Here is a 55800-nt window from a genome sequence, read left to right as displayed (position 1 = left end):
TCATCTTCGGCTGTCTGTTCGGTTTTGTGGCCGGCTATTTCCAGAATTCCTGGCTCGACAAAGCCGCTTCGCTCACCTCCGTGCTGGGCGTGAGTGTGCCGCACTACTGGCTGGGCATGGTGCTGGTCATCATCTTCTCCAGCATCCTGATGTGGCTGCCACCAGGCGGTGCGGGCCCAGGTGGTTCCAGTGAATGGGCCTGGGACTGGGAGCATGTGAAGCACATGATCCTGCCGGCCATCACCATGAGCGTGATTCCCATGGGCATCATCGCGCGCACGGTGCGCGCCCTGGTGGCCGACATCCTGGCGCAGGAGTTCATTGTGGGTCTGCGCGCCAAGGGCCTGACCGATCTGGGCGTGTTCAAGCACGTGGTGAAGAACGCCGCACCCACCGCGCTGGCGGTGATGGGCCTGCAACTGGGTTACCTGCTCGGCGGCTCCATCCTGATCGAGACCGTGTTCTCGTGGCCGGGCACGGGCTTCCTGCTCAACTCGGCCATCTTCCAGCGTGATCTGCCACTGCTGCAGGGAACCATTCTGGTGCTGGCCATGTTTTTCGTGGTGCTCAACCTGGTGGTGGATGTGATCCAGACTTTGCTGGATCCCAGGATAAGCAGATGAGGGATGCCCCACCCCCGCCGCGCTCCGCGCGACCCCCTCGAGGGGCAACACCGGCAGCCTGGCAAAGCCAGTTTCCCGGTGTTCCTGGACTCAGACACGCCGCGCCGGAGGAGGCCTGTGTCCTCCGCGATTCCATCGAAGGACCTTCTCATGAATGACATTGCCATGCCCAGTGCGGTGGTGCAGCCGCTGGCGTTCGAGCGTTCGCCGGGCTACTGGCAGACGGTCGGTCGGCGCTTTCTGCGTGACCGCATCGCCATTGGTGCTGCCGTGGTGGTGGTCTTTCTGCTAACCCTGGCGTTCTTTGGTCCCTGGCTGGTGCCGGCCGATCCCTATGAATCGTCCATGCTCAAGCGCCTCAAGCCCATCGGATTTGAGGGGCACCCGCTGGGCACCGACGAACTCGGGCGTGACATGCTTTCGCGCCTCATGGTGGGCGCGCGACTGTCGCTGTTCATGGGCATCACGCCGGTGATCTTCGCGTTCTTCATCGGCTCGCTGATTGGCATCACGGCAGGCTATGCCGGTGGCACGCTCAACTCGGTGATGATGCGCACGATCGACGTGTTCTATGCCTTCCCCTCGGTGCTGCTGGCCATTGCCCTTTCTGGCGCGCTGGGTGCGGGTATCACCAATTCGCTGATCTCGCTCACGATCGTGTTCATACCGCCGATTGCGCGTGTGGCAGAGAGCGTGACCACACAGATCCGGGGGCGTGACTTTGTGGATGCGGCCCGCGCCTCCGGTGCCAACGCCTTCACCATCGTGCGGGTGCATGTGCTGGGCAACGTGCTGGGGCCGATCTTTGTTTACGCCACCAGCCTGATTGCCGTGGCCATGATCCTGGCTTCCGGTTTGAGCTTCCTGGGCCTGGGTGTGAAGCCGCCGGAGCCCGAGTGGGGTCTGATGCTCAACACATTGCGCACCGCCATCTATGTGCAGCCCTGGATCGCGGCGCTGCCCGGCGTGATGATCTTCATCACCTCGATTGCCTTCAATCTGCTGGCCGATGGTTTGCGATCAGCAATGGAAATCAAGCAATGACAAGAAATGTCCCCCCCGCGTCGCCTTCGGCGCCACCCCCCAGGGGGCGACAGCCTTCGTCCGGCAAAGCCGGCCCGTCGCTGTCACTGGATGGGTGGCTGGTTTGCGTTGCTGTTGTGGTGCCCACGTACGGGAGTTGCAGAAATGTCCTTTGATCGTTTTGATGTAGGTGGGCCTGCGCAGCCATTGTTGAGTGTGCGTGGTTTGGTCAAACATTTCCCCTTGAAGAAGGATGTGCTGGGGCGTGGCGGTGGCGTGGTGCGTGCGGTCGATGGCATCGACTTTGACGTGTTCAAGGGCGAGACGCTGGGTGTGGTGGGGGAGTCGGGTTGCGGCAAGTCCACCACCGCGAGGCTGCTGATGAACCTCATCGAACCCGACAAGGGCGAGATCGTGTTTGACGGAGAGACCGTGGGTGGCAGTTCCTTGCCGCTGAAACGGTTTCGGCGTCAGACGCAGATGGTGTTTCAGGACAGCTACGCTTCGCTCAACCCGCGCTTGACCATGGTGGACTCGATCGCTTTTGCGCCCCAGGTGCATGGCGTGCCGCGCAACGAAGCGGTGGAGCGCGCGCGCGATCTGCTGGCCCGCGTGGGGCTGGAGCCGCGCCGTTTTGCCGAGCGCTATCCGCATGAACTCTCCGGCGGTCAGCGCCAGCGGGTGAACATCGCGCGGGCGCTGGCGTTGCAGTCGCGGCTGATCATTCTGGATGAAGCCGTGTCGGCGCTGGACAAGTCGGTCGAGGCGCAGGTGCTCAACCTGCTGCTCGACCTCAAGGAAGAATTCGGGCTGACCTACATCTTCATCAGCCACGACCTCAACGTGGTGCGGTTCATCAGCGACCGGGTGATGGTGATGTACCTGGGACAGGTGGCCGAGATTGGTGACAGCGAAACCCTGTTTGATCACCCCGCCCATCCCTACACCCGCGCCTTGCTGTCGTCCATTCCTTCCATGGATCCTGATCGCCGCACAGAGGAACCCCCGCTGGCCGGCGACCCGCCCAATCCGATCAACCCGCCCTCCGGTTGTCGGTTTCACACGCGCTGCGCCAATGCCCAGCCCCTGTGCTCCGAGCGCACGCCGGTGCTCACGGAAGCCGACAAGGGCCAGATGGCCGCCTGCTGGATGCATGTGCCCGGCAGCGGCCACACCGAAGCGCCGGCACAGCCCGAGTGGAAAGCCGCCGCATGAGCTTTGACCGAACCACGCAACCACCGCGCACCGATGGGTGCGGCACGGAGGGCACCCGATGAACACCCCAGAGACGTCGAACGAAAAACCCTATGTCGATGTGCGCGACCTGCGTGTGACCTTCACCGGCGGCAAGAAGCCGGTGGAGGCGGTCAATGGCGTGAACCTGCAGGTCAAGCGCGGCGAGGTCGTGGCGCTGATCGGTGAGTCGGGCTCGGGCAAGAGTGTGACGCTGCGAAGCCTGCTGCGCCTGCACCCGGCCGGTCGCACCCGGATCGAAGGCCAGATGCATGTGGGCGATCTGGATGTGCTGAAGCTCTCGACAGGGGCCTTGGCCGACTACCGGGGCAAGGTCGCTTCCATGATTTTTCAGGAACCCTTGCTGGCGCTGGACCCGGTGTATTCGGTGGGCGCACAGATCATCGAGGCCATTCGCCGCCACGAACCCGTGAGCGCGGCCGAGGCGAAAAAGCGGGCCTTGCAGCTGTTTGAGCGGGTGCGCATCCCCAGCCCGGAGCGCCGCCTCCAGACCTACCCGCACGAGATGTCCGGCGGTATGCGCCAGCGCGCCATGATCGCGCTGGCACTGGCCTGCCGTCCGCAACTGCTGCTGGCCGATGAGCCCACCACGGCCCTGGATGCGACGGTGCAGATCCAGATTCTGTTGCTGCTGCGCGAGTTGCAGCGCGAACTGGGCCTGACGGTGATTTTTGTGACGCACGACATTGGCGCAGCGGTGGAAGTAGCCGACCGCATCGCGGTGATGTACGCCGGGCGCATTGTGGAAGAAGGGCCTGCGGCCACGCTGCTGCGTACGCCACGCCACCCCTACACCCTGGCCCTCTTGAACAGCCGCGCCGATGGCGCCATGACCAAGGGTTCCCGGCTGGAAACCATTGCGGGTTCACCGCCCGACCTCACCGCCTTGCCGCAAGGCTGCGCATTTGCCGAACGCTGCAAGCGGGTGCAGGATGACTGCAAGGCCACTCGCCCGGAGATCACCTGGCTGGCTTCGGGGCACAGCGTTCGATGTTTGCTTGTGTAGCCCCCCCCCGCCGCGCTTTGCGCGACCCCCCCAGGGGGGCACACCTTTGGACCGGCGGAGCCGGATCTTCGGTGTCGCTTGAAGGGGGCATCGCGCTTCGGTGAGGTCCTGTCTGGGCGCACTGTGAGAATCTCTGATCTGTTTTTGAATTTCCTCTCGAACTTTCCATGTCATCCCACACCGACGTTCTCCACGATCCTGCCCATGCTTTCATGCCATACCCCGCCGTGCCGGTGCCGCACGCGGCCACGGGTTCACTGGCGGGGCTTTCGTTTGGGGTGAAGGATCTGTTTCACATCAACGGCTACCCCACCAGCGGTGGCCAGCCGTTGTTGCTGGCTTTGTTGGGGGTGCAGAACCGCACGGCGCCCACCGTGCAGCGGCTGCTGGAGGCGGGTGCGCGGTTCGCGGGCAAGACGGTGACGGATGAGCTGGCCTTTTCCATGAACGGGCAGAACGCGCATTTCGGTTCGCCCATCAACGGTGCCGCGCCGGATCGCATTGCTGGGGGTTCGTCCTCGGGTTCGGCGGCCGCCGTATCGAACAAGCTGTGCGACTTTGCCCTGGGCACCGACACCGGTGGTTCCGTGCGTGCGCCGGCCAGCCATTGCGGCCTGGTGGGCTTGCGGCCCACGCATGGGCGGGTGAGTCTGCGCGACGTGCTGGATCTCTCACCCAGCCTGGACACCTGTGGCTGGTTCACCCGTGACGTGCCGACCTTTGCGCGTGTGGCCGATGTGCTGCTGGGTGAAGACGAACGGCCGCTGCACGAGACGGTGCGCGTGATGGCCCCGGCCGATCTGTGGGCGCTGGCCACCACCGAAGCAAAGAAGGCACTGGCACCCGCGCGTGCACGCATCGAGGCGGTACTGGGCAAGGCGGGCAGGGCGCAGGTGGTGCTGGACGATCTGGATGCCATGTACTGGAATTTCAGGTACATCCAGGGCCACGAGGCCTGGCAGACCGACGGCAGCTTCATCCGCCGGTTCTCGCCACCGCTGGGACCGGGTGTGGCGCAGCGGTTTGCGTGGAGCGCTGACGTGACCGATGCCCAGGCGGCCGACGGGCGTGCCTTCCGCGACCGTTTTCGCGCACATCTGGCGAAGCTGCTGGGCAGCGACGGCGTGCTGGTCCTGCCCACCATGCCTGATATTGCGCCCCGCTTGAGCGAGCCCGAAAGCGCACTGGAGGATTACCGCAACCGCGCGATCCGCTTGCTGTGCGTGGCGGGGCTCTCCGGTTTTCCTCAGCTCAGCCTGCCCCTGGTTCAGCGCAATGGCGCGCCGTTGGGCATTTCGCTGCTGGGACCTGCGGGCAGCGACCGCAGCCTGATCCGGCTGGCCGAACGCATCGTGGCCTGAACCCGGCCATTCACACGAATAGCACGCTCACCGGTACCGCCAGGTGAACCACTTCGCAGTCCACTTCGGCACCCCGCCGCTCCAGCACCAGGAAGGCGCCGTCGTCGATGGCAATGAGCGGGTGATGCCAGGTGCCTGCATGCAGCGTGAACCCCTGATCGCCCGAGACCTGAAACGCCGCCAGGGTGGTGAGGTCGGGCATGTCGCGACCCAGGGCCACCAGCATCACGCAGCGTGCACCGGCCAGCGGCACGAACGTTTGCGTGCCCAGACGGTGTCGCTCCATCAGGGCCCACGGCCCTTCGGGGGCTTGGGCGCGGGCCTGAAACACCGCCAGCACCGGGGCGCCATCTTGCTGGTGCAGGTTCAGTGTGCTCGGCAAATCGATGCGTTGGCTGGTGCCGGCGTTGATGGGCAGACCCTTGCGGCCGGACAGCGCCAGCACATCCCCGTAGGCAGCGAAGTCGGTGGCATTCAAGGCGCGCGCGGTCAGGGTGATACTCATGGCATTCGCAACAGCAGGGTGGTAGCCGACCGAATGTCTTCGAGTGGCTATATCGTTTGGATGGGGTCGATCAGATCCCATGTGAATCCATGACGCCGACACGCAAATCCCGTACCCAGGCCACCGACTCCGACGCCACCGCCACCGATCGGGTGTATGAGGCCATCTACCTCGCGGTTGTAGAACACCGCCTGGCGCCCGGGGAATGGTTGCGCGAGGAAGAGATGGCCACCGAGTTCGGCATCTCCCGCACCGTGGTGAGACAGGCCCTGCAGCGGCTGGCACAAGACCAGGTGATCGAGCTGCGCCACAACCGCGGCGCGCGCGTGCCACTGCCCAGCATGGAGGACGCGGTGAATGTGTTTGAAGCGCGCCGCATTGTGGAGTGCGAAGTGGCGCGGCGCCTGGGTGGTCGGCTCACAGATGAGCAGTTGACCGAGCTACGCGAAATCGCCCAGGCCGAATCCGACGCCGAACAGCGCGGCGACCGCTCCACCAACATCCGCCTGTCTGGCGAGTTTCACCACGCGCTCGCGCGCATGCACGGCAATCCGGTGTTCGTGCGCCTGCTCAATGGCCTGCTGCCCACCACCTCGTTGCTCATGGCGCGCTTCAAGGTCGAGGGTCGCCCGGTGTGCGTCGCCCACCGCCATGTGGAGGTGATCGCAGCGCTCGAACGTGGGGGCGCGCCTGCAGCGGCAGAGATGCGGCGCCACATGGTGGAGCTGGAGCGTTCACTGGTGGACACACCGGTGCGCGGCCGTCGCCTGCGAGACGCCTTTGCCGGCTACCGCGAACCGCCCATATCCGAAACACCCACTTCCTGAAATTCACATGAACACGCCCACCTTGACCACTGAAAACCTGCGCATCAACGGCGAGCGCCTCTGGCAATCGCTGATGGATCTGGCGCAGATCGGCGCCACGCCCAAGGGCGGTGTGTGTCGAATTGCCTTGACCGATCTGGACCGCCAGGGCCGTGACCTGGTCACCCGCTGGGCGCGAGATGCTGGCATGAGCGTCACGGTGGACCAGATCGGCAACGTGTTCATGCGCAGGCCCGGGCGCAACAACGCCTTGCCGCCGGTGATGACCGGCAGCCACATTGACACCCAGCCCACCGGCGGCAAGTTCGACGGCAATTACGGCGTGCTCGCTGGCCTGGAGGTGGTGCGCACGCTCAACGAGCACGGCGTGGAAACCGAGGCGCCGATCGAGGTGGCGTTCTGGACCAACGAAGAGGGTTCGCGCTTTGTGCCGGTGATGATGGGCTCAGGCGTTTTTGCCGGTGCCTTCTCGCTGGAACATGCCTATGCCGCCACCGACACCGAGGGCAAAAGCGTGCGCGATGAACTGACGCGCATCGGCTACGTGGGCGACGAAGTGCCCGGCCAGCATCCCATCGGCGCCTACTTTGAAACCCACATCGAACAGGGGCCGGTGCTGGAAGACGCTGATGTGACCATTGGCGTGGTGCATGGGGTATTGGGCATTCGCTGGTTCGACTGCACGGTGACCGGCATGGAGGCACACGCCGGCCCCACGCCCATGGGTTTGCGGCGCGACGCACTGCAGGTGGCCACGCAGCTCATGCAGGAAGTGGTGGCCTCGGCTTTGCGACATGGACCGGACGGGCGCGGCACCGTGGGCATGGTGCAGCTGCACCCCAACAGCCGCAACGTGATTCCGGGCCAGGTGAAGTTTTCCATCGACCTGCGCAACAGCAGCGATGCGCTGGTGGACCAGCAGGTGGCCGAAGTGCGGGCCTTTGCAGAGCGCTTGACGGTGCAGACCGGCTTGTCGATCCAGATTGATCTGGTGTCCAGCTACCTGGCGCAACCCTTCCACCCCGAATGCGTGGAAGCCGTCACCCGCGCTGCGCAGCGTCTGGGCTACTCACACATGCCCACCGTGTCTGGCGCCGGGCACGACGCCATCTACGCCGCGCGCCTGGCGCCCGCTGGCATGATCTTCATCCCCTGCAAGGACGGTATCAGCCACAACGAAGTGGAGGACGCCCAGCCCGAGCACATCACGGCGGGATGCAATGTGTTGTTGCAGGTGATGCTGGAGCGGGCGGGAACCTGAGCCCATGCCAGGCAACACCGTGAGCGGCACCCGTGGACCGAACTTGCACGCTCAGTAGTGCGGAGGCAGTTCGTCGCCAGGCACATGCTGGCCAACGGCGCCCTGTGCCGGGTCCTGCTGGCGCAGGCGGGCCACCTCGCGCAGCAGCAGGTCGATCTGATCCTGCTGATTCGCCACGAGTGCGTTGAGGGTGTCGAGCAGGTCTTCGGTGTAGCTGATCTTGATCTCCAGCTGGGTCAGGCGTTCGTCGGTTCGGGCGTTCAAAGTGGACATGAGGTCTGGAGAGTGAAGGATGTGCGGCGAATGACGCGCTTGGCAGAATGATCAGTGCGCGGGGGGCCACTGGAGCAGATGACCGTATTTGGTGGCCATGGCGCTCTCGGCGCGTTCCAGCATGAAATAGCGAAATGCTTCAGCGGCGGGTGACAACAGCTTGGAAAGCGTGTGAACCACGTTCCAGCCCCGCACGATGGGTGTGCCCTCGACATCGAGCGTGGCGATCAGGTGGTGCTCCAACTCCAGGCCGATGGTGTGCAGCGACAGAAAGCTGATGCCCAGACCCGCCATCACAGCCTGCTTGATGGTTTCGTTGCTGGTCATTTCCATCACCACGCGCGGTTCCATGCGCGAATTCTCCAGAAACGCTTCCATGGCCGCCCGCGTGCCCGAGCCGCGCTCGCGAAGGATGAAGCCATGGGGACGCAGGCTGTCCACCGTGGGATGACCCACCTTGAGCAGCGGGTGGTCGGTGGGCGCCACAAACACATGCGGGTGGGCAGCGAACGGTTCGGCGCGGGTGGCCAGTTCGGTGGGCGGGCGGCCCATGATGGCGATGTCCACCTCGTTGCCGTGCAGCATTTTCACCAGCTGCTCGCGGTTGCCAACCGCCAGCCTGATCTCGATGCCTTCATGCTCGCGCCGGAATTCGGCCAGCAGGCCGGGCAGAAAGTACTTGGCAGTACTCACCATGCCGATGGTGAGCGTGCCCACTTCCAGCCGCTTGAGCCGCGCGGCGGCGTCTTCGGCGTCTTTCAGCGTGGCCAGCACCTTGCGCGCGTAGACCAGCATGTATTCGCCTGCCGTGGTCAAGGTCACCTGGCGGCCCTGGCGCTCAAACAGTGGCAGGCCAATGTGACCTTCCAGCTCTTTGACTTGCATGGTGACCGCTGGTGGGGTGAGGTGCAGCACTTCGGCCGCACGGGCAAAACTGAGATGGCGAGCGACCTCAGCGAAAACCCTGAGCTGGCGGATCGTGGCGTTCTTCATTCAGGTTTTTATTAATCGAAGTTCAATAAATCGTGAATTTACCTTACTTCGACTGTTGCTTAGAGTCCATTCATCCCCCGGTCTGACAGGGGTTCTGGACACGGGAGGCCCCATGCTGAAAGCGCTGATTTTTGATGTCGACGGCACCTTGGCCGACACCGAATCCGTGCACCTGGCGGCCTTCAACCATGCCTTTGCCGAAGAGGGGATGAACTGGCACTGGACCACTGAGCAGTACACACAATTGCTGGAAATTTCCGGTGGCAAGGAGCGCATGCTGCATCACTGGCGCAGTGTGCAACCCGATATCAAGGAGCTTGAAGGCGGAGCGGTACTGGCCACCATCAACCGCCTGCACGAAATCAAGACGGCTCACTACGAAACCGCAGTCAACGGCGGAGCCGTTTCGCTGCGCCCCGGTGTGCTCGCCCTCATGGACGAAGCCCTCAAGCAGGGCGTGGGTCTGGCCATAGCCACCACCACGTCCCCAGTCAACATTGCGGCCTTGCTGCGCCACGCGATCGGGTCCGATTGGCGGACGCATTTTCTGGCCGTGGGCGACGCATCATCGGCACCCATCAAGAAACCCCACCCGCAGGTCTACCTGCAAGTGCTGGGTGAGATGGGGCTGTCTGCCGAAGACTGTGTCGCGTTCGAGGATTCTGCCAACGGCCTGCGCGCCGCCGTCGCCGCACATTTGGCCACCGTGATCACACCCAACGGATTCACCCGCCACCACGATTTTCAGGGAGCGCTTCGAGTGGTGCCCGACCTGAATGCGGTCAGCGTGTCGCGCCTTCAGGAATGGCTGGCGGCTGCAACGGTGCACCGCGCCAGGGCCTGAAGCCTTACTTCTTTTGTTCATTCACCGCTGGCAGTGCCCACCCACCATGACCACCCGACGCCGCTTCACCCTCACCCAGTACCTCATCGAACAGCGACGAAGGTTTCCGTCGGCCAGCGGCGACTTCAACGCCCTGGTGCTGGATGTGGCACTGGCCTGCAAGGCCATTGCACGTTCTGTGGCTTTTGGCGAGCTCACAGGCGTGCTGGGCAACCCGGTCATGGATGTCGCCACCAGCCTGAACGTGCAGGGGGAAGAACAAAAGCGGCTGGACGTGATCAGCAACGAATACTTCACCCAGATGACCGAATGGGGTGGCCACCTGGCGGGCATGGCTTCTGAGGAAATGGAGAAGCCATACCAGATCCCCGAAACCTTGCAGCGGGGCAAATACCTGCTGGTGTTCGACCCGCTGGACGGCTCCAGCAACATCGATGTGAACGTCACCGTGGGCAGCATCTTCAGCATCCTGCGCGCGCCGCAGGAAGCGATTGACAGCGGACGCGACGTGGTCGAGGCCGACTTCCTGCAGCCCGGCACCGAGCAGCTGGCCGCCGGCTATGCACTCTACGGCCCCACCACCATGCTGGTACTCACGGTTGGCAATGGCGCGGCCGGCTTCACGCTCGATCCCAACCTGGGTCAGTTCATGCTCACGCACCCCAACCTGAGGGTGCCGGAAGACACGCAGGAGTTCGCCATCAATGCATCCAATAGCCGCTTCTGGGAGGCACCCATCAAGCGCTATGTGGACGAATGCCTGGCCGGAAAGACAGGTCCGCGCGGCAAGGACTTCAACATGCGCTGGATCGCGAGCATGGTGGCCGAGGCACACCGCATCCTGATGCGCGGCGGCGTGTTCATGTACCCGCGCGACACCAAGGACACGAGCAAGCCGGGGCGGCTGCGGCTCCTCTACGAAGCCAATCCGGTGGGCATGATCATCGAGCAGGCGGGTGGGCGGGCCAGCACCGGGCGCGAACCCATGCTTGCGGTCGCGCCCGCCTCGTTGCACCAACGCATCGGTCTGGTTTTCGGATCAAAGAACGAAGTCGAACGCATCGAGCGCTACCACGCGGAACCTCAGGCCTACAAGGATGAACGCAACCCGCTGTTCGCGGAGCGCTCCCTCTTTCGTGACTAGTCAAACACACCCCCGCGCCGCCTTTGGCGTCACCCCCTTTGGGGGGCGGTACTGGCGGCCCGGCAAAGCCGGTTCCGCGGTGCCTTTGGCTTGACTTCTCGCCTCTCGAGCGGATTTTATTTTTTGGAGTACCCCATGTCTGAGCGCCATCCCATCATCGCCATCACCGGTTCCAGCGGTGCGGGCACGTCTACCGTCACCCGCACGTTCGAGAACATCTTCCGGCGAGAAGGTGTCACAGCCGCCGTCATTGAAGGTGACAGCTTCCACCGCTACGACCGCAAGCAGATGAAGCTCAAGGCGGCAGAGGCTGAGACCGCAGGCAATCGGAACTTCAGTCATTTCGGTGCTGAATCCAATCTGTTTTCAGAAATCGAGTCGCTGTTCCGAACCTACAGTGAAACAGGCGGTGGGCGCAGCCGCAAGTACCTGCACAACGCTGAAGAGGCCGCACCCTACCAGCAGGAGCCAGGCACCTTCACCGCCTGGGAAGACCTGCCCGCAGACACCGACATGCTGTTTTACGAAGGACTGCATGGTGCCGTGGTCACGCCGGAGGTCAACGTGGCGCAGTATCCGGACCTGCTGGTGGGCGTGGTACCCGTGATCAACCTGGAGTGGATCCAGAAGCTGTGGCGGGACAAGAACATGCGCGGTTACACCGCAGAGGCCGTGACCGACACCATCCTGCGCCGAATGCCCGACTACGTGCACTACATCACTCCGCAGTTCCAGCACACGCACGTGAACTTTCAGCGCGTGCCCATTGTGGACACCAGCAACCCCTTTGTGGCTCGCGACGTGCCCACCGCCGACGAGAGCATGGTGGTGATCCGGTTCGCCCAGCCAAAAGGCATCGATTTCCAGTACCTGCTCAGCATGGTGCATGGCTCGATGATGAGCCGCGCCAACACCATCGTGGTACCGGGCGGAAAGATGGAGCTCGCGATGCAGCTCATCTTCACCCCGTTCATCTGGCGAATGGTGGAACGCAAGAAGCAGTACGCCCCCCGCGTCGGCTGACGCCGCCACCCCCCACTTGGTGGCAACGCGAGTGGCCCGGCGAAGTCGGTTCCACCGCGTTCTGGATGGACCTCCCTTCTTTCTTCCGAGGACGCTGAATGCAGAACCCTTCCCCTAAACTCGCTCGCCAGATGGCCAACGCCATCCGCATGCTCGCCGTCGACGCCGTTGAAAAAGCCAAGAGTGGTCATCCCGGCGCGCCCATGGGCATGGCCGACATCGCCGAGGTGCTGTGGAATCGGCACCTCAAGCACAACCCGGCGAACCCCCGCTGGGCTGACCGTGACCGCTTCGTCCTGTCCAACGGCCACGGGTCCATGCTGATTTATGCGTTGCTGCATCTCACCGGCTATGACCTGCCCATGGCCGAGCTGAAGAACTTCCGGCAGTTGCACAGCAAGACGGCAGGCCACCCGGAGGTGGGTGTCACGCCAGGCGTGGAAACCACCACCGGCCCGCTGGGGCAGGGCATGGCCAACGCCGTGGGCATGGCGCTGACCGAGAAACTGATGGCAGCCGAGTTCAACCGGGAAGGCCACCCCGTTGTGGATCACTTCACCTACGCTTTTCTGGGCGACGGTTGCCTGATGGAGGGCATCAGCCACGAGGTCTGCTCGCTGGCCGGCACTTTGCGGTTGTCCAAGCTCATTGCTTTCTATGACGACAACGGCATCAGCATCGACGGCCATGTCGAAGGCTGGTTCACCGATGACACGCCCCAGCGCTTTGAGGCCTATGGATGGCATGTCGTGCCCCATGTCGATGGTCATGATCCTGAAGCGGTGGAGCGCGCCTTGATTGCTGCGCAGGCACAGGCCCGACGTGCCGACGGGAAACCTTCCTTGATCTGCTGCAAGACCGTGATTGGCAAGGGTTCCCCCAACAAGGCCGGTACGCACGACGTGCACGGTGCGGCACTGGGCGCGGCCGAAGTGCAGGCCACCCGCGAGGCGCTGGGCTGGACCGCTGCGCCGTTCGAAATTCCAGACCATGTGGCCCTTGCCTGGAACGCGGTGGTTCGAGGCGCGGCCAAGGAAGCCGTATGGAACGATCGCTTTGCCGCCTATCGGCAGGCGTTTCCCGCAGAGGCCGCCGAGTTCGAGCGCCGTATGGCTGGTGATCTGCTGTCTGCCTTCTCGGAACAGGTCACAGGCATTTTTGAAACGCTGGCGAGCAAGCCCGACGCTGTGGCCACGCGCAAAGCCAGCCAGAACGCGCTGGATCTGCTGGCACCCCTGGTGCCTGAATTCTTCGGCGGCAGTGCTGATCTCACCGGCTCCAACCTGACCAACTTCAAGGGCTGCGTGAATGCCGGTCGGGACCGGCCCGGCAATCACCTGAGCTACGGCGTGCGCGAATTCGGCATGGCTGCGATCATGAATGGCATCGCTTTGCATGGCGGCCTCATTCCTTACGGCGGCACCTTTCTGACCTTCAGCGACTACTCGCGCAACGCCATCCGCATGGCGGCTTTGATGAAGCAGCGGGTGATCCATGTGTTCACCCACGACAGCATCGGTCTGGGCGAAGACGGGCCAACCCATCAGAGCGTGGAACACATTCCCAGCCTGCGCATCGTGCCCGGGCTTGACGTGTGGCGCCCGGCCGATGGTCTTGAAACGGCGGTGGCATGGGCCTGTGCCATCGAGCGCCGAGACGGGCCCAGCGCGCTGTGCCTGTCGCGCCAGAACCTGCCGCGCCTGACCGATGCGGCCATGGCAACCCGTGTGCGGCAGGGTGGCTATGTGCTGGCCGAAGGCGAGAACCCCCAGGCGGTGATTGTTGCCACGGGCTCTGAAACCTCGATCGCCATGGAAGCCTATCTGGCGCTGGCGGCGGAAGGCATCGCCACCCGCGTGGTGTCCATGCCATGCACCAACCTGTTCGATCGCCAGCCGCTGGCGTACCAGCACAGCGTGCTGCCTATCCATCTGCCAGCGGTGGCGGTGGAGGCCGCCCACCCGGATTTCTGGCGCAAGTACGTGGGTCGCACCGGTGCGGTGGTCGGCATCGCGAGCTTCGGCGAGTCGGCCCCGGCGAAGGATCTGTACGAACACTTCGGCATCACCACAAGCCATGTGGTCGCGGCAGTGAAGGGAGTGCTCGCATGACTGCTTCATCGTTCGCTCCTGGTCGGCCTGAGCTTTCATATCCACGAGTCAGTGAACCCGCTGACAGGTCCGGTACACACCAGTGAGCTGCCGTGAGCAACAGATTCGACCTCATCCTCTTCGATCTGGACGGCACCCTGATCGAGACCGCGCCTGAGATCGCTGACGCGGTGAATGACACGCTGGAGGCATTTGACCGGCCCCACGTCAGTCAGCAGCAGGTCAACGACTGGATCGGCCACGGTACCCGTGAACTGCTGATCTCCGCGTTGGCGTTTACAGACAAGACCACAACCGAATTGGTGCGAAACAGTGCGAGCTTTTCACGCATCGAGGCCTCGTTCGGGGTTCACTACCAGAAGCGCTGTGGCACACGCAGCCATCTCTATCCCCATGTGCGGGAAACCCTGCAGGTGCTGCGCGCGGCGGGCGTGAAGCTGGCCGTGGTCACCAACAAGGAGCGGCGCTACACCAAGGCCGTGCTGGAGGCGCACAAGCTCACACCGCTTTTCGATCGGGTGATCAGTGGTGACACTTTGCCGCTGAAAAAACCCGACCCCATGGGCGTACACGACTGTCTGCACCACTTCCGCATTCGCGGTGAGCGCGCGCTGTTCGTGGGCGATTCTTCCATCGACATCGCAACCGCCCGCAACGCGGGTGTGGCGGTCTGGGCGCTTCCCTATGGCTACAACATGGGCCAGCCCATCGAGAACGCCAACCCCGACCGCGTGATCGCCGATTTTTCTGCCCTACTCATCTGACCATTTGAAAGACCCTTCATGGCCCTCATTGCCCTGCGTCAATTGCTCGACCACGCCGCCGAACACCACTATGGTGTCCCCGCTTTCAACGTCAACAACCTGGAGCAGATCCAGGCCATCATGCAGGCCGCCGACGCGAGCCATGCGCCGGTGATCCTGCAGGCCAGCGCCGGTGCACGCAAATACGCGGGCGAGCCCTTTCTGCGCAAGATGGTCGAGGCCGCGATCGAGATGTATCCGCACATCCCCGTCGTCATGCACCAGGATCATGGTGCTACACCGGCTGTGTGCCAGCAGTCCATCCGCAGCGGCTTCAGCAGCGTGATGATGGACGGCTCACTGATGGAAGACGCCAAGACACCTGCGAGCTATGAGTACAACGTGGCCGTGACGCGCGAGGTTGTGAAGTTCTCGCACGCGGTGGGCGTGTCGGTGGAAGGTGAACTCGGTTGCCTGGGATCGCTGGAAACCGGCGAAGCCGGCGAAGAAGACGGCGTGGGTGCCGAAGGCCAACTCACACACGACCAGATGCTGACCGATCCTCAGCAGGCCAAAGACTTCGTGGCGCAAACCGGCGTGGACGCGCTGGCCATTGCCATCGGCACCAGCCACGGCGCTTACAAGTTCACCCGTCCACCCACGGGCGACATCCTGGCCATGGACCGCATCCATGCCATCCACCAGGCCATCCCCAATACGCACCTGGTGATGCATGGATCGAGCAGCGTTCCGCAGGAATGGCTGGCCATCATTCGTGAGTACGGCGGCGATATCAAGGAAACCTATGGTGTTCCGGTGGAAGAGATCGTGCGCGGCATCCGAAGTGGCGTGCGCAAGGTCAACATCGACACCGACATCCGCCTGGCCATGACCGGCGCCATGCGCCGCAGCATGGCCAGGAACCCGGGTGAATTCGACCCGCGCAAGTTCTTCAAGGACGCAACCATGGCCGCCAGAGATATCTGCCAGGCTCGCTTCCAGGCCTTTGGCTGCACCGGGCAAGCCGGCAAGATCGTGCCGCTGCCGCTGGAGAAGATGATCGCGCGCTACGTCTGAGCGGCTGTCATTTGCTGCTGAGGTATTCGGCCACGGCAGCCATCTCGAGCTCGGTCATCTTGTCCGCCACAGCGTGCATCACCGCGTTGTCGGTGGTGCGTTCTCGCTTGCCGAACGACTTGAGCTGGTTGTGCAGGTAGCCCGAAAACTGCGTGGCCAGGCGGGGCAGGGTGGCCGTGCCTTCGCCCGCCATGCCGTGGCAGGCAGCGCAGGCTGGCACGCCGCTGTACTTGTTGCCGTTGTGATAGACATACCTTCCCATGGCGGCGAGCTGCGGGTCCTTGGCTTCTTCGCGCGGCAGACTCATCTTTTCGTAGTACGCGCCAAGGGCCTGCATTTCGTCGGGGGTGAGCCGCGCCACCATGTCGGCCATGGCGGTGCTTTTGCGCTGGCCCGACTTGAAGGCTTCCAGTTGCCGCGCAATGTAGCCTGCGTGCTGGCCGGCCAGACGCGGAAACGCCTCGCTGGTGGACTCGCCGTTGGCGCCATGGCAAAGGAAGCACGAACCTCCTGCAATCTTCTTCGCGCGCGCTTCATCGGCCTGCGCCCAAGCGCCGCCACCGCCCAGCAGGGCGCCAGTCGACGCGAGTGCCAGGAGGAGTCGGGCAGGTGTCGGAAGCTTCATCGCATAACCTCAAACGGATATTCAAATGCAAAAAAAGCCCTGGCCTCAGCCAGGGCGTGGCGATGGATCAGGCCAGGGTGTCGGCCCAGATGTTGCGCGCCCAGGCGAGGGCGTAGCGACCCTCCAGCTCGTTGGCCGCACTGGAGAGTCCGCCCGAGCCAGGCACGGCCAGCATGGTCTTCTTCTCGGCGTCGTACCTGTGAACGCTGGCCACATGCACCACGTCTTCGGCGGTCACGAAGCTGTAGCAGGTGTTGGCGTAGATCGGCAGGGAAGGTGGCTCCTTGCCTTGCAGCAGCGAGACCACGGCGGCGGCGCAGGTTTTGCCATGCTGATTGGCCATGTGGCCCGATTTGGGCATGGCCGGTGCAATCTGGATCGAATCGCCCAGCACGTGGATGTTCTTGTGCGCCTTGGATTCAAAGGTGAGGAAGTCCACCTCGCACCAGCGTGCGTTGGCCGTCGCCAGACCGGTCTTCACCGCAATGTCACCCGCGCGCATGTTGGGTATGACGTTGGCGACACCGGCCTTGAAGTCGTCGTTGAATTCAAACTTCAGCGTGTTGGTGGTGGCATCCACGTCCACCACCTTGTGTTTGGGGCGGTATTCGATCATGCCCTTGTAATGCTCGTCCCAGGCCTTCATGAACAGGCCCTTCTTCGAAGTGATGTCGTCGTTGGCGTCGAAGATCACCACCTTGCTCTTCGGCTTGGCCTTCTTGAAGTAGCTGGCCACCATGCAGGCGCGCTCGTAGGGGCCGGGCGGGCAGCGGTAGGGCGCCAGCGGGATGGACAGCGCGTACACGCCGCCATCGGGCATGGCCTCAAGCTGCTGGCGCAGCGCGGCCGTCTGGGGACCGGCTTTCCAGGCGTGCAGCACCTTTTCTGACGCTCCCGCCTTGGCCATGCCGGGCATGGAATCCATCATGAAATCGATACCGGGCGAAACGATGAGACGGTCGTAGGACAGCTCCCCGCCGCTGGCCAGTTTCACCGTGCGCTTGGCAGGGTCGATACTGGCCACCATGTCGCGCACGAGCTTCACGCCGTGGCGCCTGCTCAGGTTGTCATAAGGCGTGGTGATGTCGGCCATGGTCTTGTGGCCGCCGATCACCAGGTTGGAAATGGGGCAGGAGACGAACGACGCATTGGGCTCGATCAGGGTCACCTCGATGCTCTGGTCAGAGAACATGCGCACGTATTTGGCCGCGGTGGCGCCGCCATAGCCGCCGCCAACCACGACCACCTTGGCACCACTGCCGGTGGTGGCGCAGCCGGACACGAGGCCCAGACCGGCGATGGCAGAACCAGCACCCAGAGACTGTACGAATTGACGACGTTTCATGGTGTGGGCTCCTTACTTTTTCTGCGAGGCGAAATAGGCGGTGATTTGCGCCAACTGCTCATCGGTGTAACCCTTGGTGAGCTGGTGCATGATGGTGGCGGGCTTGCGGCCGGACTTGAAGTCCATCAGCTTCTGCAGCATTTCGTCCTTGTCTTTGCCCGCCAGGGATTCCATGCCTTGTTCGGCACGCCCCTCGGTGCCATGGCAGTTGGCACAAGCTGCAGCCCAGACGCGAATCTGATTCACTTGCGCGTGAGCGCCCACCGCGGTGGCGCACAGCACACCGGCCGCCAGCCATTTCATCGATTTCACCATTCTTGTCTCCAGAAGAGGGGTTGAACTTGACACCAAGGAAAACTGTAGCAGAGCCCCTCACCCTGCTAAGAATAAGCACTTACGCATATGTAGATGTTTCATCCTAGCATCGCGCTCGGGTGCATCTCACGGTGGAAACCCTAGCGCGACGGCTGCGTCGCGCATCAGGTGATGCGCCCGGCAAATGGCGTCAACTGGGGGCGTGTGAAAACAACGTTGCTCCGCCCAAGCGGGCAGCGAAACGGCGCGCCCGATTTTCGGCCGGCTGGCTGGCTTATCCGGGTTAACACCAATTAGAATATCAGCAAGCACGAATATAGTGTCACACCAGATTCACCCAGACAACTTCATGCGCGAACCCCGTTTTCCGTCCCTTCCACATGGCCGCCGTGGCAGCCAGGCGGCACCCGAACCGGGTGGATCGGGAGGGCGAAGCGGCGGTGTTGAAACCTCCCCTTGCTGTGGTGCATTGAACCCACCGCTGCCGACATCAGAAGGAAATTCCAAGTGTCCAAAGAGTTGAGCGATGTCATCGGGCGCGTGTTGCCCGCGCCTGAACATCATCTGAGTGCGGAAAAACTGGAGCAGGCTCGCAAGGCCCGCCGCAGCTTCATGGGCAAGGCCCTTGCCATGGGAGCAGGCGTGGCCGCCAGTGCAACGACAGCCAGCCGTGCGATGGCTGCCGAAGGCGAAGATGCGATTCTCAAGCTGCCCGCACACACCACCGGACTCGGCCAGGGGGTGGTCACCGATGGCTACGGCAAACCGAGCAAGTGGGAAGCCAATCTGCAGCGCCGGGAAAGCCCGGGGTTGACGCGGGTTCAGGCGGCCTCGGTGAGCTTCACGCCCCTGCAAGGCCTGTTCGGCATCATCACACCCAACGGCCTTCACTTCGAGCGCCACCATCAGGGCTGGTGGGACATCGACCCCAGCCAGCACCGGCTGATGGTCAATGGACTGGTGAAGCGCGAACGTGTTTTCACCATGGACGACCTGATGCGTCTGCCCAGTGTCTCGCGCATCCATTTCATCGAATGCGGCGCCAACTCCGCACCCGAATGGGGCAATGTGGCGCTGCCTGCCGTGCAATACACGCATGGCATGTTGAGCTGCAGCGAGTACACCGGGGTGCTGCTCTCCACGCTGCTGGAAATGTGTGGCGTTGACAAGAAAAAGGGCAAGTACGTGCTGGCCGAAGGTGCCGATGGCTCTTCCATGACCCGAACCATCGACATGGAGCGCGCCATGGACGACTGCATCGTGGCATGGGCCATGAATGGCGAAATGCTGCGTCCGGAAAACGGCTACCCCTTGCGGCTGGTGGTGCCCGGCATTCAGGGCGTGAGCTGGGTGAAATACCTGCGCCGGCTGGAGGTGGGCGACATGAAGTGGGCGACCAAGGACGAGGCCATCCACTACATCGACCACATGCCTGACGGCACCCACCGGCAGTACACCGGCATACAGGAGTGCAAGAGTGTGATCACCACGCCTTCAGGCAGCCAGACCCTGCTTGACAAGGGCTATTACAACGTGACCGGCCTGGCCTGGTCGGGCCGGGGAAGCATCAAGCGCGTGGATGTGAGCACAGACGGCGGGCGCAATTGGCGCACCGCGCGTCTTGAAGGTCCCGTGCTGCCCAAGGCACTCACCCGCTTCAACATCGACTGGGTCTGGGACGGCAAGCCCGCCATCCTGCAAAGCCGCGCCATCGACAGCACCGGTTACGTGCAACCCAAGATCAACCAGTTGCGCGCCGTGCGTGGTACCCGCTCGGTCTACCACCAGAACGCCATCCAGTCGTGGAAAGTCGCCGAAAACGGCGAAGTTTCCAACGTGCAAGTCTACTGAAGAGGCCCGCCATGCGAACCCTGACCTTTCTCGCGGCTACCCTCATCAGCAGTGCTGCCTGGGCCCAGAGCACCCCCTGGCACGACATCGGACGCGACGCAACGCCCGCCGAGGTGAAGGCCTGGGACATCGATGTGCGTCCTGACTTCAAGGGCCTGCCGAAAGGCGCCGGCTCGGTGCAGCAGGGCGAGCGATTGTGGGAGGCGCAATGTGCCTCCTGCCACGGCAGCTTCGGTGAATCCAACGAGGTTTTCACGCCCATTGTGGGTGGTACCACCAAGGAAGACATTCAACGCGGTCGGGTGAAGAACCTGGAGGCTGGCTCCACCTTTCCGCAGAAGACCACGATGATGAAGGTGGCCACAGTTTCCACGCTGTGGGATTACATCAACCGCGCCATGCCGTGGAACGCGCCCAAGTCGCTTACGCCCGACGAGGTTTACGGCGTTACCGCCTACATCCTGAGCCTGGCCGACGTGGTGCCGCCCGACTTCACTTTGAGCAACGACAACATCGCCGAAGTGCAGAAACGCATGCCCAACCGCAACGGCATGGTCTTCCATGAACCGCTGTGGAAGATCGGCGGCAAGGGTGACGTCAAGAACGTGGCCTGCATGAAGGACTGCCCGGTGGAAATCACCATCCGATCCTCCCTGCCAGATTTCGCTCGCGATGCACATGGAAACATCGCCGAGCAGAACCGCATCATCGGCCCCGTACGCGGTGCCGACACCACGAAGCCGCCCCCCAGTGCGCCGGTGGGAACCCGACCACCACCGGTGGTGGCCGTGGTGGGTGCCACCCCAAGCCAGGGCGGTGATATCAAGACACTGCTTGACACCAACAGCTGCACGGCCTGCCATGGCATGAAGCAGAAGATCGTTGGCCCCGGCTTCAGTGAAATTGCGGCCAAACACAAAGGGCGGGAAAAGCTGGAGGCCTATCTGACGGTGAAGATCCGGGAGGGTGGCGTCGGCGTGTTCGGAGCGGTGCCCATGCCGGCGCAGCCGCAACTGAGTGCGGCCGATGCAGGCACCATGGCGCGCTGGATCGCAGCAGGTGCCCAGTGATCCGCAAGACATCCGCTTATGTCGTTACCTTGTATTGATCCTATTAATTAAATATTTGCATGTACTCGTATTCCCTATTCAACACGCGAGAAGGATTCCTTAACCTATGAAGATGCATTTCACTCTCCCCCTTATCACCGCAGGCCTGCTCGCCATGACCAGCACTGCAGCACTGGCTGTGGACGCTGCCGCCGCCAAGGCGCTTGCATCCAAGAGTGCCTGTCTCGCGTGCCACGCGGTGGACAAAAAGCTGGTAGGTCCGTCCTACAAGGACGTGGCTGCCAAACACAAAGGTCAAGCCGACGCCCTTGAAAAAGTGGCTGCGCGCATCAAGTCGGGTGGAGCGGGCGTGTACGGCCCAGTGCCGATGCCGGCCCAGGCCCAACTCAAGGACGACGAACTCAAGTTGCTGGCCGGCTGGATCCTGGCTGGCGCACCCGATCAATGACCCCGCCGGTAAACTGCCGCCCTTCCTTCACTTCACAGGAGCCCCCCATGAACAACTCACGCCGAGTCGCCCTCAAGACCACCGGGGCCTTCGCCACGCTGGTGTCGCTGGGCATCATTACCCAGAGCCAGGCCCAGGCCGCCGTGGACCACGCCAGCTTCCAGGTCAAGACCCTGGAAGATGCGCTCAAAGCAGTGGGTGGAACACCTGCCAACAGTGATCAGGTTTCCCTGAACTCGCCAGACATCGCCGAAAACGGCGCCGTGGTGCCTGTGGGTGCCAGCAGCAAGCTGCCCAACACCACCGAGATCTACCTCCTGGTCGAGAAGAATCCCATGCCGCTGTGTGCAGCCTTCATGATCCCGGCCGGCACGGTGCCCGACGTACAGACCCGGCTGAAAATGGGTCAGAGCTCCAACATCATGGCGGTCGTCAAGGCCGACGGCAAACTGTATTCAGCCGTCAAGGAAACCAAGGTCACCCTGGGTGGATGCGGCGGCTGATCGCCCACCCCTTCGAAGCACATAGTCCAATCACCGAATTCAGGAGTCCATCATGGCCGATCCGATGCGCATCCGCGCTGCCCTTGCAGGCGAAGAAACCACCGTCCGCGTGCTCATGTCGCACGTCATGGAAACCGGCACGCGCAAGAACGCGGCTGGTGAGACCATTCCCGCCCACTACATCCGTGATGTGGAAGCCACCCACAACGGCAAGACCGTGTTGAAGGCCATGTTCAGCGGTGCGGTTTCGCAGAATCCGTTTCTGTCGTTCAAGATCACCGGCGCCGCCAAGGGCGACAAGGTGGTCGTGAAATGGGTCGACAACAAAAACGATACCCGGACCGACGAAGCCGTCATCGCCTGACCCACTCCCGCCGTGCTTTGCGCGATGCTCTGAAGGGGTTTCGCATGGAGCACGGAAGAGCCGGTTCCCCGGCGGCAATGGATGCCGTCGCTGTATTTCGAAGACCACTACAAAGAGGAGACGACCCATGAATCCCACTGCTTCCCGCGCCGTTCTGGCGCTTGCCGGCTTGCTGGCTGCTGCATCCGTGCATGCGCAGGGATCGGCTGCCGACGGCATTGCCAAGTACCGCGAAATGTTGCAGGACGGCAATCCCGCCGAGCTCTTCGAGATGAAGGGCGAGGAGCTCTGGAAACAGAAGCGCGGTCCCAAAGCTGCCACGCTCGAAAAGTGCGATCTGGGCAAAGGTCCTGGGGTGATCGAAGGCGCGTTTGTAGAGCTGCCGCGTTTCTTCAAGGACACGGGCCGGGTGCAGGATCTGGAGTCGCGTCTGCTGACCTGCATGGAAACCCTGCAGGGCTTCAAGAGTGACGAGGTGGCCAAGACGGCATTCGGTCGCGGCGAGATGGCCAATGTGACCGCTCTGGCCACCTATGTGGCCACTGCGTCCAAAGGCATGAAGTTCAACCTGTCGCAATCCCATCCGCAGGAAAAACTGATGTACGAAGCGGGCAAGCGACTGTTCTTCACGCGCGGTGGCACCCACGATTTTTCGTGTGCCTCCTGCCATGGTGAAGACGACAAACGCATCCGCCTGCAGGATTTGCCCAACCTCACCAAGAACCCGGGTGACGGTATCGGTTTTGCCGCCTGGCCCGCCTACCGGGTGTCCAACGCGCAGATGTGGGGCATGCAGCTTCGCCTGAACGATTGCTTCCGCCAGATGCGCTGGCCCGAGCCCAAGTTTGGCAGCGAGGCCACCATCGCGCTGAGCGTTTACATGGGCGTGAATGCCAAGACGGCCGAATCCATCGTGCCTGCCATCAAGCGCTGAACGGGAGCAACAGCCATGAACAAAAAATTCGTTTCCATCGTCTCCCTGCCCATCGCTGCGCTGCTGCTCGCTGGTTGCACATCTTCACCATCGCCTGCCGACTACGACAAGGCAACGGCCGACATGCTCAAGGGCTCGTTCCAGGATCGGGGCATCGCCAAGCTCGATCGCCTGGTGCTCGACGAAGCCAACCGAGAATGCGTTGCATCGGATGTGGCGGGCAAGCCCATCGACGAAAAGGTCGCCAAGTCGATTGAGGCCGCCAACATGAAGACCGTGAAATGGCCCAGCGACGGGAAGTTTCTGGGCGACTGGAAGGAAGGCGAGAAGATTGCCCAGAGCGGTCGCGGCCTGACCTGGTCCGACCAGGCCGGCTCTGCCAACGGTGGCAACTGCTACAACTGCCACCAGATCAGCAAGGAGGAGATCTCCTTCGGCACGCTCGGCCCCAGCCTTTACAACTACGGCAAGCTGCGTGGCGTGACCGATCCGAATGCGGCCGCCAGCAAGGCCATCGTGGAATACACCTGGGGCAAGCTGTACAACGCACGTGCTTACAGCGCCTGTTCACAGATGCCGCGTGCAGGCCATAAAGGCATTCTCGATGAGAAACAGATTCAGCATGTGATGGCCCTGCTGCTCGATCCGGCCTCACCCGTCAACAAGTAACGACCACCCCCGGCGGTTGTTGCTCCAGACGGAGCATGCCGACCGGGGTATCTTCTATTCGGCTTTGAGTTGGTCATTCTGGTGTGGCCGCTTTGTTCGCAAGTTGAATATCAGTAAACAATTGACAAGGAATATTTATGGGTTTCAGTCGCCGTGAATTCATGCAGGTGCTGGCTGTGGCCAGCGCCACCGGCATGGCCCTGGACCATCGTGATGTGCTGGCGGCCGCGCCCGGTGCGGGTGAGCGGCTGTACGATGTGCCGAAATTCGGCAATGTGAGCTTCCTGCACTTCACCGACTGCCATGCGCAGCTCACGCCCATCTACTTCCGCGAGCCGAATGTGAACCTGGGCGTGGCCGATGCCGTGGGTCGACCACCGCATATCGTGGGTGAAACGCTGCTCAAGCATTTCAAGCTCAAGCCCGGCAGCGCACAGGCGCATGCTTTCTCATACCTCGACTTCAGTCAGGCTGCGAAGACCTACGGCAGAGTGGGCGGCTTCGCCCACATGGCCACGCTGGTCAAACAGCTCAAGGCCAGCCGGCCGAATGCGCTGCTTCTCGACGGCGGCGACACCTGGCAGGGCTCTGCCACATCGCTCTGGACCGATGGCCAGGACATGGTTGACGCCTGCAAACTGCTCGGCGTGAACATGATGACCTCGCACTGGGAGCACACCTTTGGCGCCAAGCGGGTTCAGGAGATTGTGGAAAAGGACCTGAAGGGGAACATGGAATTCCTCGCGCAGAACATCAAGACCACCGACTTTGAAGACATGGTCTTCAAGCCGTATGCGATGCGCGAGATGAACGGCGTCCAGGTGGCGGTGATCGGGCAGGCTTTCCCTTACACCCCCATAGCCAACCCGCGCCACATGGTGCCTGACTGGACCTTCGGCATCCAGGATGAGCACATGCAGAAAATGGTGGACGAGGCCCGCGGCAAGGGTGCCCAGGTGGTGGTGGTGCTCTCGCACAACGGCATGGACGTGGACATCAAGATGGCGAGCCGCGTGAGCGGCATCGACGCCATCCTGGGCGGCCATACCCACGACGGCATGCCAGCACCCTTCATCGTGAAGAACAGCGGTGGTCAGACCCTGGTGACCAATGCGGGATCCAACAGCAAGTTCCTCGGCGTGCTCGACTTCGACGTGCGGGGTGGCAAGGTGCAGGGCTTTCAATACAAGCTGCTGCCCGTGTTTTCAAACCTGCTCGCTGCCGATGCCACCATGCAGGCTCACATCGACAAGGTGCGTGCGCCGTACAAGGCGAAGCTTGAAGAGAAGCTCGCGGTCACCGAAGACCTGCTGTATCGGCGAGGCAATTTCAACGGCTCGTGGGACCAGGTGATCTGCGACGCGCTCATGCAGAACAAGGGTGCGGACATTGCGTTTTCACCCGGTGTGCGCTGGGGCACTTCACTATTGCCTGGTGACACCATCACCTATGAGCGCATGATGGACCAGATGGCGCTGACCTACCCCGCGACCACCCTCAATTCGTTCACAGGTGCGCAGATCAAGGAAATCCTGGAAGACGTGGCCGACAACATTTTCAACCCCGATCCCTACTATCAGCAGGGTGGCGACATGGTGCGCGTGGGCGGGCTGCAATACACGGTGTCGCCCACGGCAGCGATGGGACAGCGCATCAACAACATGAGGCTCAAGGACAAACCCATCGAAGCCGACAAGACTTACAAGGTGGCCGGTTGGGCGTCTGTGCAGGAAGGGGTGCAGGGCGAACCGATCTGGGATGTGGTGTCTGGCTACCTGCGCGAGAAAAAAGTCATCCGGGGAGTGCAGATCAACACGCCCCGAATCACGGGCATGGATGGCAACCCGGGCATTGCGTTCTGAGACATCTGTCACCGCTGCGAACAGGTCCCGGAGAACCCTGGTTTGTTATCCTCATGGATTGTTGACTCTTCAAGGACGAATCCATGACCAAGTTCGCAGGGATGCTGATTGCCGTGGCGGTGCTCGCCGGTTGCGCCTCGACTTCCAAACCGCATTGGCACAAGCCCAACGCTTCTGCAGATGATGCCTATACAGAACTCTCTGCTTGCCGTTTCCAGATCGGACTGAGTCAGGTCCCCAAGAAAGAGCAGGAGCTCATGGTGGCGCACTGCATGCGTGGCAAGGGTTTCCGTCTGCTGGCCAACGACAGCTGACGCCTGCCGCTCAACGGCACAGGAGCACCACAAGAGCCCCTGCATGGCCCCGCCATGAAGGGGCTTTTTGTTGGGCCGCTCGCAACGAGCGGCGATTGGTGTTTTTGCCTGTCTGGCTACCTTGTGCCTACATGGACTCAGAAAGAAAAAAGTCCGCTACCTGTTCGATAGCGGACTTTTCTGTATCTACTTGGTGCCGGAGAGATGAATCGAACACCCGACCTTCTCATTACGAATGAGCTGCTCTACCGACTGAGCTACACCGGCATCAACCGAGAATTATAGCTCGGAGTGGTAGCTGGTAATTCGCTCTACCTCGTTCTTAGAGCCGAGCATCACGCTCACTCGCTGGTGCAGCTTGGTGGGCTGGATGTCGAGAATGCGTTGGCGCCCGTCGGTGGCGGCGCCGCCTGCTTGCTCCACCAGCCAGGCCATGGGGTTGGCTTCGTACATCAGGCGCAGCTTGCCGGGTTTTTCGGGTTCGCGCTTGTCCCAGGGGTACATGAAAACGCCACCCCGGCTGAGGATGCGGTGCACGTCGGCCACCATGGACGCGATCCAGCGCATGTTGAAGTCCTTGCCGCGCGGACCTTCCTTGCCTTGCAGGCATTCGTCGATATAGCGCTTCACCGGTGTGTCCCAGTGCCGCATGTTGCTCATGTTGATCGCAAACTCTTTGGTGTCTTCGGGGATGCGGATCTGGTCCTGGGTGAGTACCCATGAACCCTGTTCGCGGTCCAGAGTGAACATGGCCACGCCATCACCCACGGTGAGCACCAGTGTGGTTTGCGGCCCATAGACGCAGTAGCCGGCCGCCGCCTGCTGGTTCCCTGCCTGCATGAAGTCCTGTTCAGATACGCCAGGGTGCGGGCCGGTCTTCTTCAGCACGCTGAAGATGGTGCCGATGGAGACGTTGACATCGATGTTGCTGGAGCCGTCCAGCGGATCGAACATCAGCAGGTACTCGCCCTGCGGGAAGCGGTTGGGCACCACGTAGATGCCTTCCATTTCCTCCGATGCCATGGCCGCCAGGTGGCCGCCCCATTCGTTGGCTTCGATGAGCACCTCGTTGGCGATCACGTCGAGCTTCTTCTGGACTTCGCCCTGCACGTTTTCAATGTCGGCGGAGCCGAGCACGTCGCCCAGCGCTCCCTTGTTGACGTTGATGGCGATACGCTTGCAGGCGCGAGCCACCACCTCGATCAGCAGGCGCAACTCAGGCGGAATGCGTCCGTGGACACGCTGTTGTTCGACCAGGTAGCGGGTGAGTGAAATCTTGTTGCTCATGAAAAAGTCTGGGTGATGGAGGGAGGAGGATGACTTCTCACTCGGCGAGCGAGCGGGTGACCACCTCACGCACGTCGTTGCTCAAATGGCTTCTGGCGGCCACGCGGGTGATCGCTTCGCGGGCCGATGCGCGGTAGGGTTCTTCCAGCTTTTTCCAGCGGTCCAGCGCGCGCGCCAGACGGGCAGCCACCTGCGGGTTGAATGCGTCGAGCTCGATCACACAGTCGCTCCAGAACTGGTAGCCCGCTGCGTCGGTCCTGTGGAAGGCTCCGGGGTTGGCGCTGCAGTAGCTGAAGATCACGCTGCGTGCGCGGTTGGGGTTCTTCAGGTTGAAGTCGGGGTGGGTCATCAGGCGGCGAACGGCCGGCAGCACATCGCCGCCACGGTCGGGGGATCCCGCCTGCAGGGCAAACCATTTGTCCAGCACCAGTGCCTCGTTGCGGAACAGGTGGTGGAAGCGGGCCAGCGCGTCACTTGCCAGCGCGTGGCCGCTGACCACCAGGGCCGAGAGCGCGTTGAAGCGATCGGTCATGTTGCCGGCTTCCTTGAAGCGCTGCAGTGTCTTGCCGGGCCACACCGGACTGCCGCTGGCACGAGCGGCCAGACAGAGCATGGTCAATGCCATGCCGGTGAGGGCACGGCGTCCCGTGCTCAGTGGGTCGGGTTGGTAAGCGCCGTTGTCGCGATGGGTCTCAAGTGCCCAGACCCAGTCGTCGTGCAGCGCCTGCGCCAGTTGTTCGCGCATGGCTTCGCGCACGGCGTGCACCCGCTGGGGGTCCACCACGTCGAGTTGTTCCGAGATGTAGGTTTCCGATGGCAGGGTGAGCACCAGTTCCTTGAAAGCCGCATCCAGCGTGGCGTGGCGCAGCACGGCGCGCATGGCTTCAATGAATGCGCTGTCGAGTGGTTCGTTTGGCACTGCACCTTCAGCTGCGATGGCCTGCAGAGCAAGGCGCAGGGCCAGGCGCTGACCCGCTTCCCAGCGGTTGAAGGGGTCCACGTCGTGGGCCAGCAGGGTGAGTAATTGGGCGTCGCCGTAGTCGAAGTCCAGCACCACCGGCGCGGAAAAGCCGCGCAGGATGGACGGCACGGGTTCGGCGTCAAGGTTGACGAAGGTGAGGGTTTCGCATTCTTGCGTCAGCACGAAGCTGCGGGTGCCGGCTTCAGGCTGGCTCCAGTGCGCCAGTTGCAGCGGCAGTTCACCGCCCTGGGCATCCAGCAGCCCGATGGCCACCGGGATCACAAAGGGTTCCTTTTGTGACTGACCGGGCGTGGGGGCACAGCTTTGAGCGAGCGTGAGCGAATAGCTGCGGTTGCTGCTGTCGTAAACGCCGATCGCTCTCAGGTGAGGCGTTCCTGCCTGGCTGTACCAGCGCTTGAACTGAGGCAGCAGCCGCGCCAGGTCGGACGCCGGGTTGGCATCGGCCATGGACTGGGCGAAATCGTCGCAGGTCACGGCCTGGCCGTCGTGGCGCGCAAAGTATTGCTTCATGCCGGCGGCAAAGCCGTCGCGTCCCACCAGTGTCTGCATCATGCGCACCACTTCGGCGCCTTTTTCATACACGGTGACGGTGTAGAAATTGTTGATTTCCACATAGCTGTCCGGCCGCACCGGGTGGGCCATCGGACCGGCGTCTTCGGGGAATTGTGCGGTGCGCAGCACGCGCACGTCCTCGATGCGTTTGACCGCACGGGCCGAGGGTTCGGCGCACAGGTCCATGCTGAATTCCTGGTCGCGGAAGACGGTCAGGCCTTCCTTCAGGCTCAGCTGGAACCAATCACGGCAGGTCACGCGGTTGCCGGTCCAGTTGTGGAAGTACTCATGTCCCACCACCGACTCGATGTTGGCGAAGTCGGTGTCTGTGGCGGTGGCGCTGTTGGCCAGCACGTACTTGGTGTTGAAGATGTTCAGGCCCTTGTTCTCCATGGCGCCCATGTTGAAGTCGGCGGTGGCCACGATCATGAATCGTTCCAGATCGAGTGGCAGGCCGAAGCGGGCTTCATCCCAGGCCACGCTGGCGATCAGCGAGTTCATGGCGTGTTCGGTCTTGTCCATGTCGCCGGGGCGCACAAACACCTGAAGCAGGTGTTCGGTGCCGCTGCGCGAAACGATACGCTGCTCGCGTGCCACCAGCTGACCTGCCACGAGTGCGAACAAGTAGCACGGCTTTTTGTGAGGATCGACCCATTTGGCAAAGTGGCGCCCATCGGCCAGTTCGCCTTCTTCCACCAGGTTGCCGTTGGACAACAGCACGGGGTACTTCTTCTTGTCGCCCCGCAGGGTGACGGTGTAGCTGGCCATCACGTCCGGGCGGTCCAGGAAGTAGGTGATGCGCCGGAAACCTTCGGCTTCGCATTGCGTGAAGAATGTGCCCTGGCTCACATACAAGCCCATGAGCTGGGTGTTCTTTTCAGGTACGCAGGTGGTGAAGATTTCCAGATCAAAAGGCTCTGTACCTTCAGGCAGGCTTTCAAGCACCAGTTGGTTGCCGTCCATTCTGAACGAGCAGCCTGCGCCGTTGACCAGTACGCGCGCCAGGTTCAGGTCCTCACCGTCCAGGCGCAGGGCCTGCGCAGGCACGTCGGCATTGCGACGCAGCCGCATCTTGTTCAGCACCCGGGTCTTGGCGGGGTCGAGATCGAAGCTCAGTTCGACTGTGTCGATCCAGTAGGCGGGCGCGGTGTAGTCTTCGCGGCGCACCACGGTGGTGGGGCCCTCACGCATTGAACTCATGCTCAGACTCCTTGTTTAAGAGATGCTTCAATGAAGACATCGAGATCACCATCCAGCACCTTCTGCGTGGCCGAAATTTCGACGTTGGTGCGCAGATCCTTGATGCGGCTGTTGTCCAGCACGTAGCTGCGGATCTGGTGACCCCAGCCCACGTCGGTCTTGGTGTCTTCGAGCTTTTGCTGCTCTTCCTGCTGCTTGCGCAGCTCAAAGTCGTAGAGCTTGGAACGCAGACGCTGCCACGCCGTGTCTCGGTTGCTGTGCTGGCTTCGGCCATCCTGACACTGCACCACAATCCCCGTGGGCATGTGCGTGAGGCGCACGGCCGAATCGGTCTTGTTGATGTGCTGGCCACCGGCGCCCGATGCCCGGTAGGTGTCGGTGCGCACATCGGCGGGGTTGATGTTGATCTCGATCGAGTCGTCGATCTCGGGGTAGACGAACACCGAGGCGAACGAGGTGTGGCGGCCACCCGAGCTGTCGAACGGGCTCTTGCGCACCAGGCGGTGCACGCCGGTTTCGGTGCGCAGCAGGCCGAAGGCGTACTCGCCCTCGATCTTGATGGTCGCGCCCTTGATGCCGGCGGTGTCGCCCGCCGTCTCATCTTCGATGGTGGTCTTGAAACCCTTGCGTTCGGCGTATCGCAGATACTGGCGCAGCAGCATGCTGGCCCAGTCACAGGCCTCGGTGCCGCCAGCACCGGCCTGGATGTCCAGGAAGCAGTTCAGCGGATCAGCGGGATTGTGGAACATGCGCCGGAATTCGAGCTTTTCCACCTCAGCCGCGATTTTGGCGGCTTCACCTTCGATGGTGATCAGGCCCGCTTCATCGTCATCGTCGAGCGACATGTCGAACAGTTCGGTGTTGTCCGACAGTTCACCGGTGAGGCGGTCCAGCACGTGCACCACGTCTTCGAGCGATTTTTTCTCACGTCCCAGATCCTGCGCGCGCTTGGGATCGTTCCAGACCGTCGGGTCCTCCAGCGCGGATTCGACTTCCTTCAGTTTGGATGCTTTGGCATCGTAGTCAAAGATACCTCCGGAGCTCGACCACGCGAGTGGTCAGGTCTTCAAGCTGGCTGCGGATGGTGTTGCTGCGTTCTGCGTCCATGGGGAGTACCTTCGTCAAAATTCTGCGGAAATGGGTCGGAGGCGTTGCCAGGAGCGCGCCCGCCGAAACAGCGATTTTCTCACGTCAGCCGCCCTCCGCACCGGAGTGCGATCTGCCACGAGAGAGGTACCCCCAAACCAGGGGCGACAAGGGTCCGGCTCCGCCGGCCCGAGCCGCCGTCCCCCTCCAAGCCGAAGGCGCCAGAGAGGGGGAAGCCGCGTCAGCGGCGCAGGGGGTGGTTAGTTCAAGAAGGATTCGATCAGCCGAGCCAGTGCATCGGGTTGATCGTGGTGCAGCATGTGGCCTGCATCGGCGATCACAGCGTTTTGCAACAGGGTCACAGCGCCCAATCGCTCATGGTACTGCGCCAGCGTGAAGCTGCCTTTCCACCACTGGCTCAGGCTGTCGTCGCTGGCCGTCACGCTGAGCACGGGCGCGCTGATGCGGCGGTAGATTTCCAGCGCCTCATCCACCTGGTAAAGGTGGGCACTGACCACCTTGTGAGCGGGATTGCCCAGAATCTCCCACTGCCCTTGTCCGTTCTGCGACGCCCAATGCCGGGCCAGCCAGGTGGCCTTGTCTGCCGGCAGCCTGGGGTTGGTTTTCATCAGGCGGCGTGCCACGCCTTCGGGTGAGTCATAAGCCTTGAGCGCCATTTCCCCAGCGTGCAGCGACTTGATTTCGTCAATCCATTTGGCGTAGCGACCGGGTGCCTGGGCAGGCTTGGTCGCTGGGAGACCAAAGCCTTCCAGATTGACCAGGCGTCGGATCCGATCGGGGCGCACGCCGCCGTACATCATGGCCACATTGCCCCCCATGCTGTGGCCCACGAGGTCGACTTGCTGGCCCTTGGCGAAGTGATCAAGGAGGAGGTCGAGGTCGGCCAGATAGTCGGCAAACCAGTAGCTGTCAGGTGCAGAGCCGGGTTCGCGGGTCAGGCCAAAGCCGCGCCAGTCCGGGGCGATGATCCAGCGTTCCATTTGCAGGGCGTCCACCATGAACTGCCACGAAGCGGCCACATCCATCCACCCGTGCACCAACACCAGTGGCGCCTGGCCCGATGTGGGCGCACCCCATTGCCGAACGTGGTATTGCAAGTGGCGGATGGGGACAAACGTGCTCTGCGAAGGCTTCTTGGCTTGGTACATTCGCCAGATCATAGTGAACACAACGGAGACAGGCGATGCCATCGAGTCAACGCAGCGACACGGGCCAGCGCGGAAAAACGGTTGCCATGCGGCGTTCCGCAATCGCCGGGAAACGATCGATCACGGACAGCCACGAGGCGCTGCACAGCGGGTTTCGGTGGCATGTGCCACAGCGCTTCAACATGGCAGAGGTCTGCGTGCGGCGTTGGGCGGAAAACGCCGCCACCGCCTCCCAAACCGCTGTGATCGCGTGCGCGCCGGATGAGCCCGACCGCCACCACAGCTACGCGGAGCTGCAGAACCAGGCCAACCGCTTGTCCAATGCGCTCACGGCGCTGGGTGTGAAACGCGGCGACCGGGTTGCCATTGTGCTGCCTCAGCGCTTCGAAACTGCGGTGGCTTACATGGCCGTGCTGCAGATGGGCGCGGTGGGCATGCCGCTGTCGCAACTGTTCGGCCCGGAGGCGCTGGCCTACCGCCTTCGCGATAGCGAAGCGGTGGTGGCGATCTGTGATGCCAGCACCCTGGGAGGATTGCATTCTGTCAGCGACGACTGCCCGCTGTTGCACTCGGTGATCTCGATCGATGCGACCATGCAGGGCGCTTCGGCGCTGGACTGGGCGGCGGTGCTTGCTCAAGAGCCTGACGCGTTCCCGCTGGTGCAGACACATTGCGACGAGGCAGCGGTATTGATCTACACCAGTGGGACAACGGGCAACCCCAAGGGCGCACTGATTCCGCACCGGGCGCTCATCGGCAACCTCACAGGTTTCATATGCAGCCAGAACTGGTTCGGCTTCGACCCGTTTGATGCCAGCTCTCCATCTTTAGCGGTGTTCTGGTCGCCGGCTGACTGGGCCTGGACCGGCGGGCTCATGGATGCGTTGCTGCCAACGTTGTACTTCGGTCGGCCCATTGTCGGCTACAACGGGCGCTTCTCGCCACAGATCGCGTTTGAACTGCTGCAACGGCATGCAGTGACGCACAGCTTTCTGTTTCCGACCGCTCTGAAGGCGATGATGAAAGCCTGTCCTGAACCCAAGAAGCAGTACCGCTTTGAGTTGCTGGCGTTGATGAGCGCGGGCGAGGCTGTGGGCGATGCGGTGTTTGACTACTGCCTTCACCAGTTGGGTGTCACGGTCAACGAAATGTTTGGTCAGACCGAGATCAACTACATCGTGGGCAATTGTTCGCGCCTGTACCCTGCCAAACCAGGGAGCATGGGCAAGGCATACCCGGGTCATCGCGTCGCCGTGATCGACGAAGCCGGCAACGAGTCCCCGGTGGGCGTGCCGGGTGATGTGGCGGTGCACCGGCTGGACCGGCATGGACAGCCCGACCCTATCTTCTTTCTGGGCTACTGGAAAAACGAGGCGGCCACGCGGGCCAAGTTCACTGGTGACGCCACCAGCAGTTGGTGCCGCACCGGCGACATCGCGGTTCGCGACGCCGATGGCTACCTCTGGTACCAGGGCCGTGCCGATGACGTGTTCAAGGCGGCGGGCTACCGCATCGGTCCTGGGGAAATCGAGAACTGCCTTGTCAAGCACCCCGCGGTGGCCAATGCGGCGGTGGTGCCCAAGCCCGACGCCGAGCGGGGAGCGGTGGTCAAGGCCTATGTGGTGCTCTCGCCCGACCATGTCGGACAAGGCAACGAGAAGCTGGTGAAGGCTTTGCAGGCCCATGTGAAGGGCAAGCTGGCGCCCTACGAATACCCCAAGGAGATCGAATTTGTCGATGCCCTGCCCATGACCACCACCGGCAAGGTGCAGCGTCGCGTGTTGCGATTGCAGGAGGAGGAACGGGCACGTGCTGCAGCGGGTGCGTGTGCCGTCTCGCAGGCTTGAGGCTTTTGCAAGCACAACGCCCCAGAAGACCCGGCCGGGCCTTCTGGGGCGTGCCGAATGATCAGCGTGCGGCCGACTCGGCCACGTAGATTTCCACCCGGCGGTTCTGCGCGCGGCCATCCGCGGTGCCATTGTCGGCGATCGGCTGGCGCGAGCCTCTGCCATCGGTGGCAATGCGGACCGGCGAAACGCCGCGTGCCACGAGGTAGTCGCGCGTCGCGTTGGCCCGGTCAAACGACAGGGGTTCGTTGATCGCGTCACTGCCCGTGCTGTCGGTGTGGCCCACGATGGCCACGGCGGTCACCGGGTTGGCGTTGAGCGTGTTGGCGAACTGGCCCAGCACGCGTTGCAGAGTCGGGCTCACCGTCGATCGGCCGGTGGAAAATCCCGCGTCAGCTGGCACGTCAAGCTTGAGGCGGTTGTCCGATGTCTGGCTCACGCCAATGCCGGTGCCTGCGGTGGCGACTTCCATGGCCCGCTTCTGTTCCTGCATTCTGGAGGACCAGATGTAGCCGCCCAGGGCACCGGCGCCTGCGCCGATGACCGCACCCTGGGTTGCGCCTTTGGAGCCGCCGGTGGCGGCCCCCAGCAGCACGCCGGCCAGTGCACCGATGCCGGCGCCCTTGGCCGAATCGGTCTGTGTCTCGCTCATGTTGGCGCAGCCGCCGAGCGCGATGACGGCGGCAAGTGTGGTAATGGTCAGGCCGCGTGTGAACTGGGGAAGGGTTTTCATGTGCAATGCTTTACTGGCTTTGGCGATGATGGAACATCAAGGGAATGTGAGCGTTCCAGGCACCATCCATATGCCCGACGTTTTTCATGGCGACTGACCCGCTGCCAGATGCGCTCTAAACTTATACCCCGGCCGATCGCTCGGGCCTCAATTGCTACCTGACTTTACAAAGTATTTGCATGAATCAAATTCCCTTGGGCACCAGCGCCCTGCAAGTTGCTCCCATCTGCCTTGGCACCATGACCTTTGGCGAGCAGGTCAATGAAGACACCGCGCACAGCATCCTGGACCGATCCCTGGAGCGAGGCGTCAATTTTCTGGATGCCGCCGAGATGTATTCCGTGCCAGCGCGGGCCGAAACCTGCGGTGCCACCGAGACCATCCTGGGCAACTGGTTTGCGAAGGACGCCGGCTTGCGTGCCAAAGTGGTGCTGGCCACCAAGGTGGCCGGTCCGTCGCGCGGCATGCCCTGGATCCGCGGTGAAAACGCTGGCGTGAGCAAGTCGGAGATCCTCAAGGCCTGTGACGACAGCCTGCGCCGCCTGAAGACCGACGTGATCGACCTCTACCAGATTCACTGGCCTGCGCGCAATGTGCCGGCATTTGGCCTGCTGACATTCGACCCCACCAAAGACAAGCCCTGTGCGTCGGTGCTGGAGCAGCTGGAAGCCATGGCCGAGCTGGTGAAGGCCGGCAAGATCAAGGCTGTGGGCCTGTCCAATGAATCACCTTATGGCGTGCACGAGTTCGTGCGCCTGGCTGAACAGCATGGCTTGCCGCGTGTGGCCACGGTGCAGAACCCGTACTGCCTGATCAACCGCAGTTACGAAAACGGCCTGGACGAAACCTGCCACCGTCTGGGCGTGTCGCTGCTGGCGTATTCGCCGCTGGGCTTCGGTTTGTTGAGCGGCAAGTACGACCAGACCGGACTGGTGGGCGATGCCGGGCGCATGGCCTTGTTTGAGTCGATGCGCAAGCAGCGCTGGGGCCGCCCCGAAGCACTGGCCACTGCCATCCGGTACAACCAGCTGGCACGAGACCATGGGCTCACACCTTCGCAGATGGCGCTGGCCTTCTGCTACACCAACTGGCGTGTGGCGAGCACGATCATCGGGGTGACGTCAATGGCCCAGCTTGACGAATGCCTGGACGCCTGGGGTACCACCTTGTCCCCCGAACTGCTTGCCGAGATCGACAAAATTCGCTGGGAACACAGGGATCCTGCTCAGTGAAGGAAACGCCCCCGCCACGCCGCGCGTGAACCCCTCGAGGGGCGATGCCCGTGGCACGGCAAAGCCGGCTACACAGTGTCTCTGGACGGGGTCGCTTCGCGCCGGGGGCTGGTGAGCCCCGGCCAATCAAGTTCCAGACGCGAATCCCTCTGAACGAAATGACCAGAAAACAGCACATCAGTGAAACGCCCGCCACCGCCTGGCTCAAGGCGCACGGTGTAGCGTTCACCGAGCATCCGTACGACTATCTTGAACGCGGTGGGGCGTTACACAGCGCAGAGGTCCTCGGCCTGGATGCGTTTGCCGTGGTGAAGACGCTGATCATGCAGGACGACGCGGGCAAACCGCTGGCGGTGCTGATGCATGGCAATCGCACGGTCTCCACGAAGAATCTCGCACGGCAGATCGGGGTCAAGTCGGTGGAGCCGTGCAAGCCCGAGGTGGCCAACCGTTACAGCGGCTATCTGGTCGGTGGCACCTCGCCATTCGGGTTGAAGCGCGAGATGCCGGTGTGGGTGGAGGATTCGGTGCTGGCGTTGCCTCGCATCTGGATCAATGGTGGGCGCCGAGGTTTTCTGGTTGGGCTGGAACCCGTCGTGTTGAGCCATCCGCTCGGCGCCCTGCCGGTGCAATGCGCGCTGGCAGAATAGGTTGGGAGCCGGCTCGTGCGTCCGGCATGCATGCACAAACACAACTTAGGAGCCACGCTTGGAATTCGTCAATCCGCTTCTGGCCACGGTGGCCGCCTACCTGATCGGCTCGCTCTCGTTTGCCGTGCTGGTGAGTCGCCTGATGGGCTTGAACGACCCGCGCACCTACGGCAGCAAGAACCCGGGCGCCACCAATGTGCTGCGTTCAGGCAACAAGGCGGCAGCCATCACCACGTTGTTGCTCGACGCGCTCAAGGGCTGGCTACCTGTGGTGGTTGTGAAGGTATGGGGCGAAGCATGGGGTCTGGGTGACGGCACAGTCGCCCTGGTGGGATTCGCGGCCTTCCTGGGCCACCTGTTTCCGGTGTTCTTCCGTTTCCAGGGAGGGAAGGGCGTGGCCACGGCGGCTGGCGTGATCATCGCTTTCGAACCCTGGCTGGGGCTGGCTTCGCTGATCACGTGGCTCATCGTGGCCTTCTTCTTTCGCTACTCGTCGCTGGCCTCCATGGTCACCGCCGTGTTCGCACCGTTCTTCTATCTGTTCGGTGACAGGGTGGCCTGGAATGCGCCTGGCGTGATCGTGCTGAGCCTCGCGGTCATGGGCCTCCTGCTGGTCTGGCGCCACGCCGAAAACATCAACCGTCTGATTGCTGGCAAGGAAAGCAAGCTGGGAGCCAAGAAAAAATGAGTTCACCTATCCAACGTCATGGCGTGGCCGCGCGTTACAGTGAAGCTGCTGTTTTCAACGGCGTGGTTTACCTCGCCGGCATGGTGCCCGAGCGGGGTGATACCGACATCCGGGGTCAGACTCAGGACGTGCTCGACCAGGTGCAGCAGCGCCTGGTAGAAGCAGGCAGCGACAAATCGCTCATCCTGCGCACGCAGATTTTCCTGTCTGACATACAGGACATTGCCGCCATGAACGAGGTGTGGGATGCCTGGGTGGTGCCGGGCACTGCACCGCCTCGGGCCACCGTGCAAGCCGCGCTGGCCAATCCGGACTGGAAGATCGAAATCGTGGTCACAGCCGCCCAGGGAGAGAACCAGGTACTTGTCCGTAAATAGGCGAGCGGAGGATGGCGAGGCGATTGGGGTCCAGGGCAAGGCGCAAACCACAGCGATACCTGTAGGTATCGCGAGGATTTGCAACGCCGCCATGCGCTCCAAGCGTCCGCCACGCCGACCTCGACTATTTACGGACAAGTTCTAAGGCATTCGTTGAACAAAGGGCTCTCGTGGCGCTCGCATCCACAGGCCCTTGCTCAGCGCCCTAACGCTTCTCCAGCGTCATCTGATCGTTGTTGCGCTGCATCTGGAAGCGCGTGAGAAAGCTGTTGCCGAGCAGCACGTAGGGCATGGGCTGGGGCGCCACCACCGCGGCCACGTCGTACACCTGCACATCGCCCACACGCACCGAGCTGAGCTGGATCTGGTAGGCGTTCACCGTGCCGTTGGCCGTGCTGATGCGAACCGGACGACCTTCCTTGAAATTCAGGTTGAGCCGTTGGGCCTCAGCCTCGCCAATGGCGATCACGGTGGCCCCGGTGTCGACCATGAACTGCACCGAGCGGCCGTTGATCTGCCCCTGGGGCAGGAAATGACCGCGGGCATCGGCGGTGAGCACGATGCGTTGTCCACCGCCGCTGCTCGGGGTGTTGCCGACGCTGACTGGGGCGTCTCCGACCCGCAGCGTTTGTCGCTGCCCGGCCACTTCCACGGTGGCGCTGTCACCTTGCGCGTTGAGCAGCTTCACACCCTGGTGGCTTTGCCCCGGGCTGAGGAAACGAGGTGCCGCCCCATCGATCACCAGCAGGGCGCGGCTGCCCGACAGACCGGACAGGGCCACCTGCTGCGCCCATGCCGTCGTGGCTGCTGAACCGCCGATCAGGGCCATGGCGATCATCCAGTTGTGCATCGGCTGCTTTCCATCAAAGGGTTGCCGGGTACCACTTCCAGGACGCGTCTGTACAAGATGTAGAACGACGTGTCGCGAGGCTGAAGACTCAATCGCGAAAGTTGTTGAACGACAGCGGCAAATCCTTCATTTCTTCGCGAATCAGCGCCATGGCGGCCTGAAGGTCGTCGCGCTTGGCTCCCGTGACGCGAACGGCGTCTCCCTGAATGGCCCCCTGCACCTTGAGCTTGCTGCCTTTGATGGCCTGCTGGATTTTTTTGCCGTCTTCGGTGCTGATGCCGTTCCTGACCTTGACGACCTGTTTGACCTTGTCGCCGCCGATCTTTTCGACCTTGCCCATGTCCAGGAAGCGCACGTCCACTCCGCGCTTGGCGAGCTTGTTGCGCAGCACGTCTTCGACCTGTGTCAGCTGAAAATCGGCGTCGCCGAAAAGGGTGATGTCCTTGTCCTTGAGTTCGATGGCGGCGCTGGTGCCCTTGAAGTCGAATCGTGTGCCGACTTCTCTAGCCACCTGATCCACGGCGTTTTTTACTTCGACCAGATCGGCTTCGAGGACGGTATCAAATGAAGGCATGGTGATGGATCCGCTGAATGTGAGTGAGACAATCCGGTCATGTTAGTCGAGAAAAACGTGGCGCTCCAGCCCTACAACAGCTTTGGCATCCAGGCGCGCGCCCTGAAGCTGGTGCGCGTGCATTCGCAGGAAGCGCTGGAGGAGATGGTTTCAGGCCTCGCCCAGGAGGTGGGCGATGCTGTGCCGCCGTTGGTGCTGGGCGGTGGCAGCAACCTGGTGATCACGGGCGACATCAAGACCCTGGTGATCAAGGTCGAGATTGCCGGGCGGCGTTTGCTGGAGGAGCAGGAAAAGGGCTTCGTCGTAGAAGCGGGTGCGGGCGAAAGCTGGCACGACTTCGTGGCCTGGACGCTGGAACAAGGTTGCCCGGGGCTCGAAAATCTGGCGCTGATCCCGGGCTCCGTGGGCGCGTCCCCGGTGCAGAACATTGGTGCGTACGGTGTTGAGCTGCAAGACCGGTTTCATTCGCTCGATGCAGTGGATCTGCGCACCGGCCGGGCCTTCACGCTGAATGCGGCGCAGTGTGGGTTCGGCTACCGCGACTCGGTGTTCAAGCACGCGCCTTCGGGTGACAAGGGCCTGGGACTCTCGGGGTGCGCGGTGATCACGCGGGTCCGTTTCTGGTTGCCCAGGCCATGGAAACCGGTGCTGGGGTATGCGGACCTCGAACGCAAAATCGCCGAGACCGGCATCCAACAACCCGATGCCCGTCAGATCTTTGATTGGGTCTGTGCGATCCGCCGAGCCAAGCTGCCCGACCCGGCGGTGATCGGCAACGCCGGCAGCTTCTTCAAGAACCCCACGGTGAGCGTGGAGCAGTGTGCCGACATCATTGCTCGCGATCCGAAGGTGGTGCACTACCCCATGGCCGATGGCAGCATCAAGCTGGCCGCAGGCTGGTTGATCGATGCTTGTGGCTGGAAGGGCCGGGGCGTGGGCAACGCGGGCGTGTACGACAAGCAGGCCCTCGTGCTGGTGAACCGGGGTGGCGCCACCGGGGGGGAAGTGATGACGCTTGCCAAGGCCATCCAGACCAGTGTGTATGAGCGCTTCGGGATCTTGCTGGAGCCTGAGCCCGTGGTGGTCTGATCCGTTCGGCCTCCCGTTTCACACCCGCCCGACCTCAAGGCCCGACGATGGCGGGTGGCCGGCTCCGCGAATATCCCCCGAGTCGGCTTCGCCGCCTCTCCTCCTTTATTTCGCTACGCCAGCCACCCGCCATCGTCGGGCCGCCAGCATGCAGGCGTGCGAAGGTTGAATGCCAGCGCGCCATGACTCTCCGAATCCGCGAGGTATCAGCAACAAGAGCGGTTACTCGCCTTCAAGCTTCAACATCTGCGATCCCTCACCCAGGGATAGCAAACCCGTCTTGGCGTAAATGCCCAGCTTGGCGCGCGTGTCCACGATGTCCAGGTTGCGCATGGTCAACTGGCCAATGCGGTCCAGCGGGCTGAAGGGCGCGTCTTCCACCTTTTCCATGCTCAGACGCTCGGGCGCGTAAGTCAGGTTGGGGCTTTCCGTGTTGACGATCGAATAGTCGTTGCCGCGGCGCAGCTCCACTGTGACTTCTCCGGTGATGGCGCGCGCGATCCAGCGTTGAGCCGTTTCGCGCAACATGATGGCCTGCGGGTCGAACCAGCGACCCTGGTACAGCAGGCGGCCCAGGCGCAGGCCGTTGATGCGGTACTGCTCGATGGTGTCTTCGTTGTGGATGCCGGTGACCAGCCGCTCGTAGGCGATGTGCAGCAGCGCCAGGCCTGGGGCCTCGTAGATGCCGCGGCTCTTGGCCTCGATGATGCGGTTTTCGATCTGGTCGCTCATGCCCAGACCGTGGCGCCCGCCGATTTCATTGGCCTTGAGGATCAGGTCCACCGGGCTGGTGAAGGTCTCACCGTTGAGCGCCACCGGCTGGCCTTCCTCGAAACGCACCGTCACGGTTTCGCGCTTCACTTCAACCTCATCTTTCCAGAAAGCCACGCCCATGATGGGGTTGACGATGTGGATGCCGGTGTTCAGGTGCTCGAGGTCCTTGGCTTCGTGCGTGGCGCCGAGCATGTTGCTGTCGGTGCTGTAGGCCTTTTCGGCGCTCATCTTGTAGCCAAACCCATTGGCGGTCATGAAGGCGCTCATTTCGGCGCGGCCACCCAGTTCGTCAATGAACAACTGGTCCAGCCAGGGCTTGTAGATCTTCAGGCTGGGGTTGGTCAGCAGTCCGTAGCGGTAGAAACGCTCGATGTCATTGCCCTTGAAGGTGCTGCCATCGCCCCAGATGTGCACATCGTCTTCCTTCATGGCCGCCACCAGCATGGTGCCAGTCACGGCGCGACCCAGCGGCGTGGTGTTGAAGTAGGTCACGCCCGCGGTGCTGATGTGAAAAGCGCCGCACTGCAGCGCGGCGATGCCTTCGTGCGCCAGTTGCGTGCGGCAGTCGATCAGCCGCGCCTTCTCCGCGCCGTACTGCATGGCCTTGCGCGGGATCTCGTCGTAGTCCGGCTCGTCGGGCTGGCCGAGGTTGGCGGTGTAGGCGTAGGGGACCGCACCTTTCTGCTTCATCCAGAGCAGGGCGGCGCTGGTGTCGAGTCCGCCAGAAAATGCGATGCCGACTTTTTGCTGGAGAGGGAGGTTCTGGAGAATGGTGGCCATGGTGTGGTGAGGGTGTCTGCGGAATCAGCCGAAGTGGCAGATGTAGTGATAGGTCTCGGCGACCCGAATTTCGAAGCTGCTGTTGGCGGGAATGCTGAACTTGTCGCCAGGCGCCGACTTCAGCCACGCTTCAGTGCCAGCGAGCTTGTACTCGCATGCGCCAGCCACGCACTCCATGATCTCTGGTGCACCTGTGTTGAAAGTGAGCGTGGCGGGCAGTATCACGCCCACCGACTTTTTTGTGCCATCCGGAAAGGTGAGGCCGTGGCTGATGCATTTGCCGTCGAAATAGACGCTGGCCTGGGTGGTCACGGCAGCGCCGTCGATGTGGGTGGTGGTCATTGCAATTCGGTGGATGAAGGCTTTGAGGCGGATCTGCGATTTTAGGTCCGCAACCAGAGGGGCCCGTACGCGGCGTGCGATCCGTGGAGCACACGACTCAAAGGCGGCCCTGCCACTCTGCAGGATCAAAGCCCACCGTCAGGCTGGAGGGCCGGGCCGTCTGCCAATGCACCACCGGTCGTTTGATCACGCTGGGTTGCGCCAGCATGAGGGCCCGTGCGCTGGTGGCATCCGTCACGCTTTCGCGCGTGGACTCGTCCAGCTTGCGCCAGGTGGTGCCCTTGCGGTTGACCAGCGGTTCCCAGCCCAGGGCAGACAGCCATTGGTCAAGCTCTGCCTCTGGCACGCCCTGCTTCTTGAAATCGTGAAATTGATGTGCGATGCCGTGCTGGGTAAGCCAGGTCCTGGCCTTTTTGACGGTGTCGCAATTGGGAATGCCATAGACGGTGATCATGGACCAGGATTGTGCGGCAAACCCTTCGCAACATGCCATGGTGGGGGCAGTGGGAAAATGCACCATGCTTGAAATTCCTCTGCCCGATCACCCCACCACCCTGGCCGACTGGCTCGCGCACTGCGAGCGCCTGCACCCCAAATCCATCGACATGGGACTTGAGCGTGTTCAGCGCGTGGCTCAGCGCATGGGGCTGGTGATGTCTTGCCCGGTGATCACGGTGGCGGGTACCAATGGCAAAGGGTCCACCTGCGCCATGCTGGAAGCCATCTACAGCGAGTCAGGCTATCGCACCGGTGTCTACACCTCGCCTCACCTGGTCCATTTTGAGGAGCGGTGCCGCATCGCCGGCGTGCCTGTGGAGGCTGCCACCTTGCTGCCAGCCCTGGCCGAGGTGGAGCAGGCCCGCGCCGGGCAGGGCGACGATGAGCCCGTCAGCCTCACCTATTTTGAATTCACCACCCTGGCGATCCTCCAAACGCTGGCTCGAAGCGGTCTGGATGTGGTGATTCTGGAAGTCGGTCTGGGGGGGCGGCTCGACGCGGTCAACATCATTGACACCGACTGTGCCGTCATCACCTGCATTGCGCTCGACCACATGGCGATGCTGGGCAATGACCGGGAGGCGATCGGCTATGAAAAAGCCGGGATCATGCGCACCGGTCGCCCGGTGGTGGTGAGCGATCCGGTGCCGCCGCAAAGTGTGATCGATCGCGCCACCGAGGTGGGTGCCGATCTTTGGCGCGTTGGCAAAGATTTTCATTTTGCCGGCGATCAGCAGCAATGGGGCTGGGCCATGCACCCTTCTCACGGGGGACGGCGGTACAGCGGGCTGGCCTATCCCGCCCTGCGTGGATCGAACCAGCTGGTCAATGCGGCCGGTGTGCTGGCAGCTGTAGAGGCGCTGCGTGCCAGGTTGCCGGTGACCGCCCAGGCGGTGCGCAACGGACTGGTGCTGGTGGATCTGCCAGGCCGTTTCCAGATCGTTCCCGGCACGCCCACGCTGGTGCTGGACGTGGCCCACAACCCGCATTCGGTCGCGGCACTGACCGAAAACCTCGATGCCATGGGCTACTACCCGACCACCCATGCCGTGTTCGGGGCCATGGCCGACAAGGATTTGTCCGCCATGATCGAGCGCATCGCACCCCTGATCGACCACTGGCACCTCACCGAGCTGCCGCTGGACCGCGCCATCAAGACCGACGCGCTGCGACAGAAGCTGGATGCCCATCCAGCGACTGCGCCCGGGGGGAAATCCAGGGTGGCGGGCTGCCATGCCGACCCCATGAGCGCCCTGCGTGCGGCCGTGTCCCTGGCAGACCCCGCTGATAGAATCGTGGTCTTCGGGTCCTTCTTCACCGTGGGCGGTGTGTTGCAGCAAGGCGTGCCTCGCTTGTCGGCCCGACACCTGACCGCCTGAGGCCGGCCACTCGTCGCAGTGGCCCCGCAATCCTTCATTCCGAATGATCAAATCCCGCGCTGCCTCTCAGGGCAATTCCCCGACACCTCCACCGCAAAGCATTGAGGCGGTGCGCCGGCGCGCCAGACACAGGCTCATTGGTGCAAGCATTCTGGTGTTGGTGGGTGTGGTGGGGTTCTCACTTCTGTTCGACACACAGCCGCGTCCTATTGCCGTCGACATTCCGATCGAAATTCCCTCAAAAGCGGCCCCTTTGGCGCCGGAAGCCGGTGCTCGTACGGCCGTTGCAGAACCGGCCGCCACGAGCCTCAGAAACAGCGTCGAGGCATCCGAGCGCGCACAGGAAGAGCCGGTCGCCGCAGCGCCTGTTCAGGCGCCAGCGCCTGCCGCACGCCCGGTCACCGCGGCAGTCACGGCACCAGCAGACCCGCCGCGTGTTCTGGCGCCAGCGCCCGCGCCGGCTCCCGCACCTCCGCCCGACGTGCCTTCCATCGCCAGGAATGCTGCTCCTGTGCCATCTGCGCCGGCGGCGGCATTGGTTGGTTCTGACGGCAGTGCCACGGTGCGTCTGGTCGTGCAAGTCGGCGCGTTTGCCGAACCCGCTCGTGCCAGAGAAGTGCGCCAGAAGATTGAAGCGGCGGGATTGAAGACCTATACCCACGTGGCCGAGACCAGCGAAGGTCCTCGCATCCGGGTGCGTCTTGGACCCTTCTCAAGTCAGGCGGAAGCCGACCGGGTGGCGGCTCGGGTCAAAGCGCTGGGTTACCCCGCCCGCATCCTGACGCTCTGAGAGGCTGAGAGTCGCACGCCCATGCCCGCACACCCTTCCGAAACGCTCGGCTTCTGATGCCCCACTGGACCGAGCCCACATGGGATTGATGGACTGGGCGTTGCTTGCGGTGCTGGCGTTTTCCGCACTGCTGGGGCTGTGGCGCGGGCTGGTGTACGAAGTGCTTTCGGTGGCCGGATGGGTGGCGGCGTTTGTACTGGCTCAGGCTTATGCCGTGGACATGGCGCAAGTGCTTCCCATGGAGGGTGCGTCACCAGCGCTGCAGATTGCAGCAGGGTTTGCACTGGTCTTCATCGGGGTCGCTTTTGCTGGTGGATTGTTGGCCTGGCTGGTGCGCAAGCTGGTGGCAACGATAGGGCTCAGGCCCGTTGACCGGATTTTGGGTGGTGCGTTTGGGGTCTTGCGGGGAGTGGTGATGTTGCTGGGGTTCGCCGTGGTGGTGAACATGACGCAATTGCAGCACAGCGAGTGGTGGCGCACCTCTGCAACGGGTGCGGCTTTGACAATGACGCTGCACGAGCTCAAGCCCCTGTTGCCTGTGGCAGTGGCGCACTACCTGCCCTGAAGCAGGGGTCTGTTTTTCTCTTCTAGGAAGCTTATATGTGTGGAATCGTGGGCGTGGTCAGCCAGACGCCGGTCAATCAGCTGATCTACGATGCGCTGCTGCTGTTGCAGCACCGTGGGCAGGACGCTGCCGGCATCGTGACGCAGCAGGGCCGGAAGTTTTTCATGCACAAAGCCAAGGGCATGGTGCGCGACGTTTTTCGCACCCGCAACATGCGCGCATTGCCCGGCAACTGCGGGCTGGGACAAGTGCGCTATCCGACCGCTGGCAACGCATACAGCGAAGAAGAGGCTCAGCCCTTTTACGTGAACGCCCCGTTCGGACTGGTGCTGGTGCACAACGGCAACCTCACCAACGCCCATGCGTTGAAGCAGGAGCTGTTTCAGACCGACCACCGCCACATCAACACCGAGAGCGACTCAGAAGTGTTGCTCAACGTGCTCGCCCACGAGCTGGAGAAGGTCACCAGGGGCATCACTCTGAAGCCGGCCGATGTGTTTGCTGCCGTGCGCGGGGTGCATCAGCGCATCAAGGGTTCGTATGCCGTGGTGGCGCTGATCGCCGGCCACGGCCTGGTCGCTTTCCGTGATCCGCACGGCATTCGGCCCCTGTGTGTGGGGCGAAACGACCAGGGTGTGATGGTCGCCAGCGAATCGGTCACGCTGGACGGCAACGGCTTTGAACTGGATCGGGATCTGCTTCCAGGCGAAGCGCTGTTCGTGGACCTGGAAGGCAACATGCAGTTCCAGCAATGCGCCGATCAGATCAGTCACCATCCTTGCATCTTCGAGTATGTGTATCTGGCCCGGCCAGATTCCGTGCTGGATGGAATCTCGGTCTACCAGGCGCGCTTGAATCTGGGTGTCACCCTGGCCAAACGGGTCGTGTCCACCGTGCCACCCAATGAGATCGACGTGGTGATACCGATCCCGGAATCGTCCCGTCCAAGCGCCATGGAACTGGCGAAGCTGCTGGGTCTGCCCTACCGCGAGGGTTTTGTGAAAAACCGCTATGTGGGCCGCACCTTCATCATGCCGGGGCAGGGCGTGCGCAAGAAATCGGTGCGCCAGAAGCTCAATGTGATTGGCAGCGAATTCAAGGGCCGCAATGTGCTGCTGGTGGACGACTCCATCGTGCGCGGCACCACCAGCCGTGAAATCGTGCAGATGGCGCGCGACGCCGGTGCCCGCAAGGTGTACCTGGCCAGCGCTGCGCCTCCCGTGCGCTACCCCAATGTGTACGGCATCGACATGCCCACGCCCGACGAGCTGGTGGCTCATGGCCGCACCGTTGAAGAGGTGCGGGAGAGCATCGGCTGCGACGCGCTGATCTACCAGGATGTGGATGGAATGAAGCAGGCGATTGGCTCGCTGAATCCGAAACTCTCTGGTTTTGACGCGTCCTGCTTTGACGGTGTGTATGTGACCGGCGACATCACGCTCGAAGACATCGCGCGCCTGAACGCCGGGCGCGACATGAGCGAAGAGGGCGAAGAAGACACGTCGCGTCTGGCCCTGCCCAACGCGCAAACCGCCTGAGAGTCGCTGTCGATGAAACCGAAAAAACACGAACTGCATCGCGACACGTTGGCCGTGCGCGAGGCCGTGGCGCGCAGCCCATACGGCGAAAATTCCGAGGCGCTCTTCCTCACCAGTGGCTACGTGCAGCCCAGCGCGGAAGCGGCCGCCCGCCGCTTTGCAGGCGATGAAGAAGGCTTCACCTATGGTCGCTATGGCAATCCCACGGTGGCCAGCTTGGAGCAGCGCCTGGCAGCGCTCGAAGGTGCCGAGGCCTGCATATCCACCGCGTCCGGCATGTCGGCCATTTTGATGATGTGCATGGGGTTGCTCAAGGCGGGCGACCATGTGATCTGTTCGCACTCCATGTTCGGTTCCACGATCAAGCTGATCGGTTCCGACCTGGCCAGGTTCGGTGTCGAATCCACTTTCGTTTCGCAAACCGACGCCAGCGCATGGAAAGCCGCATTGCGGCCCAGCACCCGGCTGCTGTTTGCCGAGACGCCCACCAACCCGCTCACTGACGTGTGCGACATCCAGGCCCTGGCCGATATTGCCCACAGCGCGGGTGCCTTGCTGTGTGTGGACAACTGCTTTGCCACGCCGGCGCTGCAGCGCCCAATGGCCTTCGGTGCCGACATCGTCATGCACTCGGGTACCAAGTACCTGGACGGGCAGGGCCGGGTCATGGCCGGCGCCCTGTGCGCCAGCGAGGCGCTCGTCACGAAAACCTTTCTACCCGTGCTCAAGAGCGCAGGCATGACGCTGGCGCCATTCAACGCCTGGGTGGTCCTGAAGGGGCTGGAAACGCTGGACATCCGCATGCAGGCCCAGTCGGCACGCGCGCTCCAGCTCGCGCAGTGGCTGCAGGCACACCCCGCCGTGGCCAAGGTGCATTACCCGGGCCTGAGCAGCCACCCTCAGCATGAGCTGGCCATGGCCCAGCAGTCGAATTGCGGTGGCGCCGTGCTGTCGTTTGAAGTGAAGGCATCAGACGCCGACCAGGCGCGTGCGCGGGCGTTCCATGTACTGGACTCGCTGCAGGTGCTGTCGCTCTCCACCAATCTGGGCGACACAAAGACGCTGGTGGCCCACCCGGCCAGCACCTCGCACGGCCGCCTGACCGAAGCCCAGCGCCAGACCGCTGGCGTGGTGCAAGGCCTTGTTCGCGTGGCCGTGGGCCTTGAGCACATTTCCGATATCCAGGCCGATCTCGACATCGGCCTCACGACCCTTTGACATGACCGTTCGCACCCGCTTTGCACCATCGCCCACAGGGTTCATCCACCTCGGCAACATCCGTTCTGCTCTTTATCCCTGGGCGTTTGCGCGCTCCACCGGTGGCGTCTTCATCCTGCGCATCGAAGACACCGATCTTGAACGCTCATCGCAGGAGGCCGTCGACGTCATCATCGAAGGCATGAAATGGCTCGGGCTCGATCACGACGAAGGCCCGTTCTATCAGATGCAGCGCATGGACCGCTACAAGGCCGTGCTGGGCGACATGGTGACCGCCGGGCTGGTGTATCCCTGCTACATGAGCGTGGCCGAGCTTGACGCGCTGCGCGAACGCCAGATGGCGGCCAAGGAAAAGCCACGCTACGACGGCACCTGGCGGCCCGAGCCTGGCAAGACACTGCCGCCCGTGCCTGAGGGTGTGAAACCCGTGCTGCGCTTCAAAAACCCGCAGGGGGGTTTGGTGACCTGGGACGACAAGGTCAAGGGCCGCATCGAGATCAGCAACGACGAACTCGACGATCTGGTGATTGCGCGTCCCGACGGCACGCCCACTTACAACTTCTGCGTGGTCGTCGACGACATCGACATGACCATCACGCACGTGATCCGCGGCGACGACCATGTGAACAACACGCCGCGCCAGATCAACATCTTCCGTGCGCTCGGCAAAGAGCCGCCGGTCTACGCTCATCTGCCCACCGTGCTGAACGAGCAGGGCGAAAAGATGAGCAAGCGCAACGGCGCCAAGCCCGTCACGCAGTACCGCGACGAAGGCTACCTGCCCGACGCCATGGTGAACTACCTGGCGCGCCTGGGATGGAGCCACGGCGACGACGAACTCTTCAGCCGCGCTCAGTTCCTTGAATGGTTCAACCTTGACCACCTGGGCCGCAGCGCCGCGCAGTTCGACGAAGCCAAGCTGCGCTGGGTCAATGCCCAACACCTCAAGGCGATGGATGACGCTGTGCTTGCGCCCATCGTGGCGGATCAATTGACGCTGCGTGGCGTGAACGCTGATGGACGCCTTCCCCGCATTTGTGGCTTGTTCAAGGATCGCTGTGACACCACGGTCGCGCTGGCAAATTGGGCCAGTGCGTTCTACGGCGCCGTCACGCCATCTGACGAGGAGCGTGCGCAGCACCTGACCGACGCGATCAGGCCCGCGCTCGCCACCTTGGCCGCCAAATTGGCCGACTGCGAGTGGAGCAAGTCAGGGATTTCGGTAGCGATCAAGGAAACCACCATCGCTCACGGCATCAAGATGCCGCAACTGGCCATGCCAGTGCGTGTCCTGGTCATGGGTACCGCGCAGACGCCTTCTCTGGACGCGGTGCTCGAACTGCACCAGCGGCAAACTGTTTTGGATCGCCTCCAAAACAGTTAAAAAGTGTCTTATAATTTGAGGCTTGCTGATTTGCACCGGGCAGTGACATGCCAAGAGTAAATTGACAAACCCTGTGGGGGTATAGCTCAGCTGGGAGAGCGCTTGCATGGCATGCAAGAGGTCAGCGGTTCGATCCCGCTTACCTCCACCAAAATTTCAGGGTTCTGCAAAGTTGCCGAAGAAGAACATGGTTCTTCAGATGCTACAATGCAAGGCTCGAAAAAGCGCGGTTGAGATTGCCGCGTTTCGGTTAGTCCCAAGGTTTTGACCCTATCGTCTAGAGGCCTAGGACATCACCCTTTCACGGTGAGTACCGGGGTTCGAATCCCCGTAGGGTCGCCAGAATTTGCCGCAAGGCATCTCAGGCACAAGTGGTTGGCGCTTGGTTCGCAAGGACGAATGTCATCTACCAGGAGTGGTAGTTCAGTTGGTTAGAATACCGGCCTGTCACGCCGGGGGTCGCGGGTTCGAGCCCCGTCCACTCCGCCAGGATAAAGCCCCGTAAATCAATGACTTACGGGGCTTTTTCGTTTCTGGCGGTGTAACCTACACAGCGCCTTATTCCAAACTTTGGAATATGAATCAACGAACCGGCGCGGCTTTCTTCAGTTTGCGGCGGTCATAGACCTGGCGAATCATGCGGTCGCTGGTGTGGCCCGTGGCGTCTTGGGTGTCGGTCTGGCCGCTGTCGAGCTTGTCGCTCACGCCCTTGGGCCGGCAGTCCTGCAGGCTGAAGCGTTCGAACTTCACGCCACGCCGCGATGCCTCTGCCTGGCAGTCGGTCATCAGGTCATCGAGCACGGCCTTCCAGCCGCCTTTGGTGTAACGCTGGCCGCGCATGTTGCCGAAGATGTACATCGTGCCGGCGACGTGGTTTCGCTTGATCTGCAGCGCCTCGGTGATGGTGGCGCGCAGCTCGGGCGTCCATTCGATCAGCACCGGGGCCTTGGTGCGGCTTTTGCCGTCGGCCCAGACCATGCCGGCGTCAGTGATTGCCTCGCGTGTGATGCCCCGCACCTCCACCGATCGGCGCACGCACAGGTAGGCGGTGCGCAGCGCCATGGCGACGATGTGTCTGGTGCCGCCCCTGGCCCTTCCCACCTCCACGGCCAGATCCAGATCCGCGTCGCTCACGTAGCGGCGCTGGGTCGCGGTCCTGAGCTTGCGCAGGCCTGAGAGTGGGTTCGTGGCGATCATGCCGATGCGCACGCCGTGTTCCAGGATGAGCTGCAGCAGCGATATTTCCTTGTTGCCCTTCGACGGCCGGTTGGCCTGGGCGCAGGCGTCCAGGTAGGCGTATCCGTCGGCCTTGGTCACGTCGGCCGGGTTCATGTGGCCGAATGCCTGGCGCAGGTTGTTGGCCTCGCGCTTGTTCTCCGTGAGAGTGGACGCGGCGCGGCGGTTGATGTCGCCCTCTGGCAGGGCTTCCTGGCTTTTGAACCAGGCGGTGATCAGCTCGTCCACCTGGCCGGCGGTGCGAACCCCGTGCCCCAGCAGCGCGGCCTCACCGATGGCCTTGGCGCGCAGCTCTGCGACCTTGGCGCGATCGTCGGCCGCGCATGAATACCTGAACGCCCACTTCCCGTCTGGCTGCTTGTATCCGATGCTGTAGGTGCGCAGGCCCTTGCGCTCATAGACGCGGTAGGGCAGGCCGTCGGGGTTGTCGCGGCGGCGGATCATGCTGCTCTGCGCAAGAAGGTGGTGTTCACGGTGGGCCGGGTTTGGTTGGTCCTGGCGTACTCGCCACGGCAGACCGCATCGTAATGCGGTCGCTCCAGCACCACCTCGCCCAGCCGGTTCCGGTACGCGCGGGTGAAGCCGCGATCGTGCAGGGTTTGCAGCTGGCGCGATGGTGTGCGGTAGCCGGTGATGGCTTCCAGCTCGCTGGCGGTCAATGTCGGGTTCATGTGCGCCCCCTTCCTGTAGTCGGTCGAATCAGCCACACCCACACGCCCAGCAGGCTGCTGGCGGTGAAGGCGACCTGTTGGGCCAGCAGGCCCCAGTGGCCATGTATCCACGCGAAGCCGATCCAGGCGGCGTTGCTGGCCAGGTAGGCCACAAACCCCCAGCCGGCGCGTGGGCCGTTCAGTGCCAGCAGCACGGTGCCCAGCACGCCGAAGGCTGCGCCGGTGAGTTCGAAAATGAGATTCGGGGTGAGGTCCATCATGTGGTCACAGTGAAATGACTTCCACGTCGTGCGGGCGGCGCTTGCCTGAATACAGCGCGTAGATACGCTTCTCGGTGAGGCGGTGGGCACGCACCACGGTGCGTGCGGGCAGCTGCTCGATCAGATCGGCATAGCTTTCCAGCACCATCCGCACGGCGCGCATGCCTGGGCCATCGAGCCGGATGGTCCCGTGGGTGCGGTGGCGCTGCCCAGCGTGTGCCAGGGCAGCAATCGCGTCCTGCAGGAGCCCGGTGGTGTCTTCGGCCACGTGCATTTCGCGGACAAGGGTCTCCAGCAGGTTCACCGCGTCTGAGCAGTAGCGCCAGTCGATGGGCTTCGGCTGTGCGCCGGTTTCCATGGCCACCAGGCCTTCCCACATGCGCGACAGCTGCAGGGTTCTCTTCGCCTCTGGCATCGGCTCGGTCGGGCTGGCCAGCAGCTCGTCGACCATGTTGTAGGTGTAGAGGTGGACGGGTGTGTGCTTGCGGCGGCTCATGGTTTTGACCTCCTGTAGATCTTGCTCAGATCCCCAGCCACCACATGCCCACGGTCCAGCATCAGCCGGGCCACGCGTGCCTGGTCGTTGTGGCTGTGGCTGGCCTGGCGCAGCAGGCCGAAGTAGCTGTTTGCGCTTTGGTGCAAGTCGGGAGCTGGTGCCACCTGCAGGCGGTCCAGCGCGGCGTGCAAGGTGCGCCGCCGGGTCATGCGGCGCCAGGGCTTGATCAGGTGGCCCACGAAGTCCACACCGCGCGCCACGGGCTGCAGGATGGTCTTGCGGGGGTTGATCTGCAGGTGCAGATCAGACAGCAGGTGCTCGATGTTTGCTTTGGCCTGGTTGAGCCATTGCGGGCTGTGGTGCAGCAAGATGAAGTCGTCCACGTAGCGCACGTAGTGAGGTGCGCGCACCTGGTGCTTTACGAACTGGTCAAGGTCATCGAGAAGCACGTTTGCAAAGAACTGGCTGCTGAGGTTGCCAATAGGAAGGCCGTGGCCTTCAGGCGCGTTGAACAGGCTCTTGTGTGGTGGCACCAGAGCGAGTTCGCTGTGGGTGCCGCGCACTTCAACGTCTTGCCGTGGGTCGTGCATCAGGATGGTGGCGGCCAGGGCCATCCACCACGGCTCGGTCACCTGGCGCTGCAGTTGGCCCAGCAAAACGGCTTTGTCGATGCTGACGAAGAAATTGGCCAGGTCACACTTGAGGTAGTGCGCTGGCTCCGTCCAGTTGCGGGTGATGCTTCGCACCTGGTGCTCCAGCCGGCGGGCTGCATAGAGGGTGCCACGGCCTGGGATGCAGGCACAGCTGTCTGCTGTGAAGCGGGCGTGAAAACGCGGCGCAATGTGGTTGTAGAGCAGGTGATGGACGATGCGATCGCGGAACCGGGCGGCCCACACTTCGCGGGGTTTGGGCCGGGTGATGACGAAGCACACTGAGCGGCCTGGCTGGTAAGTGCCGCTGGCCAGCTCTTCGTGCAACTGGAACAAGTTGTGCTCAGCTTGGGCCTCGAAGGCCTGCGCACTGGCGCTGTTGCGCTTGGTGAGCCGGCAATCGAGGTAGGCTTGCACGAGTAGCTGAAACAGGTGTGGATCTGCGGACGGCAACAGCCGAGCCCTCGTAGCTCTTGTGGTTGTTGTTCTGGTTGCCGTTGTTGAAGTTGCAATTCCAGGCGTAGGAGGCGCAACCATCGCGCGGTTCAGGCCGCCCGGCCGAGGGCCTTCGCCGATGTGGCGGTGGGCATTCAGCGGGGCGGTTGCACCGGACCTGGCTATCGTGTGATTGCCGGTTTCCGTGATGTGCATGGCCGTGGCCTTGTGGGCCAGGGGCGCGACCAGATTCAATATACGCACGGGCATGAGGGCCTTGACCGTCATGCTGCAGGCGCCCTGTTGGCGTTTTTGAGCCACCCGCCGGCCTGTTTGCCGATGCTGCCCAGCAGCTCGATGCTGTCTGCCCAGAGCTTGGGAGAGAGGTATCGGCTGTCGTGGCTGACCCGCAGCAGCACTGTGATGGCGCGCTGCTTGGCCAGCAACTGCTCGATGTACCCGGTGCGTACCTGGCGCTGCGTGGCATTGGCCAGGGCCATGAGGTCGAGCATGTCCACACAGTGCTGGGTGATCTTCTCGCCCAGCGCGCGCTTGACGGTGCGTGGCATCTGCACCTGAACCTTGACTGCGAGGTCAAGCAGGCGCACGCCGGTGCGGTAGATCGGGAGATCGGTATGCAGGGCCATGGTGGTGTGACTCAGTTCAAAAGGATTGAAGAATTGAAGGACTCAGATGAATCTGCGGACGGCAACAGCCGAGCCCTCGTAGCTCTTGTGGCCGTAGCTCTGGTAGCCGTAGCCGAAGTAGCAATACCAGGCGCAGGAGGCGTCTTCTTTGTGCGATTCGCAGGACCAGTGCCAGCATGGGTCGAGGTGCGGCTTGCAGTTGGCGTAGAGCAGGGCTTGCTCTTGCCGGGTGGGCAGTGAGCCATCCACGGATTCAGCCCATTCCATGGCCGCAGCCCATGTGAGCTTGGTGGCGGGGCGCCGGGCCATCAGCACCAGGTGGTGCTGTATCTGTCCGTCTTCACTCAGCACGGTGCCTGCGTAGCGTTCGCCGTGGCGCAGCTCGACCTCGAACTTTGGAAAAATCAGATGGGTGGTGTGGCTGGTGAGCTGCTGAATGAGCGCGGCCAGTTCGGCCTGCTTTTGCTGGATGGTTTCAAGAGTGATCATGTTGATGCGGGCTCCGGGGGAAAAAAGGATTGAAGGATCAAGCGGTGAGGTGAATCAAGCGGACGGCAACAGCCGAGCCCTCGTAGCTCTTGTGGCCGTAGCTCTGGCCGCCGAGGCCGAAGTTGCAACTCCAGGCGTAGGAGGCGCCGTCTCCATCGGCCGTCCAGTGCCAGTTGGGGCGCAGTTGTTCCTTGAGGTTCGCGAACAGCAGGGCGGCCACTGGGCGGCTGGGCAGCTCACCGTCTTGCTTTCCTGCCCATGCCTTGGCGGCTTTCCAGTTCAGGTCCGTGCCTTGTGCTGGAAGAAGAACTGCAGCGCAGTGGGTGCCGTCCGGCTTCGTGGTGAGGCCAGCGAAGATGCCGCCTTCGAGGGTTTCTCCGATGGCGGGGAGTTCGGCGATGGTGATTTGGGTTTTCAAGGGTTGCTCCTGTAGGGTGGTGGTTGGGGAAATCAGGTGGTGACTGGGTTGCATGGCGTGCTCTCTCAGCACGGTCTGAACAGCGCTGTTGCTCCGATCAATGAACGCCTGGAGCTGCTCTTCCTCGTCGCTGTTCTCGGGCTCAATGGTTTGCACCACCTTCACGGCGTTTTCGAGCAGGCCGGCGAGCACCAGGCACTGGCCGCGCAGGTGTGTGACCTGGTCTGTCATGGCTGCACCCCCTTCACATCGAAAAACTTCAGCTGCCCGTTGACCGGAAAGAAGGGCAGCGGCTTGCTGTCCTGGCACACGAAGCCGAACGGGCCGGTGAACCATGGCGACGGGTGCTCGGTGACGCAGTCGGTGATGGTGGTGACGCCCACCACGCCGCCGCGCTCCAGCTCTTCGAAGGCCGGCATGTGGGTGAGCAGGCCGCCGCCGATCAGCTGCTCGCTCACCTCTTCGTAGTCGCGCCTGGGCATGGTCTTGCCGGCGTGGATGAGGATGCGGCCGCGACACTCGGTGGACCCGTCGCGGTTTTCCACC

Annotated in this window: 58 protein-coding genes, 4 tRNA genes and 1 pseudogene (1 of these 63 only partly in view); 37 read left to right on the top strand and 26 right to left on the bottom strand. The window is 62.7% G+C overall.

Annotated features, from left to right (window positions below; translation table 11 throughout):
* The 5 genes from Q7V46_RS00315 to Q7V46_RS00295 form a co-directional block, all read left to right on the top strand.
* Positions 1-623: the 3' portion of an ABC transporter permease gene (locus Q7V46_RS00315; RefSeq protein ID WP_304911500.1), read on the top strand. Its footprint begins 328 nt before the window's first position; only the last 623 of its 951 coding nucleotides appear in the window; its start codon lies beyond the left edge, outside the window; the stop codon is at positions 621-623.
* Between the two features lie 150 nt (positions 624-773).
* Positions 774-1667 carry an ABC transporter permease gene (locus tag Q7V46_RS00310; RefSeq protein WP_304911499.1) on the top strand — a complete coding sequence of 298 codons (894 nt, stop codon included), beginning with the start codon at positions 774-776 and terminating at the stop codon, positions 1665-1667.
* A gap of 144 nt (positions 1668-1811) precedes the next feature.
* Entirely contained in the window at positions 1812-2861 is a 1050-nt protein-coding gene (locus tag Q7V46_RS00305; protein ID WP_304911498.1) for an ABC transporter ATP-binding protein, read from the top strand.
* Positions 2862-2919: 58 nt separating this feature from the next.
* Entirely contained in the window at positions 2920-3906 is a 987-nt protein-coding gene (locus Q7V46_RS00300) for an ABC transporter ATP-binding protein (protein ID WP_304911497.1), read from the top strand.
* A gap of 167 nt (positions 3907-4073) precedes the next feature.
* On the top strand, positions 4074-5267 hold the full coding sequence (locus Q7V46_RS00295) for an amidase (protein WP_304911496.1): 1194 nt from the start codon (positions 4074-4076) through the stop codon (positions 5265-5267).
* 10 nt (positions 5268-5277) lie between these two features.
* Here Q7V46_RS00295 and Q7V46_RS00290 read toward each other — a convergent pair whose 3' ends face one another.
* Complete coding sequence (locus Q7V46_RS00290) at positions 5278-5772, bottom strand: ureidoglycolate lyase (protein WP_304911495.1); 495 nt, start codon at positions 5770-5772, stop codon at positions 5278-5280.
* 89 nt (positions 5773-5861) lie between these two features.
* On the opposite strand from Q7V46_RS00290, the gene Q7V46_RS00285 reads away from it, so the two are divergent.
* Both Q7V46_RS00285 and Q7V46_RS00280 read left to right on the top strand, forming a co-directional pair.
* Positions 5862-6599 carry a GntR family transcriptional regulator gene (locus tag Q7V46_RS00285; protein ID WP_304911494.1) on the top strand — a complete coding sequence of 246 codons (738 nt, stop codon included), beginning with the start codon at positions 5862-5864 and terminating at the stop codon, positions 6597-6599.
* A 7-nt stretch (positions 6600-6606) separates the two neighbouring features.
* Positions 6607-7860, top strand: coding sequence for a Zn-dependent hydrolase (locus Q7V46_RS00280; RefSeq protein WP_304911493.1), 1254 nt, complete (start codon positions 6607-6609; stop codon positions 7858-7860).
* Positions 7861-7911: 51 nt separating this feature from the next.
* Here Q7V46_RS00280 and Q7V46_RS00275 read toward each other — a convergent pair whose 3' ends face one another.
* A complete protein-coding gene (locus tag Q7V46_RS00275) occupies positions 7912-8133 on the bottom strand; it encodes a SlyX family protein (protein ID WP_304911492.1) in 222 nt (73 codons plus the stop codon).
* Positions 8134-8184: 51 nt separating this feature from the next.
* Positions 8185-9126: a LysR family transcriptional regulator gene (locus Q7V46_RS00270; RefSeq protein ID WP_304911491.1), complete on the bottom strand. Its 942-nt coding sequence runs from the start codon at positions 9124-9126 to the stop codon at positions 8185-8187.
* Between the two features lie 112 nt (positions 9127-9238).
* Between Q7V46_RS00270 and Q7V46_RS00265 the strand changes: the two genes are divergently transcribed.
* The 6 genes from Q7V46_RS00265 (at position 9239) to fba (ending at position 16068) form a co-directional block, all read left to right on the top strand.
* Positions 9239-9970: an HAD-IA family hydrolase gene (locus Q7V46_RS00265; protein ID WP_304911490.1), complete on the top strand. Its 732-nt coding sequence runs from the start codon at positions 9239-9241 to the stop codon at positions 9968-9970.
* A gap of 46 nt (positions 9971-10016) precedes the next feature.
* A complete protein-coding gene (locus Q7V46_RS00260; protein WP_304911489.1) occupies positions 10017-11114 on the top strand; it encodes a class 1 fructose-bisphosphatase in 1098 nt (365 codons plus the stop codon).
* A 135-nt stretch (positions 11115-11249) separates the two neighbouring features.
* Entirely contained in the window at positions 11250-12137 is an 888-nt protein-coding gene (locus Q7V46_RS00255) for a phosphoribulokinase (protein WP_304911488.1), read from the top strand.
* A gap of 98 nt (positions 12138-12235) precedes the next feature.
* The gene (tkt, locus tag Q7V46_RS00250; RefSeq protein WP_304911487.1) at positions 12236-14248 is read left to right on the top strand and encodes a transketolase; all 2013 of its coding nucleotides are present in this window, start codon (positions 12236-12238) and stop codon (positions 14246-14248) included.
* A gap of 92 nt (positions 14249-14340) precedes the next feature.
* A complete protein-coding gene (locus Q7V46_RS00245; protein WP_304911486.1) occupies positions 14341-15012 on the top strand; it encodes a phosphoglycolate phosphatase in 672 nt (223 codons plus the stop codon).
* An 18-nt stretch (positions 15013-15030) separates the two neighbouring features.
* Positions 15031-16068 (top strand): class II fructose-bisphosphate aldolase, encoded by a 1038-nt coding sequence (gene fba / locus Q7V46_RS00240; protein ID WP_304911485.1) that lies wholly within the window; start codon positions 15031-15033, stop codon positions 16066-16068.
* Between the two features lie 7 nt (positions 16069-16075).
* Here fba and Q7V46_RS00235 read toward each other — a convergent pair whose 3' ends face one another.
* The 3 genes from Q7V46_RS00235 to Q7V46_RS00225 form a co-directional block, all read right to left on the bottom strand.
* Complete coding sequence (locus tag Q7V46_RS00235) at positions 16076-16693, bottom strand: cytochrome c (protein WP_304911484.1); 618 nt, start codon at positions 16691-16693, stop codon at positions 16076-16078.
* 67 nt (positions 16694-16760) lie between these two features.
* On the bottom strand, positions 16761-18038 hold the full coding sequence (locus tag Q7V46_RS00230) for an NAD(P)/FAD-dependent oxidoreductase (RefSeq protein ID WP_304911483.1): 1278 nt from the start codon (positions 18036-18038) through the stop codon (positions 16761-16763).
* Positions 18039-18050: 12 nt separating this feature from the next.
* Positions 18051-18353, bottom strand: a complete 303-nt coding sequence (locus Q7V46_RS00225) for a c-type cytochrome (protein ID WP_304911482.1) — start codon at positions 18351-18353, stop codon at positions 18051-18053.
* Between the two features lie 507 nt (positions 18354-18860).
* Between Q7V46_RS00225 and soxC the strand changes: the two genes are divergently transcribed.
* From soxC to Q7V46_RS00180, 9 genes are all read left to right on the top strand, one after another.
* Positions 18861-20204, top strand: coding sequence for a sulfite dehydrogenase (soxC, locus tag Q7V46_RS00220; protein ID WP_370690240.1), 1344 nt, complete (start codon positions 18861-18863; stop codon positions 20202-20204).
* Positions 20205-20215: 11 nt separating this feature from the next.
* A complete protein-coding gene (locus tag Q7V46_RS00215; protein WP_304911481.1) occupies positions 20216-21274 on the top strand; it encodes a c-type cytochrome in 1059 nt (352 codons plus the stop codon).
* A gap of 154 nt (positions 21275-21428) precedes the next feature.
* Positions 21429-21722 (top strand): c-type cytochrome, encoded by a 294-nt coding sequence (locus Q7V46_RS00210; protein WP_304911480.1) that lies wholly within the window; start codon positions 21429-21431, stop codon positions 21720-21722.
* A 47-nt stretch (positions 21723-21769) separates the two neighbouring features.
* Positions 21770-22225, top strand: coding sequence for a thiosulfate oxidation carrier protein SoxY (soxY, locus tag Q7V46_RS00205; RefSeq protein ID WP_304911479.1), 456 nt, complete (start codon positions 21770-21772; stop codon positions 22223-22225).
* Between the two features lie 52 nt (positions 22226-22277).
* The gene (gene soxZ, locus Q7V46_RS00200; RefSeq protein WP_304911478.1) at positions 22278-22589 is read left to right on the top strand and encodes a thiosulfate oxidation carrier complex protein SoxZ; all 312 of its coding nucleotides are present in this window, start codon (positions 22278-22280) and stop codon (positions 22587-22589) included.
* 127 nt (positions 22590-22716) lie between these two features.
* Positions 22717-23523 carry a sulfur oxidation c-type cytochrome SoxA gene (soxA, locus tag Q7V46_RS00195; RefSeq protein WP_304911477.1) on the top strand — a complete coding sequence of 269 codons (807 nt, stop codon included), beginning with the start codon at positions 22717-22719 and terminating at the stop codon, positions 23521-23523.
* 15 nt (positions 23524-23538) lie between these two features.
* Positions 23539-24192, top strand: a complete 654-nt coding sequence (gene soxX, locus Q7V46_RS00190; protein ID WP_304911476.1) for a sulfur oxidation c-type cytochrome SoxX — start codon at positions 23539-23541, stop codon at positions 24190-24192.
* A 137-nt stretch (positions 24193-24329) separates the two neighbouring features.
* A complete protein-coding gene (gene soxB / locus Q7V46_RS00185; RefSeq protein ID WP_304911475.1) occupies positions 24330-26054 on the top strand; it encodes a thiosulfohydrolase SoxB in 1725 nt (574 codons plus the stop codon).
* Between the two features lie 83 nt (positions 26055-26137).
* A complete protein-coding gene (locus Q7V46_RS00180) occupies positions 26138-26368 on the top strand; it encodes a hypothetical protein (RefSeq protein WP_304911474.1) in 231 nt (76 codons plus the stop codon).
* A gap of 191 nt (positions 26369-26559) precedes the next feature.
* On the opposite strand, the gene Q7V46_RS00175 is transcribed toward Q7V46_RS00180, so the two are convergent.
* From Q7V46_RS00175 to Q7V46_RS00155, 5 genes are all read right to left on the bottom strand, one after another.
* Positions 26560-26635: transfer RNA gene (locus Q7V46_RS00175), tRNA-Thr, on the bottom strand.
* A gap of 12 nt (positions 26636-26647) precedes the next feature.
* On the bottom strand, positions 26648-27655 hold the full coding sequence (locus Q7V46_RS00170; RefSeq protein WP_304911473.1) for a class 1 fructose-bisphosphatase: 1008 nt from the start codon (positions 27653-27655) through the stop codon (positions 26648-26650).
* Between the two features lie 37 nt (positions 27656-27692).
* Entirely contained in the window at positions 27693-30380 is a 2688-nt protein-coding gene (gene pepN, locus Q7V46_RS00165; RefSeq protein WP_304911512.1) for an aminopeptidase N, read from the bottom strand.
* 11 nt (positions 30381-30391) lie between these two features.
* Positions 30392-31496, bottom strand: a protein-coding gene (gene prfB / locus Q7V46_RS00160; protein WP_304911472.1) for a peptide chain release factor 2 whose coding sequence is annotated in 2 segments (ribosomal slippage) — positions 30392-31414 and positions 31416-31496 — 1104 coding nt in all. Because the reading frame shifts where the segments join, the coding sequence is not laid out codon by codon here.
* A 239-nt stretch (positions 31497-31735) separates the two neighbouring features.
* Positions 31736-32644 carry an alpha/beta fold hydrolase gene (locus Q7V46_RS00155; RefSeq protein ID WP_304911471.1) on the bottom strand — a complete coding sequence of 303 codons (909 nt, stop codon included), beginning with the start codon at positions 32642-32644 and terminating at the stop codon, positions 31736-31738.
* An 86-nt stretch (positions 32645-32730) separates the two neighbouring features.
* Between Q7V46_RS00155 and Q7V46_RS00150 the strand changes: the two genes are divergently transcribed.
* Positions 32731-34491, top strand: coding sequence for an acyl-CoA synthetase (locus Q7V46_RS00150; protein ID WP_304911511.1), 1761 nt, complete (start codon positions 32731-32733; stop codon positions 34489-34491).
* 61 nt (positions 34492-34552) lie between these two features.
* On the opposite strand, the gene Q7V46_RS00145 is transcribed toward Q7V46_RS00150, so the two are convergent.
* The gene (locus Q7V46_RS00145) at positions 34553-35224 is read right to left on the bottom strand and encodes an OmpA family protein (RefSeq protein WP_304911470.1); all 672 of its coding nucleotides are present in this window, start codon (positions 35222-35224) and stop codon (positions 34553-34555) included.
* Between the two features lie 179 nt (positions 35225-35403).
* Here Q7V46_RS00145 and Q7V46_RS00140 point away from each other — a divergent pair, with 179 nt between their 5' ends.
* From Q7V46_RS00140 to Q7V46_RS00125, 4 genes are all read left to right on the top strand, one after another.
* Positions 35404-36456 carry an aldo/keto reductase gene (locus tag Q7V46_RS00140; RefSeq protein WP_304911469.1) on the top strand — a complete coding sequence of 351 codons (1053 nt, stop codon included), beginning with the start codon at positions 35404-35406 and terminating at the stop codon, positions 36454-36456.
* A 158-nt stretch (positions 36457-36614) separates the two neighbouring features.
* Positions 36615-37106, top strand: coding sequence for an aminoacyl-tRNA deacylase (locus Q7V46_RS00135; protein WP_304911468.1), 492 nt, complete (start codon positions 36615-36617; stop codon positions 37104-37106).
* Between the two features lie 58 nt (positions 37107-37164).
* Entirely contained in the window at positions 37165-37794 is a 630-nt protein-coding gene (plsY, locus tag Q7V46_RS00130; protein ID WP_304911467.1) for a glycerol-3-phosphate 1-O-acyltransferase PlsY, read from the top strand.
* A complete protein-coding gene (locus Q7V46_RS00125; RefSeq protein ID WP_304911466.1) occupies positions 37791-38171 on the top strand; it encodes a RidA family protein in 381 nt (126 codons plus the stop codon). The genes plsY and Q7V46_RS00125 overlap by 4 nt, the downstream gene beginning before the upstream one ends.
* Before the next feature lie 205 nt (positions 38172-38376).
* On the opposite strand, the gene Q7V46_RS00120 is transcribed toward Q7V46_RS00125, so the two are convergent.
* A complete protein-coding gene (locus Q7V46_RS00120) occupies positions 38377-39021 on the bottom strand; it encodes a TIGR02281 family clan AA aspartic protease (protein WP_304911465.1) in 645 nt (214 codons plus the stop codon).
* A gap of 88 nt (positions 39022-39109) precedes the next feature.
* A complete protein-coding gene (locus tag Q7V46_RS00115; RefSeq protein WP_304911464.1) occupies positions 39110-39595 on the bottom strand; it encodes a YajQ family cyclic di-GMP-binding protein in 486 nt (161 codons plus the stop codon).
* Positions 39596-39634: 39 nt separating this feature from the next.
* On the opposite strand from Q7V46_RS00115, the gene murB reads away from it, so the two are divergent.
* Positions 39635-40684 carry a UDP-N-acetylmuramate dehydrogenase gene (gene murB, locus Q7V46_RS00110; protein ID WP_304911463.1) on the top strand — a complete coding sequence of 350 codons (1050 nt, stop codon included), beginning with the start codon at positions 39635-39637 and terminating at the stop codon, positions 40682-40684.
* Positions 40685-40906: 222 nt separating this feature from the next.
* Here murB and argG read toward each other — a convergent pair whose 3' ends face one another.
* From argG to Q7V46_RS00095, 3 genes are all read right to left on the bottom strand, one after another.
* Positions 40907-42238, bottom strand: coding sequence for an argininosuccinate synthase (gene argG / locus Q7V46_RS00105; protein ID WP_304911462.1), 1332 nt, complete (start codon positions 42236-42238; stop codon positions 40907-40909).
* A 24-nt stretch (positions 42239-42262) separates the two neighbouring features.
* On the bottom strand, positions 42263-42580 hold the full coding sequence (locus Q7V46_RS00100) for a pyrimidine/purine nucleoside phosphorylase (RefSeq protein WP_304911461.1): 318 nt from the start codon (positions 42578-42580) through the stop codon (positions 42263-42265).
* Positions 42581-42677: 97 nt separating this feature from the next.
* Positions 42678-43034: an ArsC family reductase gene (locus Q7V46_RS00095; RefSeq protein ID WP_304911460.1), complete on the bottom strand. Its 357-nt coding sequence runs from the start codon at positions 43032-43034 to the stop codon at positions 42678-42680.
* Positions 43035-43098: 64 nt separating this feature from the next.
* Between Q7V46_RS00095 and folC the strand changes: the two genes are divergently transcribed.
* From folC to Q7V46_RS00050, 9 genes are all read left to right on the top strand, one after another.
* Positions 43099-44457 carry a bifunctional tetrahydrofolate synthase/dihydrofolate synthase gene (folC, locus tag Q7V46_RS00090; protein ID WP_304911459.1) on the top strand — a complete coding sequence of 453 codons (1359 nt, stop codon included), beginning with the start codon at positions 43099-43101 and terminating at the stop codon, positions 44455-44457.
* Positions 44458-44500: 43 nt separating this feature from the next.
* Complete coding sequence (locus tag Q7V46_RS00085) at positions 44501-45247, top strand: SPOR domain-containing protein (protein ID WP_304911458.1); 747 nt, start codon at positions 44501-44503, stop codon at positions 45245-45247.
* Positions 45248-45326: 79 nt separating this feature from the next.
* Complete coding sequence (locus Q7V46_RS00080) at positions 45327-45812, top strand: CvpA family protein (protein WP_304911457.1); 486 nt, start codon at positions 45327-45329, stop codon at positions 45810-45812.
* Positions 45813-45847: 35 nt separating this feature from the next.
* A complete protein-coding gene (gene purF / locus Q7V46_RS00075) occupies positions 45848-47350 on the top strand; it encodes an amidophosphoribosyltransferase (protein WP_304911456.1) in 1503 nt (500 codons plus the stop codon).
* 12 nt (positions 47351-47362) lie between these two features.
* Entirely contained in the window at positions 47363-48568 is a 1206-nt protein-coding gene (locus Q7V46_RS00070; protein WP_304911455.1) for an O-succinylhomoserine sulfhydrylase, read from the top strand.
* 1 nt (position 48569) lies between these two features.
* Positions 48570-49952 carry a glutamate--tRNA ligase gene (gltX, locus tag Q7V46_RS00065; RefSeq protein WP_304911454.1) on the top strand — a complete coding sequence of 461 codons (1383 nt, stop codon included), beginning with the start codon at positions 48570-48572 and terminating at the stop codon, positions 49950-49952.
* A 75-nt stretch (positions 49953-50027) separates the two neighbouring features.
* Positions 50028-50103: transfer RNA gene (locus tag Q7V46_RS00060), tRNA-Ala, on the top strand.
* Between the two features lie 115 nt (positions 50104-50218).
* A tRNA-Glu gene (locus Q7V46_RS00055) sits at positions 50219-50294 on the top strand.
* A gap of 70 nt (positions 50295-50364) precedes the next feature.
* Positions 50365-50441: transfer RNA gene (locus Q7V46_RS00050), tRNA-Asp, on the top strand.
* A 93-nt stretch (positions 50442-50534) separates the two neighbouring features.
* On the opposite strand, the gene Q7V46_RS00045 is transcribed toward Q7V46_RS00050, so the two are convergent.
* From Q7V46_RS00045 to Q7V46_RS00005, 9 genes and pseudogenes are all read right to left on the bottom strand, one after another.
* Positions 50535-51632, bottom strand: coding sequence for a hypothetical protein (locus Q7V46_RS00045; protein WP_304911453.1), 1098 nt, complete (start codon positions 51630-51632; stop codon positions 50535-50537).
* Positions 51629-51859, bottom strand: coding sequence for a DUF4224 domain-containing protein (locus tag Q7V46_RS00040; protein WP_304911452.1), 231 nt, complete (start codon positions 51857-51859; stop codon positions 51629-51631). The genes Q7V46_RS00045 and Q7V46_RS00040 overlap by 4 nt, the downstream gene beginning before the upstream one ends.
* A complete protein-coding gene (locus Q7V46_RS00035; RefSeq protein ID WP_304911451.1) occupies positions 51856-52119 on the bottom strand; it encodes a hypothetical protein in 264 nt (87 codons plus the stop codon). The genes Q7V46_RS00040 and Q7V46_RS00035 overlap by 4 nt, the downstream gene beginning before the upstream one ends.
* A gap of 4 nt (positions 52120-52123) precedes the next feature.
* Positions 52124-52615: a hypothetical protein gene (locus tag Q7V46_RS00030; RefSeq protein ID WP_304911450.1), complete on the bottom strand. Its 492-nt coding sequence runs from the start codon at positions 52613-52615 to the stop codon at positions 52124-52126.
* Positions 52612-53682 (bottom strand): RNA-directed DNA polymerase, encoded by a 1071-nt coding sequence (locus tag Q7V46_RS00025; protein ID WP_304911449.1) that lies wholly within the window; start codon positions 53680-53682, stop codon positions 52612-52614. The genes Q7V46_RS00030 and Q7V46_RS00025 overlap by 4 nt, the downstream gene beginning before the upstream one ends.
* 302 nt (positions 53683-53984) lie before the next feature.
* Complete coding sequence (locus Q7V46_RS00020) at positions 53985-54347, bottom strand: four helix bundle protein (protein ID WP_304911448.1); 363 nt, start codon at positions 54345-54347, stop codon at positions 53985-53987.
* Positions 54348-54389: 42 nt separating this feature from the next.
* Positions 54390-54836, bottom strand: a complete 447-nt coding sequence (locus tag Q7V46_RS00015) for a DUF1566 domain-containing protein (protein WP_304911447.1) — start codon at positions 54834-54836, stop codon at positions 54390-54392.
* A gap of 37 nt (positions 54837-54873) precedes the next feature.
* Positions 54874-55485 (bottom strand): hypothetical protein, encoded by a 612-nt coding sequence (locus tag Q7V46_RS00010; protein ID WP_304911446.1) that lies wholly within the window; start codon positions 55483-55485, stop codon positions 54874-54876.
* Positions 55482-55800, bottom strand: a pseudogene (locus tag Q7V46_RS00005) (hypothetical protein); the annotation flags it as partial. The gene Q7V46_RS00010 and the pseudogene Q7V46_RS00005, both read right to left, overlap by 4 nt.

The sequence above is a fragment of the Hydrogenophaga sp. genome (genome assembly GCF_030651625.1).
Classification (GTDB): domain Bacteria; phylum Pseudomonadota; class Gammaproteobacteria; order Burkholderiales; family Burkholderiaceae_C; genus Hydrogenophaga.
Note: the sequence above shows the minus strand (reverse complement) of the source record. Positions and strands in the feature narration are given on the sequence as shown.

Coding starts and splice junctions, on each gene's coding strand:
- Q7V46_RS00145 (WP_304911470.1), bottom strand. CDS start 35,224: ATGAAAACCCTTCCCCAGTTCACACGCGGCCTGACCATTACCACACTT.
- Q7V46_RS00015 (WP_304911447.1), bottom strand. CDS start 54,836: ATGATCACTCTTGAAACCATCCAGCAAAAGCAGGCCGAACTGGCCGCG.
- Q7V46_RS00020 (WP_304911448.1), bottom strand. CDS start 54,347: ATGGCCCTGCATACCGATCTCCCGATCTACCGCACCGGCGTGCGCCTG.
- Q7V46_RS00290 (WP_304911495.1), bottom strand. CDS start 5,772: ATGAGTATCACCCTGACCGCGCGCGCCTTGAATGCCACCGACTTCGCT.
- Q7V46_RS00120 (WP_304911465.1), bottom strand. CDS start 39,021: ATGCACAACTGGATGATCGCCATGGCCCTGATCGGCGGTTCAGCAGCC.
- Q7V46_RS00295 (WP_304911496.1), top strand. CDS start 4,074: ATGTCATCCCACACCGACGTTCTCCACGATCCTGCCCATGCTTTCATG.
- Q7V46_RS00080 (WP_304911457.1), top strand. CDS start 45,327: ATGGGATTGATGGACTGGGCGTTGCTTGCGGTGCTGGCGTTTTCCGCA.
- Q7V46_RS00155 (WP_304911471.1), bottom strand. CDS start 32,644: ATGTACCAAGCCAAGAAGCCTTCGCAGAGCACGTTTGTCCCCATCCGC.
- Q7V46_RS00045 (WP_304911453.1), bottom strand. CDS start 51,632: ATGATCCGCCGCCGCGACAACCCCGACGGCCTGCCCTACCGCGTCTAT.
- Q7V46_RS00260 (WP_304911489.1), top strand. CDS start 10,017: ATGACCACCCGACGCCGCTTCACCCTCACCCAGTACCTCATCGAACAG.
- Q7V46_RS00275 (WP_304911492.1), bottom strand. CDS start 8,133: ATGTCCACTTTGAACGCCCGAACCGACGAACGCCTGACCCAGCTGGAG.
- Q7V46_RS00300 (WP_304911497.1), top strand. CDS start 2,920: ATGAACACCCCAGAGACGTCGAACGAAAAACCCTATGTCGATGTGCGC.
- Q7V46_RS00210 (WP_304911480.1), top strand. CDS start 21,429: ATGACCAGCACTGCAGCACTGGCTGTGGACGCTGCCGCCGCCAAGGCG.
- Q7V46_RS00135 (WP_304911468.1), top strand. CDS start 36,615: ATGACCAGAAAACAGCACATCAGTGAAACGCCCGCCACCGCCTGGCTC.
- folC (WP_304911459.1), top strand. CDS start 43,099: ATGCTTGAAATTCCTCTGCCCGATCACCCCACCACCCTGGCCGACTGG.
- Q7V46_RS00100 (WP_304911461.1), bottom strand. CDS start 42,580: ATGACCACCACCCACATCGACGGCGCTGCCGTGACCACCCAGGCCAGC.
- fba (WP_304911485.1), top strand. CDS start 15,031: ATGGCCCTCATTGCCCTGCGTCAATTGCTCGACCACGCCGCCGAACAC.
- murB (WP_304911463.1), top strand. CDS start 39,635: ATGTTAGTCGAGAAAAACGTGGCGCTCCAGCCCTACAACAGCTTTGGC.
- Q7V46_RS00180 (WP_304911474.1), top strand. CDS start 26,138: ATGACCAAGTTCGCAGGGATGCTGATTGCCGTGGCGGTGCTCGCCGGT.
- Q7V46_RS00235 (WP_304911484.1), bottom strand. CDS start 16,693: ATGAAGCTTCCGACACCTGCCCGACTCCTCCTGGCACTCGCGTCGACT.
- Q7V46_RS00070 (WP_304911455.1), top strand. CDS start 47,363: ATGAAACCGAAAAAACACGAACTGCATCGCGACACGTTGGCCGTGCGC.
- Q7V46_RS00280 (WP_304911493.1), top strand. CDS start 6,607: ATGAACACGCCCACCTTGACCACTGAAAACCTGCGCATCAACGGCGAG.
- Q7V46_RS00265 (WP_304911490.1), top strand. CDS start 9,239: ATGCTGAAAGCGCTGATTTTTGATGTCGACGGCACCTTGGCCGACACC.
- Q7V46_RS00170 (WP_304911473.1), bottom strand. CDS start 27,655: ATGAGCAACAAGATTTCACTCACCCGCTACCTGGTCGAACAACAGCGT.
- Q7V46_RS00225 (WP_304911482.1), bottom strand. CDS start 18,353: ATGGTGAAATCGATGAAATGGCTGGCGGCCGGTGTGCTGTGCGCCACC.
- Q7V46_RS00310 (WP_304911499.1), top strand. CDS start 774: ATGAATGACATTGCCATGCCCAGTGCGGTGGTGCAGCCGCTGGCGTTC.
- tkt (WP_304911487.1), top strand. CDS start 12,236: ATGCAGAACCCTTCCCCTAAACTCGCTCGCCAGATGGCCAACGCCATC.
- Q7V46_RS00285 (WP_304911494.1), top strand. CDS start 5,862: ATGACGCCGACACGCAAATCCCGTACCCAGGCCACCGACTCCGACGCC.
- Q7V46_RS00040 (WP_304911452.1), bottom strand. CDS start 51,859: ATGAACCCGACATTGACCGCCAGCGAGCTGGAAGCCATCACCGGCTAC.
- Q7V46_RS00255 (WP_304911488.1), top strand. CDS start 11,250: ATGTCTGAGCGCCATCCCATCATCGCCATCACCGGTTCCAGCGGTGCG.
- Q7V46_RS00230 (WP_304911483.1), bottom strand. CDS start 18,038: ATGAAACGTCGTCAATTCGTACAGTCTCTGGGTGCTGGTTCTGCCATC.
- soxY (WP_304911479.1), top strand. CDS start 21,770: ATGAACAACTCACGCCGAGTCGCCCTCAAGACCACCGGGGCCTTCGCC.
- soxA (WP_304911477.1), top strand. CDS start 22,717: ATGAATCCCACTGCTTCCCGCGCCGTTCTGGCGCTTGCCGGCTTGCTG.
- Q7V46_RS00030 (WP_304911450.1), bottom strand. CDS start 52,615: ATGAGCCGCCGCAAGCACACACCCGTCCACCTCTACACCTACAACATG.
- soxX (WP_304911476.1), top strand. CDS start 23,539: ATGAACAAAAAATTCGTTTCCATCGTCTCCCTGCCCATCGCTGCGCTG.
- Q7V46_RS00125 (WP_304911466.1), top strand. CDS start 37,791: ATGAGTTCACCTATCCAACGTCATGGCGTGGCCGCGCGTTACAGTGAA.
- Q7V46_RS00305 (WP_304911498.1), top strand. CDS start 1,812: ATGTCCTTTGATCGTTTTGATGTAGGTGGGCCTGCGCAGCCATTGTTG.
- Q7V46_RS00010 (WP_304911446.1), bottom strand. CDS start 55,485: ATGACAGACCAGGTCACACACCTGCGCGGCCAGTGCCTGGTGCTCGCC.
- soxZ (WP_304911478.1), top strand. CDS start 22,278: ATGGCCGATCCGATGCGCATCCGCGCTGCCCTTGCAGGCGAAGAAACC.
- pepN (WP_304911512.1), bottom strand. CDS start 30,380: ATGCGTGAGGGCCCCACCACCGTGGTGCGCCGCGAAGACTACACCGCG.
- gltX (WP_304911454.1), top strand. CDS start 48,570: ATGACCGTTCGCACCCGCTTTGCACCATCGCCCACAGGGTTCATCCAC.
- Q7V46_RS00150 (WP_304911511.1), top strand. CDS start 32,731: ATGCGGCGTTCCGCAATCGCCGGGAAACGATCGATCACGGACAGCCAC.
- Q7V46_RS00115 (WP_304911464.1), bottom strand. CDS start 39,595: ATGCCTTCATTTGATACCGTCCTCGAAGCCGATCTGGTCGAAGTAAAA.
- soxB (WP_304911475.1), top strand. CDS start 24,330: ATGGGTTTCAGTCGCCGTGAATTCATGCAGGTGCTGGCTGTGGCCAGC.
- Q7V46_RS00270 (WP_304911491.1), bottom strand. CDS start 9,126: ATGAAGAACGCCACGATCCGCCAGCTCAGGGTTTTCGCTGAGGTCGCT.
- Q7V46_RS00140 (WP_304911469.1), top strand. CDS start 35,404: ATGAATCAAATTCCCTTGGGCACCAGCGCCCTGCAAGTTGCTCCCATC.
- Q7V46_RS00095 (WP_304911460.1), bottom strand. CDS start 43,034: ATGATCACCGTCTATGGCATTCCCAATTGCGACACCGTCAAAAAGGCC.
- Q7V46_RS00085 (WP_304911458.1), top strand. CDS start 44,501: ATGATCAAATCCCGCGCTGCCTCTCAGGGCAATTCCCCGACACCTCCA.
- argG (WP_304911462.1), bottom strand. CDS start 42,238: ATGGCCACCATTCTCCAGAACCTCCCTCTCCAGCAAAAAGTCGGCATC.
- Q7V46_RS00215 (WP_304911481.1), top strand. CDS start 20,216: ATGCGAACCCTGACCTTTCTCGCGGCTACCCTCATCAGCAGTGCTGCC.
- Q7V46_RS00035 (WP_304911451.1), bottom strand. CDS start 52,119: ATGATGGACCTCACCCCGAATCTCATTTTCGAACTCACCGGCGCAGCC.
- purF (WP_304911456.1), top strand. CDS start 45,848: ATGTGTGGAATCGTGGGCGTGGTCAGCCAGACGCCGGTCAATCAGCTG.